General features: G+C 69.8%; 58 protein-coding genes (2 of these 58 running past the window's edge). 39 read left to right on the top strand and 19 right to left on the bottom strand.

Annotation, left to right across the window (positions count from 1 at the left end; genetic code table 11):
- Nucleotides 1-179, top strand: the 3' end of a protein-coding gene (locus tag AB0I43_RS25085; protein WP_356974328.1) for a DUF742 domain-containing protein. 196 nt of this gene lie to the left of the window's left edge; 179 of the gene's 375 nt are visible here — the last part of the coding sequence; its start codon lies off the left edge, out of view; the stop codon is at nucleotides 177-179.
- Nucleotides 160-777, top strand: coding sequence for an ATP/GTP-binding protein (locus tag AB0I43_RS25080; protein WP_356974329.1), 618 nt, complete (start codon nucleotides 160-162; stop codon nucleotides 775-777). The genes AB0I43_RS25085 and AB0I43_RS25080 overlap by 20 nt, the downstream gene beginning before the upstream one ends.
- A gap of 70 nt (nucleotides 778-847) precedes the next feature.
- Here the strand turns inward: AB0I43_RS25080 and AB0I43_RS25075 are convergent, their stop codons facing one another.
- The 4 genes from AB0I43_RS25075 to AB0I43_RS25060 all read right to left on the bottom strand — a co-directional run bounded on the left by AB0I43_RS25075 (nucleotide 848) and on the right by AB0I43_RS25060 (nucleotide 4,907).
- Complete coding sequence (locus AB0I43_RS25075; protein ID WP_357432681.1) at nucleotides 848-1,240, bottom strand: NUDIX domain-containing protein; 393 nt, start codon at nucleotides 1,238-1,240, stop codon at nucleotides 848-850.
- A gap of 70 nt (nucleotides 1,241-1,310) precedes the next feature.
- The gene (locus AB0I43_RS25070; RefSeq protein WP_357432680.1) at nucleotides 1,311-3,053 is read right to left on the bottom strand and encodes a right-handed parallel beta-helix repeat-containing protein; all 1,743 of its coding nucleotides are present in this window, start codon (nucleotides 3,051-3,053) and stop codon (nucleotides 1,311-1,313) included.
- Between the two features lie 67 nt (nucleotides 3,054-3,120).
- Nucleotides 3,121-3,942 (bottom strand): ABC transporter permease, encoded by an 822-nt coding sequence (locus AB0I43_RS25065; RefSeq protein ID WP_356974332.1) that lies wholly within the window; start codon nucleotides 3,940-3,942, stop codon nucleotides 3,121-3,123.
- Entirely contained in the window at nucleotides 3,939-4,907 is a 969-nt protein-coding gene (locus AB0I43_RS25060; RefSeq protein WP_356974333.1) for an ATP-binding cassette domain-containing protein, read from the bottom strand. Before AB0I43_RS25060 ends, AB0I43_RS25065 begins: the two co-directional genes overlap by 4 nt.
- A gap of 86 nt (nucleotides 4,908-4,993) precedes the next feature.
- Here AB0I43_RS25060 and AB0I43_RS25055 point away from each other — a divergent pair, with 86 nt between their 5' ends.
- Nucleotides 4,994-5,743, top strand: coding sequence for a TetR/AcrR family transcriptional regulator (locus AB0I43_RS25055; protein WP_356974334.1), 750 nt, complete (start codon nucleotides 4,994-4,996; stop codon nucleotides 5,741-5,743).
- Here the strand turns inward: AB0I43_RS25055 and AB0I43_RS25050 are convergent.
- Genes AB0I43_RS25050 through AB0I43_RS25035 form a run of 4 tightly spaced genes read right to left on the bottom strand, consistent with a single transcriptional unit; the run spans nucleotide 5,740 to nucleotide 9,091 of the window.
- Nucleotides 5,740-6,669 carry an NAD(P)/FAD-dependent oxidoreductase gene (locus tag AB0I43_RS25050; RefSeq protein ID WP_357432679.1) on the bottom strand — a complete coding sequence of 310 codons (930 nt, stop codon included), beginning with the start codon at nucleotides 6,667-6,669 and terminating at the stop codon, nucleotides 5,740-5,742. The two genes, AB0I43_RS25055 and AB0I43_RS25050, sit on opposite strands and share 4 nt — an antisense overlap.
- 58 nt (nucleotides 6,670-6,727) lie before the next feature.
- A complete protein-coding gene (locus tag AB0I43_RS25045) occupies nucleotides 6,728-7,549 on the bottom strand; it encodes an NmrA family NAD(P)-binding protein (protein ID WP_356974336.1) in 822 nt (273 codons plus the stop codon).
- A 52-nt stretch (nucleotides 7,550-7,601) separates the two neighbouring features.
- Nucleotides 7,602-8,720, bottom strand: coding sequence for a winged helix DNA-binding domain-containing protein (locus AB0I43_RS25040; protein ID WP_356974337.1), 1,119 nt, complete (start codon nucleotides 8,718-8,720; stop codon nucleotides 7,602-7,604).
- On the bottom strand, nucleotides 8,717-9,091 hold the full coding sequence (locus AB0I43_RS25035) for a BlaI/MecI/CopY family transcriptional regulator (RefSeq protein WP_356974338.1): 375 nt from the start codon (nucleotides 9,089-9,091) through the stop codon (nucleotides 8,717-8,719). The genes AB0I43_RS25040 and AB0I43_RS25035 overlap by 4 nt, the downstream gene beginning before the upstream one ends.
- Nucleotides 9,092-9,256: 165 nt before the next feature.
- Here AB0I43_RS25035 and dinB point away from each other — a divergent pair, with 165 nt between their 5' ends.
- A complete protein-coding gene (gene dinB / locus AB0I43_RS25030; RefSeq protein ID WP_356974339.1) occupies nucleotides 9,257-10,483 on the top strand; it encodes a DNA polymerase IV in 1,227 nt (408 codons plus the stop codon).
- Nucleotides 10,484-10,492: 9 nt separating this feature from the next.
- Here dinB and AB0I43_RS25025 read toward each other — a convergent pair whose 3' ends face one another.
- The 5 genes from AB0I43_RS25025 to AB0I43_RS25005 all read right to left on the bottom strand — a co-directional run bounded on the left by AB0I43_RS25025 (nucleotide 10,493) and on the right by AB0I43_RS25005 (nucleotide 14,864).
- The gene (locus tag AB0I43_RS25025) at nucleotides 10,493-11,659 is read right to left on the bottom strand and encodes a thiolase family protein (RefSeq protein WP_356974340.1); all 1,167 of its coding nucleotides are present in this window, start codon (nucleotides 11,657-11,659) and stop codon (nucleotides 10,493-10,495) included.
- A gap of 48 nt (nucleotides 11,660-11,707) precedes the next feature.
- A complete protein-coding gene (locus AB0I43_RS25020) occupies nucleotides 11,708-12,109 on the bottom strand; it encodes a nuclear transport factor 2 family protein (protein ID WP_356974341.1) in 402 nt (133 codons plus the stop codon).
- 71 nt (nucleotides 12,110-12,180) lie between these two features.
- Nucleotides 12,181-13,122: an AEC family transporter gene (locus AB0I43_RS25015; protein WP_356974342.1), complete on the bottom strand. Its 942-nt coding sequence runs from the start codon at nucleotides 13,120-13,122 to the stop codon at nucleotides 12,181-12,183.
- 148 nt (nucleotides 13,123-13,270) lie between these two features.
- Nucleotides 13,271-13,576 carry a hypothetical protein gene (locus AB0I43_RS25010; RefSeq protein WP_356974343.1) on the bottom strand — a complete coding sequence of 102 codons (306 nt, stop codon included), beginning with the start codon at nucleotides 13,574-13,576 and terminating at the stop codon, nucleotides 13,271-13,273.
- A 46-nt stretch (nucleotides 13,577-13,622) separates the two neighbouring features.
- Complete coding sequence (locus tag AB0I43_RS25005) at nucleotides 13,623-14,864, bottom strand: oxygenase MpaB family protein (protein ID WP_356974344.1); 1,242 nt, start codon at nucleotides 14,862-14,864, stop codon at nucleotides 13,623-13,625.
- A 248-nt stretch (nucleotides 14,865-15,112) separates the two neighbouring features.
- Here AB0I43_RS25005 and AB0I43_RS25000 point away from each other — a divergent pair, with 248 nt between their 5' ends.
- Both AB0I43_RS25000 and AB0I43_RS24995 read left to right on the top strand, forming a co-directional pair.
- Entirely contained in the window at nucleotides 15,113-15,517 is a 405-nt protein-coding gene (locus AB0I43_RS25000) for a group 1 truncated hemoglobin (RefSeq protein ID WP_357432678.1), read from the top strand.
- 65 nt (nucleotides 15,518-15,582) lie between these two features.
- Nucleotides 15,583-16,449 (top strand): oxygenase MpaB family protein, encoded by an 867-nt coding sequence (locus AB0I43_RS24995; RefSeq protein ID WP_356974346.1) that lies wholly within the window; start codon nucleotides 15,583-15,585, stop codon nucleotides 16,447-16,449.
- 16 nt (nucleotides 16,450-16,465) lie between these two features.
- On the opposite strand, the gene AB0I43_RS24990 is transcribed toward AB0I43_RS24995, so the two are convergent.
- Both AB0I43_RS24990 and AB0I43_RS24985 read right to left on the bottom strand, forming a co-directional pair.
- The gene (locus tag AB0I43_RS24990) at nucleotides 16,466-17,548 is read right to left on the bottom strand and encodes a lytic murein transglycosylase (protein WP_356974347.1); all 1,083 of its coding nucleotides are present in this window, start codon (nucleotides 17,546-17,548) and stop codon (nucleotides 16,466-16,468) included.
- 119 nt (nucleotides 17,549-17,667) lie between these two features.
- Nucleotides 17,668-18,495 (bottom strand): enoyl-CoA hydratase-related protein, encoded by an 828-nt coding sequence (locus AB0I43_RS24985; protein ID WP_356974348.1) that lies wholly within the window; start codon nucleotides 18,493-18,495, stop codon nucleotides 17,668-17,670.
- A gap of 279 nt (nucleotides 18,496-18,774) precedes the next feature.
- Between AB0I43_RS24985 and AB0I43_RS24980 the strand changes: the two genes are divergently transcribed.
- From AB0I43_RS24980 to AB0I43_RS24930, 11 genes are all read left to right on the top strand, one after another.
- Nucleotides 18,775-18,999 (top strand): hypothetical protein, encoded by a 225-nt coding sequence (locus AB0I43_RS24980; protein WP_356974349.1) that lies wholly within the window; start codon nucleotides 18,775-18,777, stop codon nucleotides 18,997-18,999.
- Nucleotides 18,999-19,187 carry a hypothetical protein gene (locus AB0I43_RS24975; RefSeq protein ID WP_356974350.1) on the top strand — a complete coding sequence of 63 codons (189 nt, stop codon included), beginning with the start codon at nucleotides 18,999-19,001 and terminating at the stop codon, nucleotides 19,185-19,187. Before AB0I43_RS24980 ends, AB0I43_RS24975 begins: the two co-directional genes overlap by 1 nt.
- 76 nt (nucleotides 19,188-19,263) lie before the next feature.
- Nucleotides 19,264-20,082, top strand: a complete 819-nt coding sequence (locus AB0I43_RS24970) for an ABC transporter permease (RefSeq protein WP_356974568.1) — start codon at nucleotides 19,264-19,266, stop codon at nucleotides 20,080-20,082.
- 1 nt (nucleotide 20,083) lies between these two features.
- A complete protein-coding gene (locus tag AB0I43_RS24965) occupies nucleotides 20,084-20,947 on the top strand; it encodes an ABC transporter permease (RefSeq protein ID WP_356974351.1) in 864 nt (287 codons plus the stop codon).
- An 8-nt stretch (nucleotides 20,948-20,955) separates the two neighbouring features.
- Nucleotides 20,956-22,395 (top strand): MCE family protein, encoded by a 1,440-nt coding sequence (locus AB0I43_RS24960; protein WP_357432677.1) that lies wholly within the window; start codon nucleotides 20,956-20,958, stop codon nucleotides 22,393-22,395.
- Between the two features lie 3 nt (nucleotides 22,396-22,398).
- On the top strand, nucleotides 22,399-23,421 hold the full coding sequence (locus AB0I43_RS24955; RefSeq protein ID WP_356974353.1) for an MlaD family protein: 1,023 nt from the start codon (nucleotides 22,399-22,401) through the stop codon (nucleotides 23,419-23,421).
- Nucleotides 23,418-24,437 carry an MlaD family protein gene (locus AB0I43_RS24950; RefSeq protein WP_356974354.1) on the top strand — a complete coding sequence of 340 codons (1,020 nt, stop codon included), beginning with the start codon at nucleotides 23,418-23,420 and terminating at the stop codon, nucleotides 24,435-24,437. The genes AB0I43_RS24955 and AB0I43_RS24950 overlap by 4 nt, the downstream gene beginning before the upstream one ends.
- Nucleotides 24,437-25,543: an MCE family protein gene (locus AB0I43_RS24945; RefSeq protein WP_357432676.1), complete on the top strand. Its 1,107-nt coding sequence runs from the start codon at nucleotides 24,437-24,439 to the stop codon at nucleotides 25,541-25,543. The genes AB0I43_RS24950 and AB0I43_RS24945 overlap by 1 nt, the downstream gene beginning before the upstream one ends.
- A complete protein-coding gene (locus AB0I43_RS24940; RefSeq protein WP_357432675.1) occupies nucleotides 25,540-26,685 on the top strand; it encodes an MCE family protein in 1,146 nt (381 codons plus the stop codon). The genes AB0I43_RS24945 and AB0I43_RS24940 overlap by 4 nt, the downstream gene beginning before the upstream one ends.
- Nucleotides 26,682-27,860 (top strand): MCE family protein, encoded by a 1,179-nt coding sequence (locus tag AB0I43_RS24935; protein ID WP_357432674.1) that lies wholly within the window; start codon nucleotides 26,682-26,684, stop codon nucleotides 27,858-27,860. The genes AB0I43_RS24940 and AB0I43_RS24935 overlap by 4 nt, the downstream gene beginning before the upstream one ends.
- Nucleotides 27,861-27,868: 8 nt before the next feature.
- On the top strand, nucleotides 27,869-28,489 hold the full coding sequence (locus AB0I43_RS24930; RefSeq protein WP_356974358.1) for a hypothetical protein: 621 nt from the start codon (nucleotides 27,869-27,871) through the stop codon (nucleotides 28,487-28,489).
- Nucleotides 28,490-28,498: 9 nt separating this feature from the next.
- Here the strand turns inward: AB0I43_RS24930 and AB0I43_RS24925 are convergent, their stop codons facing one another.
- A complete protein-coding gene (locus AB0I43_RS24925; protein WP_356974359.1) occupies nucleotides 28,499-29,086 on the bottom strand; it encodes a hypothetical protein in 588 nt (195 codons plus the stop codon).
- Between the two features lie 32 nt (nucleotides 29,087-29,118).
- Complete coding sequence (locus tag AB0I43_RS24920) at nucleotides 29,119-29,988, bottom strand: LysR family transcriptional regulator (protein ID WP_356974360.1); 870 nt, start codon at nucleotides 29,986-29,988, stop codon at nucleotides 29,119-29,121.
- A 114-nt stretch (nucleotides 29,989-30,102) separates the two neighbouring features.
- On the opposite strand from AB0I43_RS24920, the gene AB0I43_RS24915 reads away from it, so the two are divergent.
- Genes AB0I43_RS24915 through AB0I43_RS24895 form a run of 5 tightly spaced genes read left to right on the top strand, consistent with a single transcriptional unit; the run spans nucleotide 30,103 to nucleotide 34,933 of the window.
- Nucleotides 30,103-31,545: a form I ribulose bisphosphate carboxylase large subunit gene (locus AB0I43_RS24915; protein ID WP_356974361.1), complete on the top strand. Its 1,443-nt coding sequence runs from the start codon at nucleotides 30,103-30,105 to the stop codon at nucleotides 31,543-31,545.
- A gap of 11 nt (nucleotides 31,546-31,556) precedes the next feature.
- Complete coding sequence (locus AB0I43_RS24910) at nucleotides 31,557-31,979, top strand: ribulose bisphosphate carboxylase small subunit (protein ID WP_356974362.1); 423 nt, start codon at nucleotides 31,557-31,559, stop codon at nucleotides 31,977-31,979.
- Nucleotides 31,969-32,943 (top strand): AAA family ATPase, encoded by a 975-nt coding sequence (locus AB0I43_RS24905; RefSeq protein ID WP_356974363.1) that lies wholly within the window; start codon nucleotides 31,969-31,971, stop codon nucleotides 32,941-32,943. The genes AB0I43_RS24910 and AB0I43_RS24905 overlap by 11 nt, the downstream gene beginning before the upstream one ends.
- A 10-nt stretch (nucleotides 32,944-32,953) precedes the next feature.
- Nucleotides 32,954-34,042: a class 1 fructose-bisphosphatase gene (locus AB0I43_RS24900; RefSeq protein ID WP_356974364.1), complete on the top strand. Its 1,089-nt coding sequence runs from the start codon at nucleotides 32,954-32,956 to the stop codon at nucleotides 34,040-34,042.
- Between the two features lie 12 nt (nucleotides 34,043-34,054).
- A complete protein-coding gene (locus AB0I43_RS24895; protein ID WP_356974365.1) occupies nucleotides 34,055-34,933 on the top strand; it encodes a phosphoribulokinase in 879 nt (292 codons plus the stop codon).
- Nucleotides 34,934-34,936: 3 nt separating this feature from the next.
- On the opposite strand, the gene AB0I43_RS24890 is transcribed toward AB0I43_RS24895, so the two are convergent.
- Nucleotides 34,937-36,133 carry an FHA domain-containing protein gene (locus tag AB0I43_RS24890; protein ID WP_356974366.1) on the bottom strand — a complete coding sequence of 399 codons (1,197 nt, stop codon included), beginning with the start codon at nucleotides 36,131-36,133 and terminating at the stop codon, nucleotides 34,937-34,939.
- A 15-nt stretch (nucleotides 36,134-36,148) separates the two neighbouring features.
- Nucleotides 36,149-36,271, bottom strand: a complete 123-nt coding sequence (locus tag AB0I43_RS24885; RefSeq protein WP_356974367.1) for a hypothetical protein — start codon at nucleotides 36,269-36,271, stop codon at nucleotides 36,149-36,151.
- 122 nt (nucleotides 36,272-36,393) lie between these two features.
- Between AB0I43_RS24885 and AB0I43_RS24880 the strand changes: the two genes are divergently transcribed.
- The 17 genes from AB0I43_RS24880 to AB0I43_RS24800 all read left to right on the top strand — a co-directional run.
- Nucleotides 36,394-36,804, top strand: a complete 411-nt coding sequence (locus tag AB0I43_RS24880) for a hypothetical protein (RefSeq protein ID WP_356974368.1) — start codon at nucleotides 36,394-36,396, stop codon at nucleotides 36,802-36,804.
- A 412-nt stretch (nucleotides 36,805-37,216) separates the two neighbouring features.
- On the top strand, nucleotides 37,217-37,597 hold the full coding sequence (locus AB0I43_RS24875; RefSeq protein ID WP_356974369.1) for an NADH-quinone oxidoreductase subunit A: 381 nt from the start codon (nucleotides 37,217-37,219) through the stop codon (nucleotides 37,595-37,597).
- A 7-nt stretch (nucleotides 37,598-37,604) separates the two neighbouring features.
- Nucleotides 37,605-38,159 carry an NADH-quinone oxidoreductase subunit B family protein gene (locus AB0I43_RS24870; RefSeq protein WP_356974370.1) on the top strand — a complete coding sequence of 185 codons (555 nt, stop codon included), beginning with the start codon at nucleotides 37,605-37,607 and terminating at the stop codon, nucleotides 38,157-38,159.
- A complete protein-coding gene (locus AB0I43_RS24865) occupies nucleotides 38,156-38,923 on the top strand; it encodes an NADH-quinone oxidoreductase subunit C (protein WP_356974371.1) in 768 nt (255 codons plus the stop codon). Before AB0I43_RS24870 ends, AB0I43_RS24865 begins: the two co-directional genes overlap by 4 nt.
- Nucleotides 38,923-40,224 (top strand): NADH-quinone oxidoreductase subunit D, encoded by a 1,302-nt coding sequence (locus AB0I43_RS24860; protein WP_356974372.1) that lies wholly within the window; start codon nucleotides 38,923-38,925, stop codon nucleotides 40,222-40,224. Before AB0I43_RS24865 ends, AB0I43_RS24860 begins: the two co-directional genes overlap by 1 nt.
- Nucleotides 40,221-40,898: an NADH-quinone oxidoreductase subunit NuoE gene (nuoE, locus tag AB0I43_RS24855; protein ID WP_356974373.1), complete on the top strand. Its 678-nt coding sequence runs from the start codon at nucleotides 40,221-40,223 to the stop codon at nucleotides 40,896-40,898. Before AB0I43_RS24860 ends, nuoE begins: the two co-directional genes overlap by 4 nt.
- Nucleotides 40,895-42,217 (top strand): NADH-quinone oxidoreductase subunit NuoF, encoded by a 1,323-nt coding sequence (gene nuoF / locus AB0I43_RS24850; protein ID WP_356974374.1) that lies wholly within the window; start codon nucleotides 40,895-40,897, stop codon nucleotides 42,215-42,217. The genes nuoE and nuoF overlap by 4 nt, the downstream gene beginning before the upstream one ends.
- Nucleotides 42,214-44,676, top strand: coding sequence for an NADH-quinone oxidoreductase subunit G (locus AB0I43_RS24845; protein ID WP_356974375.1), 2,463 nt, complete (start codon nucleotides 42,214-42,216; stop codon nucleotides 44,674-44,676). Before nuoF ends, AB0I43_RS24845 begins: the two co-directional genes overlap by 4 nt.
- Entirely contained in the window at nucleotides 44,669-46,501 is a 1,833-nt protein-coding gene (nuoH, locus tag AB0I43_RS24840; protein ID WP_356974376.1) for an NADH-quinone oxidoreductase subunit NuoH, read from the top strand. Before AB0I43_RS24845 ends, nuoH begins: the two co-directional genes overlap by 8 nt.
- Nucleotides 46,498-47,322, top strand: a complete 825-nt coding sequence (locus tag AB0I43_RS24835; RefSeq protein WP_356974377.1) for an NADH-quinone oxidoreductase subunit J — start codon at nucleotides 46,498-46,500, stop codon at nucleotides 47,320-47,322. The genes nuoH and AB0I43_RS24835 overlap by 4 nt, the downstream gene beginning before the upstream one ends.
- Entirely contained in the window at nucleotides 47,319-47,618 is a 300-nt protein-coding gene (gene nuoK, locus AB0I43_RS24830) for an NADH-quinone oxidoreductase subunit NuoK (protein WP_029892786.1), read from the top strand. The genes AB0I43_RS24835 and nuoK overlap by 4 nt, the downstream gene beginning before the upstream one ends.
- A 1-nt stretch (nucleotide 47,619) precedes the next feature.
- On the top strand, nucleotides 47,620-49,506 hold the full coding sequence (gene nuoL / locus AB0I43_RS24825; RefSeq protein ID WP_356974378.1) for an NADH-quinone oxidoreductase subunit L: 1,887 nt from the start codon (nucleotides 47,620-47,622) through the stop codon (nucleotides 49,504-49,506).
- Between the two features lie 76 nt (nucleotides 49,507-49,582).
- Nucleotides 49,583-51,208 (top strand): NADH-quinone oxidoreductase subunit M, encoded by a 1,626-nt coding sequence (locus tag AB0I43_RS24820; protein WP_356974379.1) that lies wholly within the window; start codon nucleotides 49,583-49,585, stop codon nucleotides 51,206-51,208.
- Nucleotides 51,205-52,815, top strand: coding sequence for an NADH-quinone oxidoreductase subunit NuoN (gene nuoN, locus AB0I43_RS24815; protein WP_356974380.1), 1,611 nt, complete (start codon nucleotides 51,205-51,207; stop codon nucleotides 52,813-52,815). The genes AB0I43_RS24820 and nuoN overlap by 4 nt, the downstream gene beginning before the upstream one ends.
- A gap of 173 nt (nucleotides 52,816-52,988) precedes the next feature.
- Nucleotides 52,989-53,681 carry a S1 family peptidase gene (locus AB0I43_RS24810; RefSeq protein ID WP_356974381.1) on the top strand — a complete coding sequence of 231 codons (693 nt, stop codon included), beginning with the start codon at nucleotides 52,989-52,991 and terminating at the stop codon, nucleotides 53,679-53,681.
- Between the two features lie 285 nt (nucleotides 53,682-53,966).
- Entirely contained in the window at nucleotides 53,967-54,494 is a 528-nt protein-coding gene (locus AB0I43_RS24805; RefSeq protein ID WP_356974382.1) for a hypothetical protein, read from the top strand.
- 412 nt (nucleotides 54,495-54,906) lie between these two features.
- Nucleotides 54,907-55,230: the 5' portion of a copper chaperone PCu(A)C gene (locus AB0I43_RS24800; RefSeq protein ID WP_356974383.1), read on the top strand. 213 nt of this gene lie beyond the right edge of the window; 324 of the gene's 537 nt are visible here — the first part of the coding sequence; the start codon lies at nucleotides 54,907-54,909; its stop codon lies off the right edge, out of view.

The following is a 55,230-nucleotide window of genomic DNA, read 5'->3' as shown; positions in this document are numbered from 1 at the left end:
CCCAGGCGGTGGCGGAAGTGTCCGCCAACTTGAAACTTCCCTTGGCAGTGACCAAGATCCTTGTCGGAGATTTGATCGGCGAGGGACATCTGATCTTCCGGTCACCGGTGCAACCGGAGACCGGTCCCGGCGATCTCAACGTATTGCGAGCGGTTCTGGATGGCATCCGAAAACTTTGACCAGGCCAACGGCCTGCACAACCCGAACACCCCGCGGCTGGCGGCGTCGGTGAAGATCCTCATCGCCGGCGGCTTCGGTGTCGGTAAGACCACGATGGTGTCGGCGATCAGCGAGATCACCCCGCTGCGCACCGAAGAGTTGATCACCGAGGTGTCCAGCGGGGTCGACGATCTGTCCGGCGTCGAGCAGAAGCACACCACCACGGTGGCGCTGGACTTCGGCCGCATCACCATCGATCAGGAGCTGGTGCTCTACCTGTTCGGCACGCCCGGCCAGGACCGGTTCTGGTTCCTGTGGGACGAGCTCTCGCGCGGCGCGCTCGGCGCGGTGGTGCTGGCCGACACCCGGCGGCTGAGCAATTCCTTTGCCGCCGTGGACTACTTCGAACGGCGCGGCGTGCCGTTCATGGTCGGCGTGAACTGCTTCGACGACGCGCCCCGCTACACCGTGGAGGAGGTGCGCGACGCCCTCGACCTGGATCCGCACACCCCCGTGCTGCTGTGCGACGCCCGCAGCCGCGATTCCTGCAAGAACGCGCTGCTGGTGCTGATGGAGCACCTCATCGAATTGGCCGGTCGCGCACCGGTTCCCAGCTAGTTCGCCAGGCGCCTCGCGCCAGGCCGATACGGCCCCGCTTCGACCGGTTCGAGGCGGGGCCGAGTCGGTTTCAGGTGAGCCGGCCCGCCGCGACCAGATCGTCGAAGAGCAACTGGTCGACCGGGGGCACCGCGTCGCGGTCGGCGTAGCCGAACCAGGCCAGGGCGTCGATCTCGCTGCTCGCGGTGAGGGTGCCGTGGTATTCGGCGGTGTAGCAGGCCATCCGGACCAGCAGCCCGTTGTCGGCGGCCTCGTAGGTGCCGACATGCGCGACCGTGTCGGGCAGCAGCGCGACGGTGAGCTCCTCCTCGATCTCGCGCAGCAGGGTCTGCAGATCGGTCTCGGTCCCTTCGCGTTTGCCGCCGGGAATGTAGAAGACGTCCTTACCCCTGGGCCGCGCGCACAGGATGCGCCCGTCCTCGATCCGCACCCACGCCACCGTGTCGATCAGCCGCTGTTCCACCGCGGCAGCCTAGCGTCCCGGCACCCGGGCATGTTTCGCCCGGCGGGCCGGTCCGGGTTTCGGTCGGCCGCTACTCGGCGGGCGGGCCGGGGCGGGGCCGCAGGAGCCCGGCGCGTTCCCGAATCGCGGTCGTGGCCGCGTGGAGCCGGTCTTCGTCGGTGAGGGTGGTGTTGTCCGTGTACGTCACTCCCTCCGGGATCGCGGAGCTGCCGACCGGATCCGAGTCCCAGAAGTTCCCGCGATAGACGACGTGGTCGAGCGGCGGGGTGACCTGCAGGACCGCGGAGTTGTCGGCGTGCGCGACCACGTTGCCGTCCACCAGAACCCAGGCGGCTCCGTAGTCGGTGTAGAGGCCGAAGTTGTAGGGGGTCCGGGTGTTCTCGATGAGGTTGCCCCGGATCACCGCGCCGTTCGACGGTGAATCTCCCTGCGGGCCCGCGAGATAGATGCCGCCGCCGTCGGCCAGGACACCCATGGTGCGGTCGGTGTGGTTGTGCGAGATGCGGGTTCCGCTGCCGGGCCCGGCCACGATGCCGCAGTGCGGGACATCGGACACCCGGTTGTGCGCGACGACGCAATCGGTGGTGCCGAGCAAACCGATACCCGGCGAACCCGAGTAGTCGAGGCCGATGTCCTGGATCAGGTTGTCCTCGATCAGCGCGGCGCTGTCGCCGGTGAGCGTGACAGCCGAGGCGGCGAGCGTATCGAAGTCGCAGCCGCGCACCACGAGGTTCGTGCCCGCGGTCGAGCCCAGCGCCGTGGCGCCGAGCCGCGTGAACCGGCAGCCCTCGAAACTGATTCCGCGCGTCTGCTGGAGTGTCACACAGGCCGGGATCGTCGCCGTCTCGGTCGGCACCGTCAGCCATTGCCGTCCCTCGATCAGCACCTCGGTGTAGATGTCGCCGCCGTCGTAGTACCCGCTGCCGTGATAGTGCAGGAAGCCCCGATCCCCGCTCGGCCGCAGCCAGGTGGCGTCGGCGAAGACCAGACCCCGGAAGCCGACATCGCGGGTCCCGGTGAGGCGCAGCAGGCTCTCGCGCGCCGCGGCCACGACCCGGGTACGGGCCGGATGCTCGCCGGGCCGGGGCAGGTAGTGCAGCACATGATGATTCGGGTGCGTGCGGTCCAGGGCGAAGGTGCCGGGCGAGGTGAGGAAGGCCGGGTCGTTCTCCACCCGGGTCGGCAGACCGGGGCCGGTCAGCCGCTGGTACTCGAAATCGTAGTTGTAGAGCCGCACCGCCCAGCCGAACGCGGGGCGGGCCATGACGATCTCCGTCCCCGCGCCGCCGCCGCGGACCTCCGAAACCCCACAGCGGGCCTCGGTCCAGGGGTAGATGCCGCGATAGACGAACTCGACCGAGGACGGGGCCTGCCAATCCAGCCGGCCCGCCACGCGGTATCCCGTGTCGGTACGCCGCGCACCGGGGGGAAGTCCGTCGATGCCCGCGCGTTCGGCTCGCCGACCGTCCACCGCGACCTGGCGCGTATCCAGCCCGCCGACGTCGGCCTGCCATCGGCCATCCCGCTCCCGCCAGCCGGCTATCTCCGCACCACCGCTGATCACGACCCGCTCCTGCGCGCCGGTGCCGTAACCGAAGGCCTGGTAGATCACCGGCCGCCCGTCGCGGCCGGAGTCATCGGCGGTGAACTCCAGCGGCTCGTCGAGGGTGTACGTTCCGGCCCGCAGGTGCACGACGGCGGGACCGGCGCCGTGCCGGACTGCCGACCGCGCCCGGTCCAGGCTCGCGAAGGGACGTTGCTCCGTGCCGGGCGCGGAGTCGTCGCCGGTCACGGCGACGTAGAACTCGGTCATGAGTCGACCTGCTTTCGCTTACGCGGTTTGTGCACCCGGCCTCGGAAAGGCCGGGTGCACAGGGATTTCAGCGGCTGAGGCGCTGGAAGCGCCGCACCGCGAGCGGCAGGAACAGCGCGGTGAGGGCCAGCGGCCAGAGCACCGCCATCAGCAGCGCGTGCTGCTCGATCCAGGAGTCACCGCTGCCGACCGGGGTGCCGAACAACTCGCGCGCGGCCACGACCGTGGAGGAGATCGGGTTCCAGGACGCGATCGCGCCCAGCCAGCCGGGCATCAGCTGCGGGGCCACGAAGATGCTCGAGATCATCGTCAGCGGGAAGGCGACCGCGAACAGGCCGCCCGCCGCCTCCGGGTTCGGCACCATCAGCCCGAGCCAGACACCGAGCCAGATCAGCGCGAAGCGCAACCACAGCAGCAGCGCGAAAGCGGCCAGGGCGCCGAGGATTCCGCCGTCCGGACGCCATCCGATGGCCAGCGCCGTCAGCATCAGAATGCTCAACTCGGCGCAGGCCAGCAGCAGATCGGTGACCCCGCGCCCGGAGACCACCGCCGACGGCGACATCGGCATGGAGCGGAACCGGTCGATCACGCCGTTGGTGGCGTCGTAGACCACCAGCGTCGCGGTGTTGACGAACCCGAAGGCCATGGTCATGGCGAACATGCCCGGCATCAGGAAATCCCGGTAGTCGCCGCCGCCCGGCACCGTCATCGCGCTGCCGAAGACGTAGCCGTAGAGCAGCACCGACAGGATCGGGAAGCCGAGTTGCCAGGCGATGTTCACCGGCTGGCGCTGATAGTGGGTCAGCCCGCGCCGCACCACGTTCCAGCAGTCGGCGACGACCCAGTAGGCCCGGGGTCGGTGTGGCAGGGGTTGCACGGCGCTGGTCACGCGGCCTCCTCGGTGGTCTCGGTGCGATGGCCGGTCAATTGCAGGAATACGTCGTCGAGGCTGGGCCGGCGCAGGCCGATGTCCTCGACGGTGATGCCCTCGTCCTGCAGGGTGCGCGCGACCTCGGTGAGCGCGGCGACCCGATCGGTGACGGGTGCGTGCACCCGGCGCTCGACCTCCTCGATCTCGGGTTCGCCCGCGCAGACGCGCGCGACGACCTTCACGACCGCGGGCAGATCGACGACCTCGGCGGCGACCACCTCGATCCGATCGCCGCCGATGGTGTTCTTCAGGCCGTCGGGGGTGTCGTCGGCGATGGCACGCCCCTGGTCGATCACCGTGATGTGCGCGGCGAGCCGGTCGGCTTCCTCCAGGTACTGCGTGGTCAGCAGGACCGTGGTGCCGTCGGCGACCAAGGCGCGCACCGATTCCCACACCTCGCCGCGGCTGCGCGGATCCAGCCCGGTGGTGGGCTCGTCGAGGAAGAGCACCTCCGGCGCCAGGATCATGGACGCGGCCAGGTCCAGCCGGCGGCGCATGCCGCCGCTGTATTTGCCGACGCCCTTGTCGGCGGCGTCGGTGAGCTCGAACCGGTCGAGCAACTCGACTGCGCGCTGCTTGGCCCGGCGACCCCCGAGATGGAAGAGCCTGCCGAACATCTCGAGGTTCTGCCGGCCGGTGAGCACCTCGTCGACGGCCGCGTACTGACCGGTGAGCCCGATCGCGGCGCGCACCTCGCGCGGCTGCCGCGCCACGTCGAGCCCGGCCACGGTGGCGGAGCCGCCGTCGAGCCGGACCAAGGTCGACAGTATCCGTACCGCTGTGGTTTTGCCCGCCCCGTTCGGGCCGAGCAGACCGTGCACGGTGCCGCGGCGGACCGCCAGATCGAACCCGTCCAGCGCGTTCTTGTCCCCGTATTTCTTGCGCAGCCCTTCGGCCCGTACCGCGAATTCGTTCACCCTCATCCTCCCGAATCGAACCAACTGGGTACAGCGTACCCTATTATGGGTACAACGTACCCAGTTAATTTCGAGACGATTAGGCTGAGGCCATGACCAGCACGGAAACCAGCGGCAGTGGAGATATCGCACGCACCTTAGACCTGCTGTGGGACAACGGCCCCCGGCCCAGTCGCGGCCCCAAACCCGGGCTCACGCTGGATCGGATCGTGGAGGCCGCGATCGAGGTCGCCGACAGCGAGGGGCTGCCCGCGGTCACCATGCGCCGGGTCGCCACCGAGCTCGGCATCGGCACCATGACGCTCTACCGATACCTGCCGGGCAAGGGCGAACTGCTCGATCTCATGCTGGACCGGGTGCAGCGGCCCGGCCCGATCGACGCGATCGAGCCCGGCTGGCGCGCCGCTCTCGAGCACTGGGCCTACGCCACCCTCGAGCTCTACCGGCGGCACCCTTGGCTGGTGCAGGTCAACCAGAGCCGGCCGGTGATGGGACCCGCCGCGCTCCAGGGCATGGAGTTGATCATCGGGTGGATCAAACCGATGGGCCTGACCGATCCCGAACTGGTCGCCGTCATCGTCGCGGTGGACGGCTACGTCACCGGCACCGCCCGCACCCAGCTGTACGCGCGGGAGGCCGAGCGCACGACCGGGCTCACCGACGCCGAATTCTGGGCGGCGCAGCTGCCGGCCCTGGAGCGCGCCCTGGCCACCGGCGACTATCCGCTGATGGCCGCGCTCTCCGAGGACTCCTTCGACCAGGACTTCGATCACTTCGGATTCGGGCTGCAACGCCTGCTCGACGGATTCGAAGTCCTGGTCGAACAGCGGGCGAAAGGCTAGCGGCCCGCGGCCGAGACCGCCGCGGCCACTTCCTCGTTCACCAGATCGGCGTTGATCATGGCGCCGGCGGTCAGGCCCGCGCCCGCCGAGACGATCGCCTGCGCGCGCGGATCGGTGACATTGCCCGCCGCCCAGACGCCGGGGACGGCGGTGGCGCCGTTGGCGTCGGCCTTGACGAAGGTCGCGAACAGATAGCCGTCGATTTCCATGCGCTCGGTCTCCAGCCCGAGGTCGCCGAGGAATCCGGCCGCCACGATCATCCGCGGGCCGACCACGACGGCATCGAAGCTCAGCTCGGTGCCGTCGGCCAGGCGAACGTCGGCGCGCCCGCTCACCTCGGCGACCCGGCCGCCGACGGTCTCGATGCCACGTGCGGCCAGACCGCGCAGATCGGCCTCGGACGGTTCGGGGCCCTCGTGCAGCAGCACCGTCACGTGCGGACTGAGCTGGCGGAACAGCTGCGCCTGATGCGTGGCCATCGGACCGGTGACCAGCACCGCGATCCGCTGGTCGCGAACCTCGTAGCCGTGGCAGTAGGGGCAGTGCAGGACGGTCTCGCCCCAGCGCTCGGCCAGGCCGGGCACCTCGGGCAATTCGTCGGTCAGGCCGGAGGTGACCAGCAGGCGGCGGGCAGTGTGGGTCCCGCCCGCCTCGACCTGGAATCCGCCCGCCGCCAACGGCTTCGCCGAGGTGACGGCGGCGTCCAGGAACTGGACGCCGTACCCCGCCGCCTCGGCGCGGCCGTCGGCGCGCAGCGCGGCGGGCGAGTCGCCCTCGCGGCCGAGATAGTTGTGCATATGGGCGGCGGTCGCGTTGCGCGGCTCGCCCGCGTCGATCACCAGCACCGAGCGGCGGGCCCGGCCCAGGGCGACAGCTCCGGCGAGGCCCGCGGGCCCCGCTCCGATCACAATGACGTCGTAGTTCATGCGATCCACTCTGCGTCGCCCGCACGCCGTTCGGCAACCATTGTTGCCGTTATGGCAATTAGTCCGCGGTCTGCCGGAACTCGTGGCCGTTCTCGTCGACCCACTGCTCGAAGGTCCGGGCGGGCCGTCCGGTGACGCGCTCGACGGTGTCGACGACGGCCGCGGCCTCGGCGGGCGGGTCGGCGTACCAGCCGATCACGAACTCCGCGTCGGCCCGCGAGACGCCGGTGGCGCACAGCCGCTCGATCGCCTGCTCCCGGCTGATCTGCTCGAACTCGATCTCGCGACCGGTGGCCCGCGACAGCAGGGCGATCCGCTCGCGCGGCGTCAGCGCCCGGGGACCGGTGAGGTTGTAGACGCGGCCGTCGTGTCCGTCCTCGAGCAGGGCGACCGCGGCCACCGCGCCGATGTCACCCTCGTGCACCAGCGCGCTCGGATGATCGAAGGGCTCGCGGACCACGCCGTCGGATCGGATCGAGTCGCGCCAGGTCAGCGTGTTGGACATGAACTCCTGCGGCTCCAGCCGGGTCCACGCCACCCCGGACTCGGCCACGGCCTGCTCGGCCGGACCCAGCGCCCCGCCCCACACCACGGTCAGGCGGCGCACACCCGCGGCGACGGCGCGGCGCACCAATTCCGGCCCCGATTCGGCCGACCCCGCGGTGACGGTGAGATGCAGCCGGTCGACGCCGTCGAATACGCCGTCCAGCGACTCGGGGGCGTTGTGCGTGCCCGCGACCAGCCGGGCCGCCGCGGGCAGCAGGCGGGCGGCCGCGGCCGGGTCGCGGGTGAGCGCGCGCACCTCCTCGCCGCGCGCGATCAACTCGCGCACCACCTGCCTGCCGGTGTTGCCGGTCGCGCCGGTTACCAGGGTTGTCATCGTCGAACTCCTTTCGTCGTCGCCGACGTTAGGACCTCAACAATGCTCGAGGTCAACTGCGCTGGGCCGCGCGCACTTTCAGCGTGTCCATGCCGAGCGCGGCGGCCACCCGGGCGGCCGCCGCGTCCAGGCCGGGCGGCGGTTTCGCGCCGTCGAACATCGACACCAGCAGATCGCCGCCCTCGCGCTCCCAGGTGCCCGCGATGCGGCCGTCGACCAGCACGAGCGGCGCGATCCAGCCCGCCGTCCGGCTCACCTCGGAACGGTGTGCGGCGGGCAGCAATTCGGTGTCCTTGGTGCCGGGACCGAGGATGTACTGATCGAAGGGGCCGAGCAGATGCACCGAGCGCCGCGGCCGGGTGGCGGCCAGATCGTCGGCGTCCTCGGCACGGATGTAGGCCTTGACGCCGGCCACGTCGACTTCGGTGAGCGCGTCGCCCAGCTCGGCGAACCAGCCGCGCACCACGGGTTTCCGGTTGTTGTTGCGGCTGATCCAGGCGTCGAAGGTGTCGGGGGTGGCCGGACCGTAGGCGGCGAGGTAGGCGGTGATCGCCGCGGGCGCGGCATCGGCCGGGTCGGGCAGCGGCGTCCAGCCCGGGATCAGCCGGGCCGGGGTGGAGAAGGTGACCCGATTGCCCTGCGCCGCGGCGTGACACAGCGCGCCCTGCCAGGCCAGCGGCTTGAGCAGCGCGCCCCAGCCCGATTTCAGCTCCTCCCCCAGTTTGTGAAAGCCCTTGTCGGCCAGCAGGGCCTGAACCAGTTCCTCACGGGTCAGCGCCGGGCCGTCCAGGATCTGCGCGACCGCCTCGGTCAGCGCGGCGACCTCGGCGGGCGTGGCGCCGAAGGTCTTCTGCCAGGACGCCTTCTCCCAGATCCGGGTGGCCGCCATCAGCGGCAGGAACGCGGCGGCGGCCCCCGGGGTCAGCGCGTGCAGCGTGCCGCGCATGGCCCAGGTCTTGATCAGTTCGCCCCGGCCGAGCGACTCGGTCAGCGCCGACGGAGCCGGATTCGCGCGCCGCAGCGCCACCGCGGTTTCCGCCGCCGAGGTGACCTGGGCCTGCACGCCGCAGAGGCGTTCGACGATCGCGGGCACGGCGGCGCCGGTCGGTTCCGAGACATACTGGCGGGCCAGGCGCCAGGCGCGGACCCGATCCCAGTCGAGGGTGATCACCGCGGCACCTGCCGGGTGGCCAGGCGGCGCAGCGCCGCGCGTAAGCCGGCCGATTCCTCGGCGCTGATCTGGTCGACGAAATGGCTCAGCACCAGATCGGGGCGGCCGCCGGAGCCGAGGGCCTCCAGCATCACCTGGGCACTGTATTCCTCGCGGGTCAGGGTCGGCCAGTAGCGGTAGGCCTTGCCCGCGCGCTCGCGCGCCAGCCAGCCTTTGCGATGCAGATTGTCCATGGTGGACATGACGGTGGTGTAGGCGATTTCGCGCTCGCCACTGAGTTCTTCGAAGAGGTCGCGCACCGTGCTGTTCTCGCTGTCCCGATTCCAGATCCGATCCATGATCACAGCTTCCAAGTCTCCGAATCCACGCACCGTGCCGAACTCCCTCAACCGTGATCACCTGCAGGCCGCCAGAGTACCGACCGTACGGGATTGCTACGGACGCGAACCGTAGATTGCACCCGTTCGATTCCCTCCACCGCCAGCATATGCGAACATATGTTCGAACCACGGCCGGACGATCGAGGAGGGTTCCCGATGAGCACCGAATCCCGCGCGCACCCGCGCATCCGGGCGCGCGCCGAGGCCTCGATCCTGCACGCCGATCTCGATTCCTTCTACGCCTCGGTCGAACAGCGCGATAATCCGCGACTGCGCGGCCGCCCGGTGATCGTCGGCGGCGGCGTGGTGCTCGCGGCCAGCTACGAGGCCAAGGCGTTCGGCATCCGCACGCCGATGAACGGCGGGCAGGCGCTGCGGCTGTGCCCGCAGGCGATCGTGGTGCCGCCGCGCATGCACGCCTACGCCGACGCCAGCAAGGCGGTGTTCGAGGTTTTCCGGGACACCACGCCGATCGTCGAGGGCATCTCCATCGACGAGGCGTTCCTCGACGTCGGCGGTCTGCGCCGGATCGCGGGCGAGCCCGAGGCGATCGGGCGGCGGCTGCGCGCGCGGATCCAGGGCGAGGTCGGGCTGCCCATCTCGGTCGGCATCGCGCGCACCAAGTTCCTGGCCAAGGTCGCCAGCGCGGTGGCCAAGCCGGACGGCCTGCGCCTGGTGCCGCCCGAGGGCGAACTGGATTTCCTGCACCCCTTGCCGGTCGAAAGGCTGTGGGGCGTCGGCGAAGTCACCGCGGCGAAGCTGCGCGAGCACGGCATCACCCGGATCGCCCAGCTCGCCGAGCTCGGCGAGAGCCCGCTGCGCGGCATCCTCGGCCCGGCCGCCGCCCGGCACCTGTTCGCGCTGTCCATGGCCCGCGATCCGCGCCGGGTCGAGACCGGGCGGCGCCGGCGCTCGATCGGCGCGCAGCGCGCCCTGGGCCGCCGGCACCGCCCGCCCGCGGAGATCGAGGCGTACCTGCACGGGCTCACCGACCGGCTCGGCCGCCGCCTGCGCGCGGCCGACCGGGTGTGCCGGACCGTGGTGCTGCGCTTGCGTTTCGACGATTTCAGCCGCGCCACCCGCTCGCACACCCTGGCCGAGGCCACCGACTCCACCGCCACCCTCCTGGCCGCCGCCCGCACGCTGCTCGCGACGGCCGCCCCGATGATCGCCGAGCGCGGCCTCACCCTGATCGGGCTGGCCCTGACCAACCTCGAAGACGCCGACAGCCCCCAGCTCACCCTCCCGTTCGAGCCGCGCGCGGACAACACCCTCGACGCCACGCTCGACGACCTGCGCCGCCGCTTCGGCTCCGCCGCGGTGACCAGGGCCGCCCTGCTGCGCAGCGGCGAGGGCATGTCGGTGCCGCTGCTGCCGGACTAGCGGGCGCTCCTAGAGGCGCTCGATGATGGTGGCGTTGGCGAGTCCGCCTGCCTCGCACATGGTTTGCAGGGCGTAGCGGCCGCCGGTCTGCTCCAGGTGATTGACCATGGTGGCGAGGATGCGGGTGCCGGACGCGCCGAGCGGATGCCCCAGGGCGATCGCGCCGCCGCGCGGGTTCAGCTTGGCCGGATCGGCGTTCAGATCGTGCTGCCAGACCAGCGGGACCGGAGCGAAAGCCTCGTTCACTTCGTAGACGTCGATGTCCTCGATGCTCAGGCCGCCCTTGGCCAGGGCCTTGCGGGTGGCCGGGATGACGGCGGTGAGCATGAGCAGCGGATCGTCACCGGTGACGGCGAAGGAGTGGAAGCGGGCGCGCGGGCGCAGGCCGAGCTGGTTCGCCTTCTCCTCGCTCATGATCAGCGCCGCCGAGGCGCCGTCGGTGAGCGGCGAGGAGTTGCCCGGGGTGATCGACCACTCGATCTCGGGGAAGCGCTCCTTCACGGCCTCGTCCGCGAACGCCGGACGCAACCCGGCCAGGCCCTCGGGCGTGGTGTTCGCGCGGATGGTCTCGTCGGCGGTGAGCGTGCCCGCGGCGACCAGCTCGTTGTCGAACCCACCGGCCGCGGCGGTCTCGGCGGCGAGCCGGTGCGAGCGGGCCGCGAACGCGTCCAGCGTTTCCCGGTCCAGTTTCCAGCGGCGGCTGATGAGCTCGGCCGCGATGCCCTGCTGGATCAGGCCCTCCGGGAAGCGATGCGCGAGCGGGCCGCGGTTGGCGTCCTTGCCCTGGGCGTTGGAGAACATCGGCGCCCGGCTCATCGACTCCACACCGCAGGCGATCGCGATGTCGTAGGCGCCGGCGAGCACGCCCTGCGCCGCGAAATGCGCCGCCTGCTGCGAGGATCCGCACTGGCGGTCCACGGTGGTGGCGGGCACGGTGTCGGGGAAGCCGGCCGCCAGCACCGCGGTGCGCGAGATATTGAACGCTTGCTCGCCGCTCTGCGTGACGCATCCGCCGATCACATCGTCGACCAGCGCCGGGTCCAGCCCGGTGCGCTCGAGCAGGGCTTGCAGCACGCCCGCCAGCAGGGTCGCCGGATGCACATCCGACAGTCCACCACCGGCTTTCCCTTTTCCGGAGGGCGTGCGGACGACATCGACGAGGACAGCGGAAGGCATGGCGACTCCTAGCTCAGCGTGCCGCCCGGTATGCGAACGGCCATTAACTTAGCCCACCATACCGCGCGCGGCTTCGGCTTGGATACGGGGGAATTGCGCGCCCATCGCGTCCGCGAGCGCCTGGGCCGCGGACAGCGGGCGCACCATCACGGTGAACTCGTCGATCAGGCCGTGCTCGTCCAGGTGCAGGAAGTCGCAGCCGTTCACCGTCTTTCCGTTCACCGTCGCCTCGAAGACCAGCGCGTGGTCCCGTCCGTCGGCGCCGGCGATCTCGCGGACGTAGCGGAAGTCCTCGAAGACCCGCAGCACGCCGCGCAGGATGGCGGCTGTGAGGGGCTTGCCCGGGTACGGCTTGAACGCGACCGGACTGGTGAACACCACGTTCTCCGCCAGGGTCGCCGCCAGCGCCGCTTCGTCGCGCGCCTCGACCGCCTTCTTGAAGGCCTCCATCGCATCCACCTCGCATATGCAACTCGTTGAATAGGTGGATCCAGCCTAACCGGCGACCGGCGGCCCGGGAATCACCGCGGCAGAATCAGCATCCAGAACGGGAGCAGCGCGGCGGTGAGCACGGTGGATTTCACGACCGCCGCGGCGACCAGATCGATGTCCCCGCCGTAGCGCTGGGCGTAAATGAACGCGTTCTGCGCGGCGGGCATGGCGGCGATCACGACGAACATCGCCAGGGCCGGCCCGTCCAGCCCGAACAGGTAGTGCAGCGACGCCCACATGAGCAGCGGGAAGCCGAGGCATTTCACCGCGATCAGCAGATACTCGTCGCGGGCGGCGGGCCGCCAGCGCATGCCGTGGATCCCGACGTGCAGCCCGAGCGCGAACAGCGCCACCGGCGAGGCGGCGGCGCCGGCGAATTCCATGGCCGCCAGCAGCGGCGCGGGCACACCGAGGCCCGCGAGGTTGGCCAGCACGCCCGCCGTGCAGGCCACCACCACCGGCGTCGCGAGCGCGGACCCCACCGCTCGCGCCACGCCACGCCCCTCCCCACGCTCGGAACCACCGTGTTCGAGCACGGCGAGCACGAGGACGGTGAGCACGCACACCTGGAACAGCACCACCGGAAAGATCGCCGAGGCGTCCCCGAACAGGAAATCCAGCACGGGCAGCGCGAAATACGCCGCGTTGACGTGCACCGCGCACATGCACCGCAGCGCGGTGTCCGACGCGGCCAGTCCGGCCCAGCGCGCGGCGAGCGCGATCAGCGCGAAGGCGGTGAGCGTGGTGGCGGCATAGCCGCCGATCGCGGCGGGCGCGAACAGCGCGGCCAGATCGGCGCGGTACAGCTGCGGGAACAGATAGGCCGGAATGGCGAACAGGAAGGCGAAGTCGCTGAACGTCTTCGCCGCCTCGCCCGCGAGCAGCTTGCGCGCCCCGAAGACCGCGCCCCCGCCGAACACCAGCAATACCGGAGCGAGCTTGGCCAGCGTCCCCGCGACCGCACCAATCATCACATCACCCGCTCAATCCGGCACCGACGCCGCCCATTCTGCACCGGGCCCGGACGGTCCCGGCCGCCGGTCGGTGCGCGGACAGCGGAAAACCCCTTCCGATCGGAGCCGGAAGGGGTTCGGTGTCAGGCGGGCGGGCCGCCCGGAGTCAGCGCAGGCCGGCGGTGCACGGGCTGGGCAGCCCGGACCCGGAGGCGAGATCGCAGAAGCCGCCGGTCAACGCGTTCAACGGCGTGGCCACCAGGAGCACCAGCACGCCGATGATGTTGCCCTGCTGGGCCAGCCACACGGCCGAGCGGGCCGCGTTGTCGACGGAATCGATGACGGCCGAGCCGGTTTCGGCGACCGGCGCGGCCGGGGCGGCGTCGAGAGGTTGGGCCGTGGCCGCGGCGGCCGCGGCGACGAGAGCGGCCGCGGCGGTCGACGCCACGGTGAGCCGGAGGGTGGTTCGCATCAACGCGCTCCTCGAATCAGGGGTAGGGGCAGGGGAATCGGGCGGATCACTTGGGCGGCTTGCTCATGTCCCGGTTCATGGTGGGAATCTCGATGCTGATCGGCATCCGCAGCTCCGCCAGATAGACCAGGGCGGCCTGGCGCAGGAACTCGTCGAAGAGCCAGTAGGCGTCCGGCGCGAGCGGGACGACCGGCAGCAGGCCCTCGCGCACGGCGATGAACGGCCCCCAGCTCACCCGCAGCAGCGGATCCCACACCGGCTCGCGCGCGATGCGCAGCTCGTCGGCGATCTTGTCGCCCAGCAGGAACCGGGTGAACGAGCCGAGCACCGGCTTGGTCAGGATCGCCAGGTCGAGGTTCACGCCCAGGCGCAGCAGCCGGTCGGCCAGGGCCGCGCCCTCGGGGGTCGCCGCCAGGATCGGGTCCAGCACCTGCGCCGCTTGCGAATTGGCCTCCGGCCAGGAGTTCGGGATGTACTCGTCGCGGATGCCGAGCATGTGCGCCGCTACCTGCCAGGAGTGCAGGAACGCCTCCGACTCGGCGGGCGGGATCGGCACGCCCCACGCGGTCAGGTGCCGCATGACGGTGGTGGGCAGACTGTGCCAGGTCACCATCATGTCGTTCTGACTGATCGGGATGCCCTCCTGCGCGACGCTGGCCCAGTGCGGCGAGCGCGGCAGCAGGTTGCGCACGGCGGCATGCACCAGGCGAGTCTTCACACAGGTCACCACCATTTCCCCGTCGGGGCCGTAGGCGTTGTGCGTGCCGATGTCGTACCCGAGCTTGGCGGTTTTGGTGATGCGGTCCTTGAGGTCGTGGCCGCCCTTGGAGTAGTAGACCGCGCGCGCCTCCTTCGGGATGACGGTGCTCATCATCCCGCTGGCGAGCCCGTACAGCACGCCGAGGTAGAGGCCCCGCTTCTTGTTGAACTGGACCGCGGTGCCCAGCTTGCCCTGGTCGGCCCACTGCGGCAGCCGGCGTGCGTACTCCATGAAATCCCGGAGTTCGGTGGGCAATCCGTCCGGTAACGGCTGACCGTTCCTGGTCCACTGGCGCAGCAGCGCGTTGACCGCGGGCACCTCGCCCCGATCGATGAGGCCGCCGACGAGCTCGTCGACTTCCGGATCCCAGATGCCCATGGGGTCCAGTCCGTCGCCGGTCCCGGCCACCGAGCCCTGCGGGGACCAGGTCCAGGGCTCCGCGCGCGCCGGCACCATCACTGCCATCGCGCCGAACGCACCCAGAACACCGCTGGCTTTCAGCGCAGTCCGCCTGCTGAGACTGTCCATGTCGTTTCCACTCCTCTTCGAGCCTGAGAATGAGCAGTAACTTATCAGTGCAACTGACACTTTGTCAGCAGTTTCACAGGAACCCGTTCTCGTTAATGTGCAGCCACCGAAGTTGCTGACCGGCACAGCACCGCAGATGCGAACCCCAAGCGGCATCGAGGCCGCTAGAGCACGTGATATTGCCACCCTGACAAGCCGCCGTCTGCCTGCTATGTTAGTGACGATTCCGCTCGATGAGGACGGTACCGATGGATGGACTCGACGAGCCGCGCGCACCGGCCTCGACCTACGCGGCGATCGGCGGCCACGAGGCGCTGGAAAGGGTCGTAGACGATTTCTACGACCGGGTCCTCGCCGACCCGCGACTGCGCCCGTTCTTCGACGGCACCAACATGTCTCGCATGAAGGGCCGGCAGGTCGAATTCTTCGCCGCAGCTCTCGGCGGTCCCGGCCCCTACCGCGGCGTCACCCTGCGCCAGGCGCACCGGGGCCGCGGCATCACCCGGCAGCACTTCGACCTGGTCGCGGGCCACCTGGCCGCCGCGCTCACGGCGGCCGCCGTACCGGCCGAGCTGATCGCCCGGATCATCGCGGTCGTCGCCCCGCTGGCCGAGGACATCGTCTCCTCCGGTGACATTCGGAACCTTAAGTAACTTACCCGGCCTGGCGGCGGCACCGTGCCGCCGCGCGATGCGGGCCGCGAGAGAGGGAGGGTCTCGTGCCGAGCACGGCCGAACAACCACATCAGCCCGGCCCGCCGCCCCCGGCGGCGGAACCGAAACCGATAGACCGATTCCTGGCCGGGCCCGCCGCTCTGCTCGGCGGTCCGGCCAACGTCGTCATGCAGCTGAGCCTGCCGCCGGTGGGGCGGGCCCTGGTCGAGAGCACCGTGGAGAGCGGCCGGTACTCGCTGCATCCGCGCAAACGCGGGCGGACCACGCTCACCTATCTCGCCGTGGCCATGCTCGGCACCGACGAGGAGCGCGTCGCCTACCGCGAGGCCACCGACACCTCGCACCGGCACGTCCGGTCCGCGCCCGGCAGCGCCGTGCGCTACAACGCCTTCGATCCGCGCCTGCAACTCTGGGTCGCCGCGTGCATCTATCGCGGCACCGCGGACTCGCTGCGGCTGCTCTACGGCCCCATGGACGAGGCGAGCGCCGACGAGTTGTACTACGAGTCCAGCCGATTCGGCACGACGCTGCAGATGCCGGCGCAGCTGTGGCCGCCCGACCGGGCGGCCTTCGCCGAGTACTGGGACGCGAAACTGCTCGAGATCTCGGTCGACCCCGAGGTCAAGGCGTACCTGCTCGATCAGGTCGTGGGCCTGGCGCCCTACCGGCGCGGGGAGCGGCTGCTGTTCCGGCCGTTCAATCGCTTTTTCACGACCGGCTATCTGCCACAACGGTTTCGAGACGAACTCGGATTATCCTGGGGTCCGCGCCGGCAGCGCGCCTTCGAGGTGATCATGCGCGGCATCGGCCTGGTCGTGGGCCGGCTTCCGGCGCGCTGGCGGCTGTATCCGTTCGACAAGCACCTGCGCAATATGCGGCGTCGCCGCGCGCTCGGCAAGCCGCTGGTCTGACCGTCCCGCCGGTCCCCTACGCGGGGACCGGCAGCACGATGCCGAAGGGCAGCACGAGGCCCGGCGGCGGTGCGGGCGGCGGCGTCGAATCCGGTTGCGGCGCACCCTGATCCGGTAATTGCGGGGTGCAGAAGATGCCGCAGGGAATCGGCGGCAGGCCCGGAATCGTGATCGTCACCGGCGCGGACGGTTCCGTCCGCACCTCCGCCACGGGCGGTTCGGCCGGGCTGGGCGGCAGCGGCTCGGGCGCCACGGGCGGGCTCGTGACCAGCACGGGCGGAGTCGATTCCGCGAACCGCACCGGGCTCGGCGTCCCGCCGTCGCGGTAGGCCGCCGACCAGCCGAGCACCTCCGCGGCGTAGGACATCGAGTGGTTGTAGCGCAGCACCGCCCGCGACTCCTGGGCCGGATCGCGCAGGTCGAGTCCGCCGGAACACAGGTACCGGCCCGCCGCCAGCGCGGCGTCGTAGACGTTGTGCGGATCGCGCACCCCGTCGCCGTTGCCGTCCGCCGCGTAGTGCGACCAGGTGCCCGGCAGGAACTGCATCGGCCCGAGCGCCCGCACGCCGCTGCCGTCCTCGGTCAGGATCACCTCGTTGCCCGGCAGCGTGCCGTCCAGCGCGGGCCCCAGGATCGGCGTGACCGTGGTGCCCGCGTCGTCCGTGCGCCCGCCGCTCGCGTGCCCGGATTCGATGCGGCCGATTCCCGCCAGCAGATTCCAGCTGAGCCCGCACCCGGGCTGCGTCGAGGCCAAGGTCAGTTCGGCATTCCGGTAGGCCGCGAGCGCGATCTCCGGAATGCCGAGCGCGCCGCCGCCGGGCGGCAGCGCGAAACTGCGCCCCGGGAGGACCGGCGGCGGAACCGGATCGGCCGGGGTGCCGGCGATCATCTCGCGCCAGTCCCGCGCCGACTCCGGCACGACCGGCAGCAGCCCGACGCTCCGCGCGGCCACCGCCGCGGGATCACCGTCGGGCACCGGGGGGCGGTTGTCGGCGGTATCGACGCCGTCGGCGGAACCCGTTGGCGCAGTGCCGGATCCGGTACACACCAGGCCCGCCACCAGCAGGGCCGAGGCGGTCAGCGGGGCATACATTCGCATCCGGACACCTGACCCTGAGTGAGATTCATCAATAACTTACAACTGCATAGTGACCGCTCTCACTCTAGATTTCAAGACTGATGCCTCAGTGAACATTCGGAATCATCGATAACATCGGACTATGGCCCCGGCAGCCAGCCGTCCAGATCCGGCAGGTCGACGGCGGCCACGCCGGTGAAGTGCGGGGGCCGCTTCTCCAAGAAGGAGGAGATGCCCTCGGCGAGGTCGGGACTGGTGGCGGCGAACGGGATCGTCTTGCGGTCCAGCGCGAAGGCGGCCTCCGGACTGCCGTGCGCGGTCATCGCGACCAGCGCCCGGCGGATCACGGCGGCGGAGCCGGGTGCGAGGTTCGTCGCGAGGTCGCGGGCCAGCGCGTACGCGGCGGGCAGCAGCTCCGCGGGCGGGTGCACGCTGGTGACCAGTCCGGCGGCGGCGGCTTCCTGCGCGGAGAAAACCCGGCCGGTGAGCATCCACTCCTTGGCCTTGGCCAGCCCGACCAGCTGCGGCAGGAACCAGGTCGAGCCGCCCTCGGGGAACAGGCCGCGGCGGCCGAACACGAAGCCGAAACGCGCCCGGTCGCTGGCCAGGCGGAAGTCGGCGGCCAGCGTCATGGAGACGCCGACCCCGACCGCCGGTCCGGGGAAGGCGACGATGATCGGTTTGTTCGACTTCGTCATCGGGCGAACCACCCGGGTGGCGGGTTCGTCCCAGTCCGGGTCGGTGTGGTCCCCGAGCGCGGGCTCGGCGAAATCCATTCCCACACAGAAGTATTCGCCCGCAGCGGTGAGCACGATGACGCGGACCAGGTCGTCGCGGTCGGCCCGGGTGAGCGCGGCGGCCAGTTCGTCGGCCATGGCGAGGGTGAATCCGTTGCGCGCGTGCGGGCGATTCAGCGTGATCGTCGCGATCGCGTCGTCGACGGCGTAGGTGATCGTTGTGGTATCCATCGACCGTCAACCTACTCGGCGGCCATCAGCGGAACAACTGACAACATGGCAGAGTCCGAGCATTGTTCACGCGGGCTATATCACCTCTTTCGCTGGTTGTTTGACGCAGATCCACCTCCCCCAAGCTCTTCCATATTGATGAATAGTGAGTAACATACCGGGGAGTCGACCCGCGCTCCACGCAGCGAGCCGGCGGCGACGGGGGCAACGACGCGACCAACCATCGGGCGAACGCGCGCGTGCCGGTTGCCAGGCAGGTAGCGAAAGGACTGAAGCGAGATGCTCAAACGGTTGGATCGGATACTCAGCTACGAGATGAAGGTGTCGGAGTTCCTCGGCACCCTGATCATTCTGGGCATCCCCTACGGCCTGATCGGTGTCGTCTGGAGCGTGACCCACACCTCGCATCTCAAGGAGCTCAACGGCATCGACGTGATCGTGTCGTTCCTCGGATCCATCGTGTGCTGGCCGGTCCTCACCTTCGCGAATGTGTCCATGACCTGATGATGGCGCTGGTCTGGCTCATCGACATCCTGGTGATCGGCGTCAAGATCCTCGGTGGGCGAACGAAGGTCAATCCGGTACTGCGCTACGGACTCTGGTCCGCGGTGCTGTGCGCGGCCGTCGCGGGTGTCGCCGCCGTCGGCGTCCTGCTGGTGCTGTTGCAGGGCTACCTGGAAGACATGGCATGAACGAGAGGAACGGCTTCCAGTGACGGCCACTGTGCACAAGCCGGCATCGGCGGGACCGGAACCGGAACCCGACGAGCTGGCGCGAATCACCGAGAGCATCACCGGCCTGTGGCGGCGGCATCCGCAGCGCTCGCTGGAAACCCTGGGCCGCCAGGTCGGCCTGGGCCGGGAGGCGTTGCGCCAGCTGGTCGTGGCGCTGGTGCGCCGGCGCTTCCCCTACCAGGAATTCATCAAGCAGTGCGCCTTCATGGCCAGCGTGTCTGCGGCGCCGACCGTGCTGGTGGCGATCCCGATCGCCGTGGTCGTCTCGATCCAGATCGGCGCGCTGGTCAACCAGGTCGGCGCGACGACGTTCATCGGTGCGGTGGCCGGCCTCGGCATCATCCGCCAGGGCGCGCCGCTGGTCACCTCGCTCATGATCGCGGGCGCGGTCGGCTCGGCCATCTGCGCCGATCTCGGCTCGCGCACGATCCGCGAGGAGATCGACGCCATGATGGTCATGGGCGTGGATCCGGTGCGCCGGCTGGTCGCGCCGCGCCTGGCCGCGGCCGTGCTGGTCAGCATGCTGCTGTGCGGCTTCATCGTGTTCGTCGGATTCGCGACGGCCTACATGTTCAACGTGTACGCGCAGTCGGGCACGCCCGGCTCGTTCATCTCCTCGTTCGCGTCCTTCGCGGTCGCGAACGATCTGATCGTCGCGCTGGTCAAGGCGGCCATCTTCGGCGCGCTGACGACGATCATCGCCTGCGATATCGGCCTGCACGCCAAGGGCGGGCCGGGCGGCGTCGCGAACGCGGTGAACGCCGCGGTGGTGAGCTCGCTGCTGATGCTCTTCGCCACCAACATCATCATCACCCAGCTGTACAACACGCTGTTTCCGACGAAGGTGATCTGACGTGGGCAGTACCTACACTCCCCCGCCGCTCAAGCCCGTGCGCATGGTCGGCAACGCCGTCGCGGTGCCGATGCGGGCCAATCAGCGGCTCGGGCATCAGGCCATCACCTTCTTCCAGGCGGTGGGCGCGATGCCCTACGTGCTCAAGCACTATCGCAAGGAATTCCTGCGGCTGACCGCCGATGTCGGCTGGGGCAACGGCTCGCTGGTGGTCGGCGGCGGCACCGTCGGGGTGGTCATCATCCTGTGCGCCTTCGCGGGGATCACGGTCGGCATGGAGTCCTACTCGGCGCTGAACCTGCTCACCATGAGCCCGCTCACCGGCGCGATCGCCGGCTTCGCGATCACCCGCGAGCTGGCGCCGATCATCGCCACCCTGGCCTTCGCCATCCAGGCGGGCTGCCGGTTCACCGCGCAGCTGGGCGCCATGCGCATCTCCGAGGAGATCGATGCCCTGGAATCCATTGCGATCCGGCCGCTTCCGTACTTGATCAGCACCCGGATGATCGCCTCCACGCTGACCCTGATCCCGCTCTACAGCGTGGGGCTGGCCGCGGCCTACCTGTCCACCAAGCTGTCGGTGCTGTTCCTCGGCGGCACCACCGCGGGCACCTACGATCACTACTTCTTCCAGTTCCTCGTCGGGCCGGACGTGTACTGGTCGCTGCTCAAAGTGGTGGTGTTCGTGCTGCTTTCGACGTTCATCCAGTGCTACCACGGCTACACCGCGAGCGGCGGCCCGGAGGGCGTCGGCGTCGCCGCCGGACAGGCCCTCAAGTCGGTCATCGTCGTCGTGGTGTTCGCCGATCTGTTCATGACTCTCGCGATCTGGGGCATCGATCCCGGATTCCGGATCTCCGGTTAGGGGCGACGATGCTTCTCGATCCCAGTGGCCGCGGGCCCACCGCCCGCCAGCTCACACTGTCCGGCCTGGCGATGCTCACCGCCATCGGCGCGGGTCTGTCGCTGCTCGTGCTGCGCTACGACGGCCGCTTCGAGGACAAGGTGCCGGTCACCGCGGTGCTGACCAGCACCGGTGACGGCCTGCCGGAGAACGCGGACGTGAAGTTCCGCGGCATGGTGGTGGGCCGGGTCGACGCCGTCGACATCGTCGCCAAGGGCAACCGGCAGGAGGCGGCGATCTGGCTGAAACCCGGTATCGCCGGGACGATTCCGGCCACGGTCGCCGCACGCGTCATTCCGAACAACCTGTTCGGCGTGACCGCGATCGAACTGGTCGACACCGAGCCGACCACGCAGACGCTGCGGGCCGGCGCCACCATCGAAGAGGACACCAGCGCGAGCACCGTGCAGTTGCAGACGACCCTGAACGTGCTGCGCGACGTGCTGGACAACATCCAGCCCGAGAAGCTCGGGCGCGTGCTGGCCACCCTCGCCGCGGCCCTCGATCCGGCGGCCCGGGCCCCCGGCTCCACGATCGAACGGCTGGACACCTGGATGACCGAGGTGCGGGCGCTGCCCGGCATGCCCCGCCTGCTCGGCGATCTCGGCAACGCCGCGACCGCGCTGAGCCAGTCCGCGCCCGAACTGGTCGGGGTGCTCTCGGAGTCGGTCACCACCGCCCGCACCCTCACCGAGCAGCGCAACGCCCTGGTCGCCATGCTGACCAACGGCGGCGCGGCGATCGACACGGTGAATTCGCTGTTCGCGGCGAATCCGGATTCGGGCAAATTCCTGGTGTCGGGCGTGAACGAGCTGTTCGGCAGCCTGGCCAAGGATCCCGCGGCGATCCCGTTCGCGATCTCGAACCTCAACACCGCGCTGCAACGCCTCTCGGGGGTGTTCTCCTTCGGGCCGAGCCGGCAGATGGTGTGGAAGATGGACGTCAGCCTGACTCCGTTCCAGCAGTACACGGCCAAGGATTGCCCGCGCTACGGCGACGTGGCCGGCCCGCGATGCGGCGGCCCGACCGTGCCGGAAGTCGCTCCGGAACAGGAATATCCGCGGCAGATGCTGCCCCAGCGCCTGGAATCGGCCGGCCCGGCTCCGGCCACGGCCCCGGCGGCCGCGCCGGGAGTGCTCGGCATTCCGGGCGCTCCGACGATCCCCGGCCTGCCGACGCTGCCGATGATCCCCGGGCTGCCGGTCATTCCGGGCATCACCGCACCCGCGGCGCAGACCGAGCCCACGCCCGCGCCGGCGGGCGCGGCCGGTCCGATCGCCCTGCGCGGCAACGCCGCGGTCGCGGCGGTCGTGGGCGGCGAGCCCACCGTGGCACAGCTGCTGCTGCTGGCGCCGGTGCTCCAGGGCGGATACCTCGAAGTCGCGGCGACGCCGAAAGGCGGTAAGTGAGCAATGAAATCAGGAAAAGCCCTGATCGGGTTCAGCGCGTTCGCCGTGGTAGCGGTCGCGCTGACCTACACCATGTGGTCGACGCTGCAACGTTCGGTCGCCGGTCCCACCAACAGCTATTCCGCGGTGTTCACCGACGTGCTCGGCCTGCGGGTCGGTGACGACGTGCGGATGGCCGGGGTGCGCGTCGGGCGCGTCGACAAGATCGATTTCACCGACGGCTACCGGGCGCGGGTCGACTTCCAGCTCCAGGACGAACAGCACCCGACCGACACCACCAAAGCGCTGGTGCGCTACCAGAATCTGATCGGCCAGCGCTATGTGGCGCTGCTGCCCGGCGACGAGCGCGGCTCCCGGATGCCGGCCGGATATCAGATCCCGGTCGAGCGCACCGAACCGTCCTTCGACGTCTCGGCGCTGCTGTCCGGGTTCGAGCCGCTGTTCAGCGTGCTGCAGCCGGACCAGGTGAATTCGCTGTCGGAGACGCTGGTCCAGGCCCTGCAGGGCAACGGCGTCTCGCTCAGCTCGCTGATCGTGCAGGCGGCGGAACTGGCCGGCACCTTCGGCCAGCGCGACCAGATCCTCGGCGACGTCCTGACCAACCTGAGCAGTGTGATCGAGGGCCTGGCCCATCGCAGCGGTGAGCTGGAAACCCTGATCACCCAGGCGCGCGCGCTGATGGAGGGCCTCTACTCCCAGGGTGCGGCGCTCAAGGGCTCGGTGGATCAGATCGCCTCGGCCACCGACTCGCTGATGGGGATCATCACCTCGGTGAAACCCGGTCTGGTGCGGGCGCAGAACGACGCCACCGCCGGCGTCGCGCTGCTGCTGCTCAACGGCGCCGCGCTGGACCGCACGGCGTTCGAGCTGCCGGCCTTCCTCAATGCCGTCGCCCGCTTCTCCAGCTACGGCGCCTACGGCAACGCCTTCATCTGCCGCCTGGACATCTCGCTGTGGGGTGTGGTGCTGCCCCCGGGCATCGTCACCGAGATCGGCGGCCCGGCTCAATCGGAGGTGTGCCGATGATCGCGGCATTGCGCCGGATACCGGCAACGGTCTGGGCCAACCGCTACCTGCGGCTGGGCCTGCTGGCCGCGGCCGCGGTCCTGCTGCTGGTGGTCGGCTCCACCGTGCTCGCCGAGGCGCGCCTGGGCGACAAGACGATCCAGGCCGAACTGGCACAGGCGGCCGGGCTGCGCCCGGGCGCGACGGTCGACGTCTCGGGGATCGAGGTCGGCCAGGTCAGCGCGGTGCGCCTGGACGGGGACAAGGTGCTGGTGGACCTGAAGGTCCGCGACGATCTGCGCCTGGGCCCGGATGCCCGGCTGACGGTGGAGATGTCGACCATCCTGGGCCGGCTGCACATCGACCTGGTGCCCGGCAACGGAAAGGGATTGCCCGGCAACCGGATCCGGATCGACAACACCAAGGTGCCCTACAACCTCAGCAAGGTGATCCAGGATCCGCAGTATCAGAACTCCTTCCAGCGGATCGAGCGGATCGATCCGGCCAAGCTGCGCGAGGCGCTGGACGTGGTGAGCAAGCAGATGGGCGATTCCCCGGAGTTGGCGGTGCAGGCGCTGGACAGCATCGGCGCGCTCGCCAAGGTGGTCAACGAGCGCCGCGATTCCGTCGACACCCTGCTCAAGGGCATGGACACGGTCTCCCAGCTGGTCGCCGACAACCAGAACAGCGTGCTGTTGCTGCTGACCCAGGGCGAGCGCATCGGCGCGGCCGTGCAGCAGCGCCAGGACGTGCTGCGTCAACTGCTCGACAACGTGGCCGCGCTCTCGGCGCTGCTGCAGGAGATGGGTGTGGAGAACAACAACCAGATCAGCCCGCTGATCGCCGACCTGAACACCATGTCGGAGGGGCTGACCAAGAACCGCGACAACCTGGCCCGGCTCTACGAGATCATGCCGGTCACGCTGCGCCAGTTCAACAATGTGCTCGGCGACGGACCGTACGGAAACGTGTACGCGCCGTGGCTGTTCCCGGACAACTGGCTGTGCTTCGCGCAGGTCACCCAGGGGTGCAAGTGATGAGAACCTCCGCTGTCCGCAAACTGGCCGCGCTGTGTGCCGCCGCGTTGTTCGCCGCCGGGTGCGGCTTGATCCCCGCCAGCCTGAGCACCCTGCCGGGTCAGGTGCTGGGCGGGCAGATGCGGATCAGCGCCGATTTCGAGAACGTCGCCGGGCTCTACGCCGGCAACGAGGTCGCGGTGCTCGGGGTGCCGGTCGGCAGCGTCGAGACGGTGACTGCGCGCGGCAGCTATGTCGAGGTGGTCATGACCATCGACGCCTCGGTCGCGATCCCCGCCGACGCCATCGCCGCGCTGGTCAATCCGCAGCTGATCACCAACCGGCACGTCGAACTCGCCCCCGCCTACACCGGGGACGGCCCGAGGCTCACCGACGGCATGCATATCCCGTTGCCGCGCACCCGGACTCCGGTCGAACTCGACCGGATCCTGGAGAACTTCGATCAGCTCGGCGCGGCGCTGAAGGGCGACAGCGAGAGCGGCCCGATGGCGAGCCGGGTGCTGTTCCCGCTGCTCAACGGCAACGGCGACCGGCTACGCGAGACGCTGGACGCGCTGTCCTCGGCGTTCGAGGTGACCATGGCCAACAAGGACCAGATCGCCAACACCGTCGTGAAACTGAACGAGATCACCCAGATCATCGCCCAGAACGATCAGACCGTGCGCGACTTCAGCGGACGGCTCACCGAGCTGGTCGCGCTGATGGGACAGCAGGCGCCCGGCCTGCAGGCGGTCATCACCCAGCTCAACGACTTCCTGAACAACACGGCCGCGCTGGTCGGCGAGAACAAGGACCAGCTGGCGGGCGCGCTGTCGCGGTTCATGGACATCACCGCCCAGATGCGCGGCAACGCCAGGCAATTGACCGAGATCGTCGACGTCGCGCCCCTGCTGTTCCAGAACCTGTCGAACGCGACCAGCCACGAGCACCAGGCGCTGCGCCTGCACGGCCTGCTGGACAAGAGCGTGCTCGACGGCGAGGCGCTGTCGCTGTTCTGCGAGCGGGTGGGGATGCGCCACGACGGCTGCCGCACCGGCAAGATCGCGGACTTCGGCCCCGACTTCGGGCTCACCGCCGCACTGCTGGGAATGACGGAGCTGAAATGACCCGACGACTCACCACCGCCGCGGCCGCCCTGGTGACGGCCGCGACCCTGGCCGGGGCGACCGGCTGCGCGGTCACCGTCCAGAACATCCCGATGCCGAAACCCGGCATCGGCGCGCCGGGCTACACCCTCCGCGCGGCTTTCCGGGACGCGCTCAATCTGCCCGACCGCGCGCACGTCAAGATCGGCGGCAGCGACATCGGCGTCGTCACCGGCATCACCTCCAAGGATTTCGTGGCCGAGGTGGAAATGCTGATCCGCGAGGACATCCAGCTGCCCGCCGGCACCACCGTGGAACTGCGGCAGGCCACGCCGCTGGGCGACATGTTCGTGGCGATGACGCTGCCGAGCGCGGCCGAGGCCGGGCCGCCGCTGCGGGCCGGCGATGTCATCGGCCTGGAGCGAACGGTCACCGCCGCGTCGGTCGAGCAGCTGATGATGTCGGTGTCGATGCTGGTCAACGGCGGCGGCATCAATCAGGCCGCGCGGATCACCTCGGAGCTGAACTCGATGTTCGTCGGGCGCGGGCCGCAGCTGGCGCACCTGATCACCGAGATGACCGCGGTGATCTCGGCGCTGAACCAGCGCACCGGCGACATCGACAACGTGCTCGGCGGATTGAACGTGCTCAGCGGCGAATTGGCCCGGCGCAAGGCCGAACTCGGCCAGGCCGCCGACACCTTCCCCGGCCTGATCGGCCTGTTCACCGAGAACAATCAGCGCATCGTGGATCTGCTGACCAAGACCTCGACCACCATGGCCGCGCTGCAGGACTTCAGCGAGACCACCGGCGGCGACTTCGTCAGCCTCTTCGACAGCATCCAGCAGCTGATGTCGGCCTTCGCCCAGTCCACCGACATGACCGCCGCACTCGAGGGGCTGCACTGGCTCACGCCGCGGGTGCTGGCCTCGATGGAGGGACCCACCCTGGCGGTGGCGGCGACGGTGTCCTACCTGAGCGTCGGCGCGCTCACCGACCCGAGCGGCAGCCGCCTGCCCGAGGTCGCGGATGTCCCGGCCTTCATCGGCAGCTTCGCCCAGGTGCTGGAAAAGGTGCTGGGCCGCCTCAACAGTCCGCCCCGCCCGGCGCCGCAACCGGACGCCGCGCCGCAACCGCAGGAGACCGAGGAGGGTCCGCGATGAATCCACCGCTGTGGCAGTGGGTGGTGCGACACCGGATCGGCGTCGCGAATCTCGGGCTGGTCGCCGTGCTGATCCTGGGCTGCGCCTATATCGGCGCGAATGTGCTGCGCTTCAACCCGATTCCGCACACCTACACCGTGACCGTGCAGCTGGCCACCTCCGGCGGTCTGATGGCGGGCAACGACGTCACCTTCCGGGGCACCCGGGTCGGGCTGATCAAGGAGGTGCGGGTCTCCGGTGACGGGGTCGCCTCCCTCGCCGAGATCGAGGACAGCGCACGCATTCCCGTCGGCGGCACCGTGGCCGTCGGGCGGCTGTCCGCCGCCGGTGAGCAGTACCTGGACTTCCGCCCCGACACCGAGTCCGCTCCCTTCCTCGCCGACGGCGCGGTGGTGGAGCGGTCCGGCACCACCACGCCGGTGCCGGTGCACTCGGTGCTGACCAATCTCACCGGGTTCATCGGCGGCCTGAATCCCGAGCGGCTCGACGTCATCGTCAACGAGCTGGACAAGGCCCTGGCCGACGGGCCGGACCGGCTGCGCAACATGATCTCCGGGATCAGCCGCGCGATGGCGGGCCTGACCGATCTGCTGCCCCAGACCAAGCAGCTGCTGGAGAACCTGTCGGTGATCGCGGAGACCACCTCGCACGCGCAACCGGACCTGGGCACCATCACCGGCGCGGGCACCACCCTGTTCGAGCAGCTCACCGCTTCCGACGCGGAGGTGCGCGCGCTGCTCTCGCTCGGCCCGGGTCAGCTGGCGACCATCGGCGGCTTCGTCAGCGAGACCCAGGACCCCATCACCAATCTCGTGACGAACTTCGTCGCCATCACCAAGGCGGCCAAGTTGCGCGCGCCGGCCATCGCCGCGCTGTTCCCCTCGCTGCGGTTGTTCTCCGAGGCGATCGGCATTCCGGCGCACGACGGCGCCTACCACACCCTGATCGACCCGTGGCCGCGCCCGAGCTGCGACTACGACACCATCCCGGTGGTGCCGACCCAGGCGCAGACCGATACCCGGGTGCGGCTCTACAACTACTGCGTCACCAGCAATCCGGCGATCCAGGTGCGCGGCTCGGCCAACGCGCCCCGGCCCGACGTCCCCGACAACGGCGCCGCGCCGCCGCCGGGCGTCACCGGAAACGAACTGTCCCAGCCCGTCCCCGGCCGATAGGAGATCCCATGACCACCGAAGACACCGAAAAGCAGCCGGCCGCAGCGGTTCCGGCGGACGCCGCCAACGCGGAACCGGCAGCCGAATCCGCGCGCACCTGGACCATCCGGGTGCCCTCGGTCTCCGGCGCCGGCGGTGTGGTGCTGCGTGCCGCGGCGGCGCTGGTACTGGTCGCCGCGATCGCGGCCAGCATCTTCCTGTACCAGCGCAACGAGCACCACAAGAACCTGCTCGCCGCCGAAGCCGAGGCCAAGGCCGCGGCCTGCGCCTACGCCCCCGTCCTGGTGAACTACGACGCGAAGAAGCTCGACGACTATTTCGCCGCGGTCCTGGCCGGGGCCACCGGCGAGTGGCGCCAGCAGTTCGACGGCACCAGCAAGGATCTGCGCGAAGTCCTGGTCCAGGGCGAGGTGGTCGCCAAGTCCAGCGACGTGAAGTGCGCGATCCGCACCGCCGACGAGAACTCCGCGGAGGCCATCGTGGTCGTCGCCCAGACCATCACCAGCCTCGGCACCCAGGGCAAGCCCGCCCCCGGGCAGCTCTCGATGGTGATGCGCCTGGAACGCTCCGGCGACCGCTGGCTGGTGAACAAGCTCAATTCGCCGATGTCGCAGCTGCCGCAGTCCTGACCGGGGCCGTCAGAGTTTGACCACCTGGCGCACGATCCGATGGCCCAGCCGCGCGGCGAGTTCCTGCTGGAACTCCTCGGTCAGCGGCGGCCAGCCCCAGAATTCGAAGGCGAGCGCGCCCAGCGTGAACCCGGAGGACCAGTGCCAGTCGGCGACGGGGCTGGTCACCGCGCAGGCGGGGCAGGCCACGGCGCCGGCCCCGGTCTGCTGCCAGGCGGTGATCGCCGCCTCGAACGGGGCCCAGCGCTCGCGGTCGGGTTCGAACTGCCCGGCGGGATAGTCGATGATCACGGTGTCGGCCGCGCAGGCCGGGCAGCGCGCGGCATCGGGGGTGTCGCCGCCCTGGCCTTCGACGAACGCGTGCCGGCCCAGCGCGACGGCCACGGGCCCGGAGCCCCAGTCCTCCACGGTGATCCGCCGCCAGTGCGGCCCGGGCGTATAGCCCTGCTCCGCGTAGTCGCTGTACATGTCCTCCCGCGACAGCTCGCGGGTCAGAATGCCTTCGCCCACAAGCCAATCGAGGACGCGGGCCGCGAAGCGCGCCCCGTCCGACTCGGTGGCCTCGAGATCGACGATTCGTTCGCAGTACACACCCACCCCTGCATCTTGCCGGGTGCCGCGCGGGCCCGTCACGGCGGGTAGAACGCGTCCCCGCCGACCTGCCCGGGGTCCAGGATGTGGGCGAGGAACAGCCGGGTGGTGGGCGTCGGGGTGCCCGTGGTGATGGCGTGCCAGGGCCGGTCCAGCGGCGTGCCCTCGACCGGCAGGATGGCCAGCGTTCCGGCGGCGAGATCCTGTTCCACCGCGTCGCTGTGGATCAGCGTGACGCCCAGGCCCTCCCGGGCCGCGGCGAGCACCGCGCCGTGCGAACCGAGGGTCAGGGTGGGCGGATCCAGTTCGAGCTGGGTGAGCAGTTCATGGGTGGCGTCGCGGGTGCCCGAGCCGCGCCCGCGCAGCAGCCAGGTGCTGCGCAGCGGGTGCCGGTCCGGCGCGCCGACGACCACCAGCCGGCTGGGCCGCCGGGCCCGGGTGACCAGCGCGGCGTCCCGGGGCGGGCGGCCCGCGATCACCAGATCGCTTTCGTGGTGCTGCAATTCGACGAACAGCACGTCGCGCGGCTGCACGGACAGGCTGAGCTCCACCTCGGGGAAGCGCCGCCGGAACGAGGCCAGCGGCCGCAGCAGCACGTACTCCCCCGCCGTGGCGACGACGCCGATCCGCAGCCGCCCGGTCTCGGCCTGCTGCACCGCGGCGTGCGCCTCCTTCATCAGGCCCAGGATGCTGCGGCAGTAGCCCGCGTACACCCGGCCCGCCTCGGTCAGCGCGATGCCGCGCCCGGTCTTGGCGACGAGCTTGGCGCCCAGCTGCTTCTCGATGTGCGCGACGGCGGCGGAGACGGCCGCCTCGGTGACGTGCAGCTGGCCCGCGGCTTTGCGGATGCTGCCCTGGCGCGCGACGACCAGGAAGGTCTCCATCCGTGTCGCGCTGACCGCACCCATGGCTCCGACGGTAGCAAAACTTAAAGAAACGCTTGAGTATTCGCAGGAACAATCAAATTGTTTGTGATCTCTAGACGCCTCATCCTGGAAATCCCCACCAGCTCAGGAGGATTCATGGCCGAGGAAACCGAACGGGATCGCTGGGATCCGGGCGTACAGTCCTACGCGTCGATGGGATATTACGCACCCGACTATCAACCCTCGGACACCGATGTGCTGGCCTGCTTCCGGGTGACGCCGCAGCCGGGCGTGGACCCGATCGAGGCGGCGGCCGCGGTGGCGGGCGAATCCTCCACGGCCACCTGGACGGTGGTGTGGACCGACCGGCTCACCGCGCACTCGAAGTACCAGGCCAAGTGCTATCGGATCGACGAGGTGCCGGGCCGGCCCGGGGAGTACTTCGCCTATGTCGCCTACGATCTCGACCTGTTCGAGGAAGGCTCGATCACCAATCTCACCTCCTCGGTGATCGGCAACGTCTTCGGTTTCAAGCCGCTGCTGGCCCTGCGCCTCGAGGACATGCGCATTCCGGTCGCCTACGTCAAGACCTTCCAGGGCCCGCCGCACGGCACCGTGATGGAGCGCGAATACCTGAACAAGTACGGCCGCCCGCTGCTCGGCGCGACCGTGAAGCCCAAACTCGGCCTCTCGGCGCGCAATTACGGGCGCGTGGTCTACGAGGCCTGCATGGGCGGCCTGGATTTCACCAAGGACGACGAGAACATCAATTCCCAGCCGTTCATGCGCTGGCGCGACCGGTACCTGTACGCGATGGAGGGCGTGAACCGGGCGATGGCCGACACCGGCGAGATCAAGGGCCACTACCTCAACGTGACCGCGGCCTCCATGGAGCAGATGTACGAGCGGGCCGAATTCGCCAAGGAACTCGGCAGCGTCGTCATCATGATGGATCTGACCGTGGGCTACACCGCCATGCAGTCGATGTCGCACTGGGCGCGGCGCAACGGCGTGCTGCTGCACCTGCACCGGGCCGGGCACTCCACCTTCACCCGGCAGAAGACGCACGGCGTGAGCTTCCGGGTGCTGGCGAAGTGGTGCCGGTTGATCGGGGTGGATCACGTGCACGCGGGCACGGTCGTCGGCAAGCTGGAGGGCGATCCGGCGACCACCAAGGGGTTCTACGACACGTTGCGGGAGAACCACATTCCCGCGAATCCGGCCAACGGCATCTTCTTCGACCAGGATTGGGCCAGCCTGCCCGGGGTGATGCCGGTGGCCTCCGGCGGCATCCACGCCGGGCAGATGCATCAGCTGCTGGACCTGTTCCACGACGACGTGATCCTGCAGTTCGGCGGCGGCACCATCGGTCATCCGCTCGGCATCGCCGCGGGCGCGGAAGCCAACCGCGTCGCGCTCGAAGCCGTCGTCAAGGCCCGCAACGAGGGCCGCGATCTGCTGAAGGAAGGCCCCGAGGTGCTGCGCAAGGCGGCCGAGTGGAACCGCCCGCTCGAGGTCGCGCTGTCCACCTGGGGCGATGTCACCTTCGATTACACCTCCACCGACGCACCCGACGCGGTGCCCACGGCCTCGGTCTGAAAGGCGTGCTCATGTATCTGCGTCACGGAACCTTCTCGTATCTCCCGGAATTCAGCGACGCCGAGATCGCCGCGCAGGTGCGCTACGCCCTGCTCAACGGCTGGCCGGTGTCGGTGGAGTACACCGACGATCCGCACCCGCGCAACGCCTACTGGCAGATGTGGGGCCTGCCGCTGTTCGATCTCGACGAACCCGACGGCGTGCTCGCCGAGATCAACGCCTGCCGGGCCACCTTCCCCCGGCACTACGTGCGGGTGCTGGCCTACGACGCGCGCTACGGCCGCCAGACCACGGCGTTGAGCTTTCTCGTGCAGCGTCCCGCCACCGAGCCGGGTTTCGAGCTGACCCGCACCGAGGGCCCGGACCGCCGCCAGACCTACGGTCTGCGCTCCTACGCCACCGAGAAGCCGCAGGGCGCGCGGTATGGCGCCTGAGGCCAACGGCTTCCGGCTGCACCGGCCGGGCGCCGACGGGCCCCGGCCGGTACCGGCGCAGCCGGCGGAACCCCCGCCACCGCTGGATGAGGACGCGGTGCTGGATCTGTCGACCGACATCGCCGGTGACGACGTCGAGCTCACGCTGCGCCGCCTGGACGCGGAACTGGTCGGGCTGGCCAATGTGAAGCGCCGGGTGCGCGAGATCGCCGCGCTGCTGCTGATCGACCGGGCCCGGCAGCGTTTCGGCCTGGAGTCGGCGCGCCCGACCATGCACATGAGTTTCACCGGCGGCCCGGGCACCGGCAAGACCACGGTGGCGCTGCGCATGGCCGAGCTGCTGCACACCCTGGGCTACATCCGTAAACCCAAGGTGCACACCGTGACCCGCGACGATCTGGTCGGCCAGTTCATCGGGCACACCGCGCCCAAGACGAAGGAGGCGATCGCCAAGGCGGCCGGCGGCGTGCTGTTCATCGACGAGGCCTACTACCTGTTCCGCCCGGAGAACGAGCGCGACTACGGCCAGGAGGTCATCGAGATCCTGTTGCAGGAGATGGAGAACGAACGAGCCAGCCTGGTGGTCATCTTCGCGGGCTACCCGGATCGGATGGAGAAGTTCTTCTCCGCCAACCCCGGCCTGTCCTCCCGCGTCGCGCACCACCTGGAGTTCGCCGACTACACCCACGAGGAGCTGCTGGCCATCGCCGGACTCATGGTGACGGAACAGAACTTCCGCTTCGATCCCGCCGCGCGCGACGCGTTCTCGGAGTACCTGTCGCGCCGGATGGAGCGCCCGCGCTTCTCCAACGCCCGCAGCGTCCGCAACGCCCTGGACCGCTGCCGGCTGCGGCAGGCCAAACGGCTCGTCGAACTCCACCGCCCGCTCACCAAGTCCGACCTGATGACGCTGACCGATCGGGATGTCTACGGCAGCAGCGTTTTCGGAGGCCAGAGCCCATAGAAGCCGAGCCATGCCAGAAGGATTGAAGACCCTCACTCGCTACACGATCGAGGAGGAGCACCGGCATCCCGGATCGTCCGGTGAATTCTCCGCGCTGGTCAATGTCGTGGCCACGGCGACGAAGATGATCGCCAACCAGGTGACGCGGGGAGCGATCGTCGGCTCCCTGGGCCCGAGCGAGCCGGACAATCTGCCGCCGGCCGTGCACCGCAAGCTCGACGCCATCGCCAACGACATCATGGTGTCGGAAACACTGTGGACCGGCCATCTCTCGGGCCTGCTCTCCGAGCAGATGAGCGCGGTCCGGCCGGTGCCCGCCCAGCGGCGCGGCAAGTACCTGCTGGCGTTCGACCCGCTGGACGGTTCGTCGAACATCGACGTGAACCTGCCCGTCGGCACCATCTTCAGCGTGCTGCGCGCGCCGCCCGGGACCGGCGCGGACTCCTGCGACGCCGATTTCCTGCAGCCCGGCACCCAGCAGGTGTGCGCGGGCTTCACGCTGTACGGGCCGGCGACCATGCTGGTGCTCACCACCGGGCGCGGCGTCGACGGATTCACCCTGGACCGGGAGATCGGCGCGTTCGTGCTGACCCATCCGCGCATGCGCATTCCCGAGGAGACAACGGGTTTCGCGATCAACGCCGCCAACGAGCGGTTCTGGGAGCGGCCGGTGCGCCGCTACGTGCACGAGTGCCTCGACGGCGTGGACGGGCCGCGGGCCCGCGATTTCAACATGCGCTGGGTGGCCTCGCTGGTCGCGGACACCTTCCACATCCTCACCCGCGGCGGGGTCTACCTCTACCCCTACGACACCCGGCCGCCGCAGCGGCCCGGCCAGGTGGCGCTGCTCTACGGCGCGAACCCGATCGCGTTCATCGTCGAGCAGGCCGGCGGCTGGGCCACCACCGGCGGCGAACGGGTGCGCGAGGTGACGCCCACCCAGGTGCACCAGCGGGTTCCGTTCATCTTCGGCTCCCGCAACGAAGTGCAGCGCATCGAGCACTACCACAGCGAACCCGAGGAAGGCCCGCGCTTCGACAGCTCGCTGTTCGGTACCCGCTCCCTGTTCCGCCCCGCGGGCCGCGCCACACCGAGTTAGCCAGGAGCTGCCATGTCGGTCAAACACCCCGTCGTCGCGATCACCGGATCCTCGGGGGCGGGCACCACCAGTGTCACCCGCACCTTCCAGGAGATCTTCCGGCGCGAAGGCATCTACGCGGCGATCGTGGAGGGGGATTCGTTCCACCGCTACGACCGCAACGAGATGAAACTGGCCATGGCCGAGGCCGAGCAGAACCGCAACTTCACCTTCTCGCATTTCGGCGAGGAGGCGAATCTGCTGCCGGAGCTGGAGACGCTGTTCCGCGAATACGGGGAGACCGGGGTCGGCTCGGTGCGCAGATACCTGCACGACGATCAGGAGGCCAAGCCGTTCGGCCAGCCCGCGGGCACCTTCACGCCGTGGGAGGACCTGCCCCCCGGCAGCGATCTGCTCTTCTACGAGGGGCTGCACGGTGCGGCGATCACCGACAGCGTGAACGTCGCCCGCTACGCCGACCTGCTGGTGGGGGTGGTGCCGATCGTCAACCTCGAATGGATCCAGAAGGTCTTCCGGGACAAGACCGAACGCGGCTATTCCAGCGAGGCCGTGATCGACACCATCCTGCGCCGCATGCCCGACTACGTGAAATACATCTGCCCGCAGTTCTCCCACACCTACGTCAACTTCCAGCGCGTCCCCACCGTCGACACCTCGAACCCGTTCATCGCCCGCAGCATCCCCACCGCCGACGAGAGCTTCGTCGTCATCCGCTTCGCCGACCCCAAGGTGATCGACTTCCCGTATCTGCTCTCGATGCTGCACGACTCGTTCATGTCCCGCCCGAACTGCATCGTGGTCCCCGGCGGCAAGATGGATCTGGCCATGCAGCTGATCTTCACGCCGCTGATCCTGCGACTGATGGACAAGCGCCCCAAACGCTCGCGCTGAGCCTCAGAGCTGACCGTGCTGGGAATCGAAAGTGGCGGTGCGCGCGCCGAGCAGGATCTGCGCGCCCGGCCGCAGCGGGTGCCGATGACCGGGCGTCACCCGGATCCAGTCGGGGTGACCGGGATTGCGCAGATGGGTGCCGTTGGCCGACCCGCAGTCCAGCACCGTGACGTCCCAGTCGACGAGCCGGATCTCGGCGTGCGTGCGCGACATGCCGCCCGAGGCGTCCTCCAGCCGGACGGGGCGGGCGCCGCGCCGCGCGGCGGCGGAGTGCTCGGGTTCGCGGCCCAGCACGCAGTCGGCGTCCAGGATGATGATGGTGCCGTCGTCGAACAGCAGCAGGCCCAGGGGCGGGCGGACGCCGTCGGTGAGCACACCGGTGACCTGGTCCATCCGGATGCCGCAGACGGCGCAGAAGGTGACCCGCGGATCGTTGTGGTGCTGGCGGGCGCATTTGCAGCCCTTGACGATCGCCGGTCCGCTCACCGGTCCGGAGGGCACGCTGTCGCGCGCCCGGCCACCCGGCGGCGGTAGGGCGGGCATGGCGTCGGGTGTGGGTATCGCGTCCGGGAGCGGGTCGGGCACCGGCTTGGACAGCGACCGCGCCCGCACCACCGCGCGATCGGCGGCGGGGCGGGCCGGATCACGCGTGGTGAGCCGCTCGTCCGGCGGCCGGTGCACGGGCTCGCCGTACCAGAGCACACCGCCGGAGCCGGGCACCGCGCCCGCCGTCAAGGTGCCGACGCCACGCACTCCCGGCAGGTCGAACTGCTGATCGCCCTCGTCGACGAACACGCCCGCGCCGATCTCCGGTGCGGGAATCACCAGGCGGTCCACCGTGAATCCGGCTTCGCCGCCGCGCAGCACCTCGGCGCGTTCGGCGCCGGCGAGCACCGCCGTCACCCCGCCGTAGAGGAACACCGCGAGCCCGGCCTCGGTCGGCGAGAGCACACCGAACTCGACCACCTCCCCGTCGCCGAGGCCCATCAACCAGTTGGTCGCCAAGCGCGCGAAGGCTTTTCCGCTGCGCCGCGGCTCCGCCTTCGCGGCCGCGCGCACCAGCCCCTGCACGTCGAGCAAGGTCGAGCCGGCCGCCGAGCTCTTGGTGGGCGGCGCGTCCTCGCGGTTGGCGACCACGATCAGCACGCCGTCGACACAGGCGACCAGATGTGTGCCGGCGAGCACCTCGATGTCCGCCATCGGCTTCCCCTCCACCTACCAGAACCCGCCCCCGTTGCCGCGCCGGCGGGGACGACGGACCGGAATGCCCGCCGCCCGCACCGGTCGATCGTCCCAGACCTCCGTCCCGATCAGCGCCCGGGTCGGATCTGCGCGCATGGGCCGGATGCTACCGGCAGAAACCTAAGGGACGCTTGGGATCTAGCGGCCGGCCTCGCGACGCGCGGACGGATCTCGCCAACCTGCCACGCCGTGACCATCGCCGGACGTACCATCCTCGCGTGGCCGACGCGAACCGTTCCACCCCCTTGCGGGTGCTGGTCTACAGCAATGATGCCGATACCCGGCGCCAGGTGACGATGGCGCTGGGCAAGCAGCCGCATCCGGAACTACCGGAATTCGAGTACCTGGAGGTCGCCACCGGACCGGTGGTGATCGCCCAGATGGACGCGGGGGGCGTCGATCTGGCGATCCTGGACGGCGAATCGGTGCCCTCGGGCGGGCTGGGTATCGCCAAGCAGCTCAAGGACGAGATCGAGCACTGCCCACCGGTTCTGGTGCTCACCGGGCGGCCCGACGACGCCTGGCTGGCGAACTGGTCGCGCGCCGAGGCCGCGGTCTCGCACCCGATCGATCCGATCGCCCTCACCGACACCGTGGTGACCCTGCTGCGCAATCGCGCCGCCGCTTGATCTTTCACGATCAATAGCATTTCCACATTTCACGATCGCCGCCGCGCCTGCGGCGTCGCTTCAGCGACCCATGAGCTACCTCGGTCAATGAGGGTGGCGGCACGCGGCGGCGATCGACTGCGTCGTGCGCAACTCATCGGCAGCACCAATACCGCTGAGTAGTAACGGCATATCAGACACCCCGGATCCACCTCGGCGTTCGTCACGTGACATCCGAACTGGATTACCACCGTTTCTGTCATGAATCGCAGTTCCAGATTCGATCAAACCGGGGAACCAATCGGGTAGCCTGCCCCCCGTTCAGTTGTAGTCTGTGCCGTAGCTCACATGAGCCCGGGCACGGTATCAGCCCCGCCCCGACCGACCGGTCGACATTCACCCGTCCCAGCTCACAAGGAGGGGAACCGATCTCGTGAATATGGAGATGCCCACCCTCGTTCTCGGCGCGGTAGCCGCCGCGTTCGCCGTCTTCTCGATCGTCATGGCTTCGCTGATCGGGCCGAAACGCTACAACCGATCCAAGCTCGCGGCCTATGAATGCGGTATCGAACCCACGCCGCACGCCGTCTCCGGCGGCCCCGGAAACGCTGCGGGGCAGCGCTTCCCGGTGAAGTACTACCTCACCGCCATGCTCTTCATCATCTTCGATATCGAGATCGTCTTCCTCTACCCCTGGGCCGTGCACTTCGACTCGCTCGGCTTCTTCGGCTTCGCGGCCATGGCCCTGTTCGTCGTCAATGTCTCCGTCGCCTATGCCTACGAGTGGAGCCGTGGCGGGCTCAGTTGGGACTGAAAAGATCATGGGTCTCGAAGAAAAACTGCCCAGCGGCTTCCTGCTGAGCACCGTGGAGGACTTCGCCGGCTACCTGCGCAAGGGTTCGCTGTGGCCGGCCACCTTCGGCCTGGCCTGCTGCGCCATCGAGATGATGGCCACGGGCGCGGGCCGTTTCGACCTCGCCCGGTTCGGCATGGAAGTCTTCCGCGCCTCGCCCCGCCAGGCCGATCTGATGATCGTCGCCGGGCGGGTCAGCCAGAAGATGGCGCCGGTGCTGCGCCAGGTCTACGACCAGATGCCCGAGCCGAAATGGGTTCTGGCCATGGGTGTTTGCGCCTCCTCCGGCGGCATGTTCAACAACTACGCGATCGTGCAGGGCGTCGATCACGTGGTGCCGGTCGACATCTACCTGCCCGGCTGCCCGCCGCGGCCGGAGATGCTGATGAACGCGATCATCACCCTGCACAACAAGATCCAGGAGACGCCGCTCGGGGTGAACCGGGAGGAAGCGATCCGGGCCGCCGAGCAGGCCGCGCTGGCCTCGACCCCGACCATCCGGATGGAGGGTCTGTTGCGATGACCTTCGACACCCCGCGAGACACCCAGCACCGCACCGAGACCGACGCCGCCGCGACCGCGGGCCCGGAGGGCACGCTCCCGCCGGACCAGCCGCAGGCCGGCGGCGAGGAGGTGATCGGCGTGCGGCACGGCATGTTCGGCAACACCGGCACCGGCGACACCTCCGGCTACGGCCGCCTGGTCCGCCCGGTCGCCCTGCCCGGCGGCAGCCACCCGCCCTACGGCGGGTACTTCGACGAGGTCGTCGCCGCGCTGCGCGCCGCCCTGGCCGCCACCGACCTCGCGCTCGAGACCGCGCTGGAGAAGATCGTCGTCTTCCGCGGCCAGCTCACCCTGCACGTGCGGCGCGAGCACCTGATCGCCGTCGCGCAGGCGCTGCGCGATTACGCCGCACTGCGTTTCGAGCTCTGCCTCGGCGCCAGCGGCGTGCACTACCCGGAGGACGCGGGCCGCGAGCTGCACGCGGTCTACCCGCTGATGTCGATCACGCACAACCGCCGGCTGCGCCTCGAGGTCTCCGCGCCCGACGCGGACCCGCACATCCCGTCGCTGTTCGCGGTGTACCCCACCGTGGACTGGCACGAGCGCGAGACCTACGACTTCTTCGGCATCATCTTCGACGGCCATCCGTCGCTGACCCGCATCACCATGCCGGACGACTGGCGCGGTCACCCCCAGCGCAAGGACTACCCGCTCGGCGGGATCCCGGTCGAATACAAGGGCGCGCGTATCCCGCCGCCCGACGAGCGGAGGGCATACAGCTAGTGAACGACATCGACACTTTCCCCACGGTCACCGTTGCCGGACAGGACTGGGACCAGGTCTCGGGATCGCTGGACGGCACGGCCGAGGAACGCATCGTCGTCAATCTGGGCCCGCAGCACCCGTCCACACACGGCGTGCTGCGGCTCATCCTGGAGATCGAGGGCGAAACCGTCGTCGAGGCCCGCTGCGGCATCGGCTACCTGCACACCGGCATCGAGAAGAACCTCGAGTTCCGCAACTGGACCCAGGGCGTCACCTTCGTCACCCGGATGGACTACCTGTCGCCGTTCTTCAACGAGGCCGCCTACTGCCTCGGCGTGGAATCGCTGCTCGACATCACCGAGCAGATTCCCGAGCGCGCCAGCGTGATTCGCGTCCTGCTGATGGAGTTGAACCGCATCTCCTCGCATCTGGTGGCGCTGGCCACCGGCGGCATGGAGCTGGGCGCGCTCACCCCCATGCTGTTCGGTTTCCGGGAACGCGAGCTGATCCTCGACGTCTTCGAGACCATCACCGGCCTGCGGATGAACCACGCCTACATCCGTCCCGGCGGCCTGGCCCAGGACCTGCCCGACGACGGCGTGCAGAAGGTGCGCGAACTGCTCGCCCTGCTGCCGAAACGACTGCGGGACATGGAGCACCTGCTCACCCAGAACCCCATCTGGAAGGCGCGCACCCAGGACATCGGCTATCTCGACCTGACCGGCTGCATGGCGCTGGGCATCACCGGTCCCTGCCTGCGCGCCACCGGTCTGCCGCACGACCTGCGCAAGTCCCAGCCCTACTGCGGTTACGAGACCTACGAATTCGACATCCCCACCACCACGGGCTGCGACTGCTACGGCCGCTACCTGATCCGGGTGGAGGAGATGAAGGAGTCGCTCAAGATCGTCGAGCAGTGCCTGGACCGGCTGCGGCCGGGCCCGGTCATGGTCGAGGACAAGAAGATCGCCTGGCCGGCCGACCTGCAACTCGGCCCGGACGGACTCGGCAACTCCCCCAAGCACATCGGCAAGATCATGGGCACGTCCATGGAGGGACTCATCCACCACTTCAAACTGGTCACCGAGGGCATCCGGGTCCCCGCGGGTCAGGTGTACACGGCCCTGGAATCCCCGCGCGGCGAACTCGGCGTGCACATGGTCAGCGACGGCGGCACCCGGCCCTACCGCGTGCACTATCGCGACCCCTCGTTCACGAATCTGCAAGCGGTGGCGGCGATGTGCGAGGGCGGCATGATCGCCGACGTGATCGCGGCGGTCGCCAGCATCGATCCGGTGATGGGCGGTGTGGACCGATGACGGAGATCCTGCTCAAGCTCTCGACGCGGCCCGAGCCGTTCCCGCTCGACGTGCGGGAACGGCTCGAAGTCGAGGCCAAGGCGATCATGGCGCGCTACCCGGTGGCGCGCTCGGCGCTGCTGCCGATGCTGCACCTGATGCAGGCCGAGGAGGGGTTCGTCTCGGGCACCGGGATCGATCTCTGCGCCGAGCTGCTGGGACTGACGGGCGCGGAGGTCACCGCGGTCGCGACGTTCTACTCCATGTTCCGGCGCACGCCGACCGGCGAATACCACGTCGGCGTCTGCACCAACACGCTGTGCGCGGTCATGGGCGGCGACGCGATTCTGGCGCTGCTGGAACAGCATCTGGGCATCACGCACGGCCAGACCACCGAGGACGGCGCGATCACCCTCGAGCACATCGAGTGCAACGCGGCCTGCGATTTCGCGCCGGTCGTGATGGTGAACTGGGAGTTCTTCGACAACCAGACCCCGGAGTCGGCGCAGGCCCTGGTCGACGCGCTGCGCACCGGTCAGGCGGTGACCCCGACCCGGGGCGCGACGCTGTGCACGTTCAAGCAGACCGCCCGCATCCTCGCCGGCTTCCCGGACGAGCGCCCCGGCGTGCTCGACGGCCCGGCGGGCGAGGCCACGCTGGCCGGGCTGACAGTCGCGCGGGAGGAGAACGCATGACCACCGCACTGACCCCGGTGCTCTCGCGCTACTGGGACGACCCCGAGTCCTGGACGATCGACACCTACGCCCGCCACGACGGCTACCAGGCGCTGCGCAAAGCGCTGCGGATGGACCCGGACCAGGTCATCCAGACCGTCAAGGACGCGGGCCTGCGCGGCCGCGGCGGCGCGGGCTTCCCCACCGGCCTGAAGTGGGGCTTCATCCCGCAGGGCCCCGGCCCCGACGGCGTCACCAAACCGCACTACCTGGTGGTCAACGCCGACGAGTCCGAACCCGGGACCTGCAAGGACATTCCGCTCATGCTGTCGAGCCCGCACGCGCTGATCGAGGGCGTGATCATCGGCTCCTACGCGATCCGGGCGAACACCGCGTTCATCTACGTCCGCGGCGAGGTGGTGCCGGTGCTGCGCCGGTTGCAGGCCGCGGTCGAACAGGCTTATGCCGCAGGCTATCTCGGCCGCAACATCCTCGGCTCGGGTTACGACCTGGAGCTGGTCGTGCACGCGGGCGCGGGCGCCTATATCTGCGGCGAGGAGACCGCGCTGCTGGATTCGCTGGAGGGCCGGCGCGGCCAGCCCCGGCTGCGCCCGCCGTTCCCGGCCGTCGCGGGCCTCTACGCCTGCCCGACCGTGGTCAACAACGTGGAGTCCATCGCCTCGGTGCCGCCGATCCTGCTCAACGGCATCGAGTGGTTCCGGTCCATGGGCAGCGAGAAGTCACCCGGGTTCACCCTCTACTCGCTGTCCGGGCACGTCGCCCGGCCGGGGCAATACGAAGCGCCCCTGGGCATCACGCTGCGCGAACTGCTCGGCTACGCGGGCGGCGTGCGCGCCGGGCACACCGTGAAGTTCTGGACGCCGGGCGGTTCCTCCACCCCGCTGTTCACCGACGAGCACCTCGACGTCCCGCTCGATTACGAGGGCGTGGCGGCCGCCGGATCCATGCTCGGCACCAAGGCCCTGCAGATCTTCGACGACACCACCTGCGTGGTGCGCGCCGTGCTGCGCTGGACCGAGTTCTACGCCCACGAGTCCTGCGGCAAGTGCACGCCCTGCCGCGAAGGCACCTACTGGCTGGTCCAGTTGCTGAAGCGGATCGAGGCGGGCCGCGGTTCGGAGGCGGATCTGGGCAAGCTGCTCGACATCAGCGACACCATCAACGGCAAGTCGTTCTGCGCGCTCGGCGACGGCGCGGCCAGCCCCATCATCTCCTCGCTGAAGTTCTTCCGCGAGGAGTACATCGAGCACGTGCGCTCGGGTGGCTGTCCGTTCGATCCGGCGCGCAGCACCGCCTGGGCGGAAGGAGTGGCGAAATGACCGCCACAGTGAGCTCCAACGACAGCGGGCTGGTGCCCGCGGATCTGGTGACCGTCACCATCGACGGCACCTCGGTCAGCGTGCCCGCGGGCACGCTGGTGATCCGGGCCGCCGAACTCGTCGGCATCCAGATCCCCCGCTTCTGCGACCACCCGCTGCTGGAGCCGGTCGGCGCCTGCCGCCAGTGCATCGTCGAGGTGGAGGGCCAGCGCAAGCCGGTCGCCTCCTGCACCCAGGTCGTCGCCGACGGCATGGTGGTGCGCACCCAGCTCACCTCCGAGGTCGCCGACAAGGCCCAGGAGGGGGTGATGGAGCTGCTGCTCATCAACCACCCCCTGGACTGCCCGGTCTGCGACAAGGGCGGCGAATGCCCGCTGCAGAACCAGGCGATGTCCTCCGGCCGCCCCGAGACCCGCTTCGACGGCGTGAAACGCACCTACCCCAAGCCGATTCCGCTGTCCTCGGCGGTGCTGCTGGACCGGGAACGCTGCGTGCTCTGCGCCCGCTGCACCCGGTTCTCCCAGCAGGTGGCCGGTGACCCGTTCATCGAACTGATGGATCGCGGTGCGCTGCAACAGGTCGGCACCGCCCAGGCCGAGCCGCTGGACTCCTACTTCTCCGGCAACACCGTGCAGATCTGCCCGGTCGGCGCGCTCACCGGCACCAGCTACCGGTTCCGGGCCCGCCCGTTCGACCTGGTGTCCAGCCCCAGCGTGTGCGAGCACTGCGCCTCCGGCTGCGCCCAGCGCACCGACCACCGGCGCGGAAAAGTGCTGCGCCGCCTGGCCGGTGACGATCCGCAGGTGAACGAGGAGTGGAACTGCGACAAGGGCCGCTGGGCCTTCGCCTATGCCACCGAACGCGACCGCATCACCACCCCGCTGGTGCGCGGCTGGGACGGCACCCTGCAACCCGCCTCCTGGTCGCAGGCGCTGGCGGCCGCGGCGGGCGGCCTGGCCGGGGCCTTCGGCAACGCGGGCGTGCTGGTCGGCGGGCGCGTCACCGAGGAAGACGCCTACGCCTACAGCAAGTTCACCCGGATCGCGCTGGGCAGCAACGACATCGACTTCCGCAGCCGGACGCACTCGGCCGAGGAGGCGGACTTCCTGGCCGCGCGCGTCGCCGGCCAGGGCGTCACCGTCGACTACGACAGCCTCGAGCGCGCCCCGATCGTGCTGCTCGCCGGTCTCGAACCGGAGGAGGAGTCGCCGATCATCTACCTGCGGCTGCGCAAGGCGGCCCGCAAGCGCGGCCTGCCCGTGTACGCGCTGGCCCCCTACGCCACGCGCGGTCTGGAGCGCATGTCCGGCACCCTGCTGCCGACCGTGCCCGGCGCGGAACCCCATGTGCTGGAAGCACTCCGGACCGGAGCCGCCGAGATCGCCGACAACGCCGGGCGGCTGCTGCGGCAGCCCGGCGCGGTCATCCTGGTCGGCGAACGGCTCGCCGGGATCCCCGGCGCGCTCTCGGCCGCGGTGCACCTGGCCGACGAGACCGGCGCGGCCCTGGCCTGGGTGCCGCGCCGGGCCGGCGAACGCGGCGCGGTGGAGGCCGGCGCGCTGCCCGGCCTGCTGCCCGGCGGCCGTCCGGTCGCCGATCCGGCCGCGCGCCACCAGGTCCGGGAAGCCTGGAACGTCACCGAACTGCCCGCGACTCCCGGCCGCGACACCGCCGGCATCCTCGACGCGGCCGCGGGCCTGGGCGCGCTGATCGTCGGCGGCGTCGACATCACCGACCTGCCCGACCCCAGCGCCGCGCTCGCCGCGATCGACGCCGCCCGCTTCGTGGTCAGCCTGGAACTGCGGCACGGCCCGGTCACCGACCGGGCCGACGTCGTGTTCCCGGTCGCCACCGCGATGGAGAAGGCCGGCACCTTCCGCACCTGGGAGGGCCGCCCGCGCCGGTTCGAGGCCGCACTCGGCGAATCCATGGTGACCCGCACGCCCGCACCGCTGTCCGACGGCCGGGTGCTGCACGCCATCGCCGACGAGATGCGGGTGCGGCTCGGCCTGCCCGACGCCGCCGCCGCGCGCGCCGAACTCGCCGAACTCGGCGTGTGGGACGGCCAGCCCGTGCCCGACCCGGCGCATCGCCCGCATCCGATCACCCAGCCCACCGCCGGCACCGCGGTGCTCGCCTCCTGGCACATGCTGCTGGACCAGGGCCGCATGCAGGACGGCGAACCCAACCTGGCCGGCATCGCCCGCCCGGCGGTGCTGCGGCTCTCGGCGGCCACCGCCGCCGAGATCGGCGCCGCCGACACCGATCTCGTCACCGTCGGCACCCCGCGCGGCCTGATCACGCTGCCGCTGACGATCACCGCGATGCCCGACGGCGTGGTGTGGCTGCCGCAGAACTCGCCGGGCTGCTCGATCACCGAACAGCTCGCCACCGCGCCCGGCGGCGTCGTCGAGATCCGCCGGGCCGATGAGAGGATGAAGGAACATCGCCATGAGTGACCTGTCCCTCTTCGGCCACGATCCGATGTGGCTGATCATCGCGAAATCCCTGGGTATCTTCGTCTTCCTGCTACTGACCCTGATGGTCGCGGTGGTCGCGGAACGAAAGATCGTGGCGCGCATGCAGATGCGCATCGGCCCGAACCGGGTCGGTCCCTTCGGATCGCTGCAGGCGGTCGCCGACGGCGTCAAGATGGCCCTCAAAGAGGACATCGTGCCCGCGCTCGTCGACAAGCCCATCTACATCCTGGCGCCGATCATCGCGGTCATCCCGGCGTTCATGGCCTTCGGGGTGATCCCGCTCGGCGGCGAGGTCTCCATCGCCGGCGAGCGCACCGCGCTGCAGCTGACCGACATGCCGGTGGCCGTGCTGTACATCCTCGCGATCACCTCCATCGGCGTGTACGGGATCGTGCTGGCCGGCTGGGCCTCCGGGTCGACCTACCCGTTGCTGGGCGGCCTGCGCTCGACCGCGCAGGTGATCTCCTACGAGATCGCGATGGCCCTGTGCTTCGCGGCGGTGTTCCTGCACGCGGGCACCATGTCCACCTCGGGCATCGTCTCCGCGCAGCATCCGACCTGGTTCGTGTTCCTGCTGCTGCCCTCGTTCCTGATCTACTGCGTCGCCATGGTCGGCGAGACCAACCGCGCGCCCTTCGACCTCCCCGAGGCCGAGGGCGAACTGGTCGGCGGCTTCCACACCGAGTACTCCTCGCTCAAGTTCGCCATGTTCATGCTCGCCGAATACGTGAACATGGTGACCGTCTCCGCGCTCGCCACCACGCTGTTCCTCGGCGGCTGGCACGCGCCGTGGCCGTTCAACATGATCCCGGGGGCCGACTCCGGCTGGCTGGGCCTGGTGTGGTTCGCCGCCAAGGTGTGGACCTTCCTGTTCGTGTTCATCTGGCTGCGCGGCACGCTGCCCCGCATGCGCTACGACCAGTTCATGGGCCTGGGCTGGAAACTGCTGATCCCGATGTCGCTGCTGTGGGTCATGCTGGTGGCCGGCGCACGGGTGGCCGAGGCCGAGGGCCTGCGCATCCAGACCCCGACGCTGGTGATCGGCGGCCTCATCCTGACCGCGTTGATGATCGCGCTGTTCCTGCGGGCCGGGCGCAAACCCGGCCTGCCGCCACTGGCCGAGGAGCCGGTGACGACGGCGGAATCCGGTGTGTTCCTGGGCTTCCCGACACCGCCGCTGCCCGCCGACGTCGTGCACCTCGACAACGCCAAGGGCAATCCGCTGGAACCGCTGTCCGGCTTCGCGGTCACCGCGCTGACCATGTTCAAGAAGGTCAACACCGAGCAGTACCCGGAACAGAAGGTGCCGACGGCGCCGCGTTACCACGGGCGGCACCAGCTCAACCGGCACCCCGACGGCCTGGAGAAGTGCATCGGCTGCGAGCTCTGCGCGTGGGCCTGCCCCGCCGACGCCATCTTCGTCGAAGGCGCGGACAACGCCGAGGGCGAACGCTTCTCGCCGGGTGAGCGCTACGGGCGCGTCTACCAGATCAACTACCTGCGCTGCATCGGCTGTGGCCTGTGCATCGAGGCGTGCCCGACCCGGGCGCTGACGATGACCAACGACTACGAGCTCACCGACGACAACCGGGCGGATCTGATCTACGAGAAGACCGACCTGCTCGCCCCGCTGCAAGCGGGGATGCAGGCGCCGCCGCACGCCATGCACCCCGGCAGCACCGAGGGCGACTACTACCGCGGCACGATTCCCGGCGGCGTCCCGGCGGTCGATCCGATCTCCGACGAACCCGTCGGCCGGGACCTCGAGCCGACGGCGGTCGGGACCGAAGGAGTCGCACGGTGAACGAATTCCTCTTGGCGGCCGAGCCTTTGACGCAGACCGGCACCGGCGAAGCCGTGCAGTTCTGGATCCTCGCCCCGCTGGCCGTGCTCGGCGCGCTCGGCATGGTGTTCTCGGCCAAGGCCGTGCACTCCGCGATCTGCCTGGCGGCCACCATGATCGCGCTCGCGGTCATGTACATCGCCCAGGACGCCCTGTTCCTGGGCGTGGTGCAGATCGTGGTCTACACCGGCGCGGTCATGATGCTGTTCCTGTTCGTGCTCATGCTGGTCGGCGTCGACTCCGCGGAATCGCTGAAGGAGACGATCAAGGGCCAGCGCGCCGCCGCCGGCGCGGTCGGCGTCGGCTTCGGCATCCTGTTCATGAGCGGCATCGCCAACGGGATCCAGAACTCCGGAATCACCTTCCCCGCCACGGGTTTCGCCGGGCGCGACGTGATCGGCGAACTCGCCGAGCTGATCTTCGTGAAGTACGTCTGGGCGTTCGAGCTCACCGGCGCGCTGCTCATCGCCGCCACCATCGGCGCCATGGTGCTCGCGCACCGCGATCAGCTCGAACCGAAACCAGGCCAGCGCGAAATGTCGCGGATGCGCTTCCGCGACGGCAAGAGCCGGGCCACCCCGCTGCCCACCCCGGGCGTGTACGCGCGGCACAACGCCGTCGACATTCCGGCGCGGCTGCCCGACGGCTCCTTCGAAGAACACTCGGTCAGCACCATCCTGCGGCACCGCCGGCACCGGGCGCTGACCGAGGCGGCGGTCATCTCGGTCGGCTCCGAGCCGGTCGAGGACAACTCTGAGGCAGACGAGGAAGGCAAGCGGTGAACCCTGAGAACTACCTGTTCCTGTCCGCCCTGCTGTTCACCATCGGCGCGGCGGGAGTGCTGTTGCGGCGCAACGCCATCGTGGTGTTCATGTGCATCGAGCTGATGCTGAACGCGGTCAACCTGGCGTTCGTCACCTTCGCCCGGCTGCACGCCAACCTCGACGGCCAGGTCTTCGCGTTCTTCACGATGGTGGTCGCCGCGGCCGAAGTCGTGGTCGGACTCGCGATCATCATGACCATCTTCCGCGCCCGCCGCTCGACCTCGGTCGACGACGCCAACCTGCTGAAGTTCTGACATGGAGACCGCAACGCTGTGGCTCATGCCCGCCCTGCCCCTGGCAGGCGCCGTAATCCTGCTGCTCTCCGGTCGTTTCAGCGACAAGTGGGGCCACCTGCTCGGCACCTTCGCCGCGGTGGTCTCCTTCGGCTTCGCCGCCATCGCCTTCTTCGGGATGCTCGGCCGCGCGGACGCGGCCCGCGCCGTGCACACCGACCTGTTCGAATGGGTGCCGGTGGCCGGGCTGGAAGTCCCGATGGGGCTCCAGCTCGACCAGCTGTCCATGTGTTTCGCGCTGCTGATCACGGGTGTGGGTTCGCTGATCCACATCTACTCGATCGGCTACATGGCGCACGACCCGAACCGGCGGCGCTTCTTCGCCTACCTCAACCTGTTCCTGGCGGCCATGCTGGTGCTGGTCCTGGCGAACAACTACCTGGTGCTGTTCCTCGGCTGGGAGGGCGTCGGCCTGGCCTCCTACCTGCTGATCGGGTTCTGGCACGAAAAGCCCAGTGCGGCAACGGCGGCCAAGAAGGCGTTCGTGGTCAACCGGGTCGGCGACATGGGTCTGGCGATCGCGCTGTTCATGATGTTCGCCACCTTCGGCAGCATCGGGTTCGGCGAGGTCTTCGCGGCCGCGCCGCAGGCCACCGAGGGCACGCTCACCGCCATCGGCCTGTTGCTGCTGCTGGGCGCGTGCGGTAAATCCGCGCAGGTGCCGCTGCAATCCTGGCTCGGGGACGCGATGGAGGGCCCGACCCCGGTGTCGGCGCTCATCCACGCGGCCACCATGGTCACCGCCGGCGTCTACCTGATCGCGCGCTCCGGGCCCATTTTCGATCTCGCGCCCGGCGCGCAGCTCGGCGTGGTCATCGTCGGCGCGGTCACCCTGCTCTTCGGTGCGATCATCGGCTGCGCCAAGGACGACATCAAGAAGGCGCTGGCCGCGTCCACGATGAGCCAGATCGGGTACATGTTCCTGGCCGCCGGTCTCGGCCCGGCCGGATACGCGTTCGCGATCATGCACCTGCTCACGCACGGCTTCTTCAAGGCCGGGCTGTTCCTCGGCGCCGGCTCGGTGATGCACGCGATGAACGACGAGACCGACATGCGCCGCTACGGCGGCCTGCGCACACTGCTGCCGGTCACCTTCGCCACCTTCGGGCTCGGCTACCTCGCGATCATCGGGGTGCCGCCGTTCGCCGGGTTCTTCTCCAAGGACAAGATCATCGAGACGGCCTTCAACGCGGGCGGCGCCAAGGGCTGGACCCTGGGCACCGTCGCGCTGCTCGGCGCCGGGCTCACCGCCTTCTACATGACGCGGGTGATGCTGATGACCTTCTTCGGCAAACGGCGCTGGAAAGAGGACACCCATCCGCACGAGGCGCCGATCAGCATGGCCGGGCCGATGATGCTGCTGGCGGTCGGCTCGGTGTTCTCCGGTGTGCTGCTGGTCATGGGGTCCTCGCTGCAGAACTGGCTGGCCCCGGTGGTCGGCGAGCACCACGGCGAACACGTGCTGCCCGCCTGGGTGGTCACCGTGCTGGCCCTCGGCGTGGTGGTCATCGGCGTGGGCGTCGCCCTGCGCGAGTACTACGAGAAGGAAATCCCGCAGACCGCACCGGAACCCGCGAGCGTGCTCACCGTCGCGGCCCGCCGCGACCTCTACGGCGACGCCTTCAACGAGGGCGTGCTCATGCGCCCCGGCCGCCACTTCACCCGCGCCCTGGTTTTCCTCGACAACCGCGGCGTCGACGGAATCGTGAACAGCACAGCCGCTGTCATCGGCGGTCTGTCCGCCCGCGCCCGCCGCGTGCAGACCGGCTTCGTCCGCTCCTACGCACTGTCCATGTTCACCGGCGCGGCCCTGGTGGCCGCGGCCCTGCTGGCGGTGCGGATCTGGTGAGCGACCGAACTGCCGAAATCCGTTGTCCCGGTGCGCTGATCGCCGGGACCGCCCCCCGAAGTGAAGGAAGGCTGCGGTGAACAACTTCCCCTGGTTGACCACCCTGTGGTTGCTGCCGGTCGTGGGCGCCGCGGCGGTGCTGGTGCTTCCGGCCGCGCAGCGCACACTCGCCCGGTCGGTCGCGTTCACGGTGGCGCTCGCGACGCTGGTACTGGCCGTGCTCGTGGCGGTGCGGTTCGAACCCGGCGGCGAGCAGTACCAGTTCGTCGAATCCCACCAGTGGATACCGGCTTTCGGGGCCGGATACACGCTCGGGGTCGACGGGATCGCCCTGGTGCTGGTGCTGCTGACGGCCGCGCTGGTGCCGATCCTGGTGCTGGCGGGCTGGCACGACGACCGCGAGGTCGGCGGCGGCAAGCGGGTGACGCACACCTACATGGCGCTCACGCTGCTGGTCGAGGCGATGGTGCTGATGTCGTTCCTGTCGCTGGACATCCTGCTGTTCTACGTCTTCTTCGAAGCCATGCTGATCCCGATGTACTTCCTCATCGGCGGCTTCGGCCCGCGCGGCGCGGATCCGGCGCTGCGGCAGCAGCGCTCCCGGGCCGCGGTGAAGTTCCTGCTGTACAACCTGTTCGGCGGACTCGTCATGCTCGCCGCGGTGATCGGCCTCTACGTCCTCACCGCCCGCGAATCGCTCGGCCCCGACGGCGCCGGCAGCTTCGACCTGCGGATCGTGGTCGCCGCCGCCAACTCCGGCCAGCTCGGCGCCGCCCCGGCCGTGCTCAACGCGCTGTTCCTCGGCTTCATGTTCGCCTTCGCGGTGAAGGCGCCGCTGTGGCCGCTGCACACCTGGCTGCCCGACGCCGCCGTCGCCGCGACCCCGTCTAGCGCGGTGCTGATGATGGCGATCGTCGACAAGGTCGGCACCTTCGGCATGCTGCGCTACTGCCTGACCCTGTTCCCCGACGCCGCCGCAACGTATGCGCCACTGGTGATCACGCTCGCGGTGATCGGCATCGTCTACGGCGCCGTGCTGGCCATCGGCCAAACCGACGTCATGCGCCTGATCGCCTACACCTCGATCTCGCACTTCGGGTTCATCATCCTCGGCATCTTCGCCATGACCAGCCAGGGCCAGACCGGCGCGACGCTGTACATGGTGAACCACGGCATCTCCACCGCCGCGCTGTTCCTGGTCGCCGGATTCCTGGTGTCGCGGCGCGGCACCCGCCTCATCGCCGACTACGGCGGCGTGCAGAAGGTGGCCCCGGTGCTGGCGGGCACCTTCTTCATCGCCGGCCTGGCCACGCTGTCCCTGCCCGGACTGGCGCCCTTCGTCAGCGAATTCCTGGTCCTGGTCGGCACATTCAGCCGCTACCAGGTGGCCGCGGTGATCGCCTCGGTCGCCCTGGTGCTGGCCGCGCTCTACGTGCTCTGGATGTACCAGCGGATGATGACCGGGCCGGTGACCGAGGGCAACGAGCGCATCCACGATCTGGTCCCCCGCGAACTCGCCGTGGTGGTGCCGCTGATCGCCGCGCTGATCTTCCTCGGGGTGTACCCGAAACCGGTGCTGGACTTCATCGATCCGGCGGTGAACCAGACCCTCACCACCATCGGACGACAGGACCCGGAGCCGACCGTCCCCGCCGTCACCGAGGCCGGAGCGGCCGTCAGCCACGGAGGTACGCACAAGTGACCACCGCAGTTCTCGCGGCCACCGTGCCCGCACCGAGCATCGAGTACAGCCTGATCCTGCCGATGCTGATCGTCTTCGGGGCGGCGGTGCTCGGCGTGCTGGTCGAGGCGTTCATCCCCCGACCCGCCCGCTACCTCACCCACGTGCTGCTCGCCGTGCTCGCCCTGGGCGCGGCGCTCGTGGTGGTGATCGGCCTGGCAGGCACCTCGGCCACGGCCGTCGTCGGCGCGGTCGCGATCGACGGGGTCAGCCTGTTCCTGCAGGGCACCATCCTGGTGGTGTCGCTGCTCGGCGTGGTGTTCATGGCCGAGCGCCACGCCCAGCCCACGATCGAGCGGCGCTCCGGGCCCGGCACCTGGGCGTTGCAGTCCGCCCGCCCGAGCGTCGCGGACGCGTTCACCCCGCAGGCCTCGGCCGTGCCCGGCAGCGCCGCGGAACGAACCGCCGCGAACGCCGGCATCGCCACCACCGAGGTCTTCCCGCTCACCCTGCTCGCCATCGGCGGCCTGCTGCTGTTCCCGGCCGCCAACGACCTGCTCACCATGTTCGTCGCGCTGGAAGTGCTGTCGCTGCCGCTGTATCTGCTGTGCGGGCTGGCGCGGCGGCAGCGGCTGCTCTCCCAGGAGGCGGCGCTGAAGTACTTCCTGCTGGGCGCGTTCTCCTCGGCGTTCTTCCTCTACGGTGTGGCCCTGCTCTACGGCCAGGCCGGGACGGTGCGGCTGGCCGGAATCTCCGACGCGCTCGTCGCGCATCCCTCCAACGCGCTGCTGGCGCTGCTCGGTTTGGCGATGCTCGCGGTGGGCCTGCTGTTCAAGATCGGCGCGGTGCCGTTCCAGTCCTGGGTGCCCGACGTCTATCAGGGCGCGCCGACCCCGGTGACCGCGTTCATGGCCGCCGCCACCAAGATCGCCGCGGTGGGCGCGCTGGTGCGGGTCATCCAGCTCGGCGTGCCGAGCCTGCGCGACGACTGGCGGCCGGTGCTCGCCGCCGTCGCCATCGCCACCATGGTGGCCGGCGCGGTGCTGGCCATCACCCAGACCGACGTCAAGCGCATGCTCGCGTACTCCTCGGTCGCGCACGCCGGATTCCTCATGGTCGGCCTGGTCGCGGCCACCGACGCGGGCACGGCCGCGATCCTGTTCTACCTGGCCGCCTACGGCCTGGGCACGCTCGGCGCCTTCGCCGTCGTCAGCCTGGTCCGCAGCGCGGACGGCACCGAGGCCACGGCGCTGTCGCAGTGGGCCGGGCTGGGCCGCCGGTCCCCCTGGCTGGCCTCGCTGTTCGCGCTGTTCCTGCTCTCCTTCGCCGGGATCCCGCTCACCTCCGGCTTCGTCGCCAAGTTCGCGGTCTTCCAGGCGGCCGCCGCCGACCACGCGCCCTACCTGGTCGTCGTCGGCGTGCTCTGCAGCGCCGTCGCGGCCTTCTTCTACGTCCGCGTGATCGTCCTGATGTTCTTCACCGACCCGCCCGCCGACGCCCCCGTGATCGTCCACCCGGCCCTCACCTGGACCGTCGTCGGCACCACCGCCGCCGCGACCCTGCTCCTGGGCGTCTTCCCCCAGCCCCTGCTCGACCTCGCGGAACAGGCCGCGATCTTCGTCCGCTGACCGAACGGAACTGAGACGGCCGCGGGGATTTCGATCCCCGCGGCCGTTTCGCGTTCGGTGCGCGCGGCTGCCGCGGTCCGGACCCGGCACTGCCCGGGACACCAGCCGAACCGTGTCCTACCTGCAACGGAAGGGAAGCCCAGGGGTTTGGCGGGGCAGGCACAGTTGACTGTATGTTCGCCGTCGCGCGAGTCCGATTACCCCTGATGCTGGCCGTGCTCGTGGTGCTGCCCGCCGCCGTGCTGTGCGCCGGGCGGGGGGTGGCGGTGCAGCCGGTGGTGCTCGGGGGCGGGTCGGGGATCGTGCTGGGTGAGCAGGTCGCGTGCACGCTGACCACGATCGGGTACGACCGGGCGCGGCGGCTGGTCGGGTTGACCGCCGGGCACTGCACCGAGGTGGGGATGGTGGTGCGGGGCGAGCGGGCGGCGCACGACGGGGCGGTCGGGACGGTCGCGCTGGTGGACTACGAAGACGACTACGCCGTCATCGAGTTCGACCCGGATATGGTGCGGCCGGTGCGGCAGGTCGCGGACACCCGGATCGACGGCATCGGCGCGCCCGCGCGGGCCGGAGATCGGGTGTGCAAGAACGGGCGCACCACCGGATTCGATTGCGGCGTGGTGCGGGACGCGCACCCGTGGTGGTTCCGCAACGAAGCGGGCTCGCAGTCCGGGGATTCCGGGGCGCCGGTCACGCTGGGCGATCAGCTCGTCGGCATGAACGTCGGGCACCTGCGCGTGGAAACGCTGACCGCGGCCGTCGGCGGCCCGCCGGGCCCCGACCCCGCGGTGGCCACCCAGATCGGGATGATCCTGGCCGACATCGAGGAGATCGGCGGGATCGGCGCGGGGTTCCGGCCGGTCTGAGGAAAGACTCCCGAGTCTCGACCGACTGCGGTGGAAGCGGCGCGGCCGGTGCAGCGGCGTAAACGGATACGCGCGGTCGGCCGTGGCACTTCAGAGCCGACGCTGCCGGTGCGGTCCTCGGACAACGGCCCGAGATCTCCGCTCAGGGGGCCGGCGACTGTGGACCCGGCTGGCATTCGGTCGCGACAGCGGAACCGGCAGGGATTCGGCCGGGACGGCGGAACCGGCCGACATCCGTCGCGATCCCGCGTCGACCACGCCTACGACCGGCAGTAGTATGTGCGGGTGCGACAACCGGCGGAGGTAGCGGCGCGACTGCGCGGTGCACTCGTCGGATCCGCCTCGGGTGCGGTGAGTATCGCGGCGCACGCCCTCGGCGGCGGCATGGTGTCACCCGGTGATTCGTCGATCGTGCTCCTGCTGGGCGCGTGTGCGGTGGTCGGCGTGGTTGTCGGCGCATTGCGCGAGCGCACCGGTTTCGCCGAGTTGGTGCTGTTGCTCGCGGCGGGCCAGGCGATCGGGCACACCGCCCTGACCCTCGCGCCGTGCCATCAGCCCGGCTCCCATGCCGACGGGCCGATGCTGCTCGCGCACGTGCTCGCGATCCCCTTGGGCGCGTTGCTGATTCGCGCCGCCGAAGCCGGTCTCGCGCGCGCCGCGTCGAGCGTCCGTTGCGTCGTGCACGCCCTGCGCACCCGCCCTACTGCCCACCGGGCCGCGACGTCGATCGCCGTCGACCCCGCGATCCGCGTCGCGCGTCGATTCCTCCTCAGCTCGGGCCCGGGAACCAGGGGGCCACCCGCCTTCGCCTGACGGTTTCCGCAAGGCCGGAACCACCGTCGCCCGCGAGCCCGCGTTCCACTACATCCGCGCACACGCAGATGTCGCTCTGTGGGGCCACCGCGTGCCTCGGCACTGCGCGTTGTCCTGTGGGCGACAGGCATGCCTCCACACCGCACGTCGCCCAGTGAACGAGACACACGCCTCCACACCGCACGTCGCCCAGTGAACGAGACCGCATGCCTCCCACACTGCGCGTTGTCCAGTGAACGAGACCAATGCGCTCGGACCGAGCCCACGCGCTCACCCGAGCGGCGTTCCGCGAACCCGAACCGCGCTCGCTCGACAAGACCCCCTGCTCCACCCAATCCGCTCGGCCGGCGGCGCTGTCCGCGTTGCCTTTTAGCACCGCCGCGACCCGGCCTCTCACACCAGGAGTACCTCCATGCCCTTTTCCCGCCTCGCCCGCGGCACGGCCGCACTGACCGCGATCCCGCTCCTGCTGGTCGCCTGTTCCTCGAACGACGACACCGCCGCCGCGTCCAGCGCCGATCGGGTCACCATCGCCGACCAGTGGGTCAAGGCCGCGCCGGGCGGCATGTCGGCCGCGTTCGGCACCCTCACCAACGACAGCGATCAGCCGATCACCGTGGTGGCCGGGTCCAGCCCCGTCTCGGCGAGCATCGAACTGCACGAGATGCTGACCAAGCCCGACGGCACCAAGCTGATGCAGGCCAAGCCCGGCGGCTACACCATCGCGCCGCACGCC

This window comes from Nocardia sp. NPDC050435 (genome assembly GCF_040655395.1).
Taxonomy (GTDB): Bacteria; Actinomycetota; Actinomycetes; order Mycobacteriales; family Mycobacteriaceae; genus Nocardia.
The sequence above is the reverse complement of the archived record's forward strand: the minus strand, read 5'-3'. Positions and strand labels throughout refer to the sequence as shown.

Bases quoted from the DNA above. Each gene is read 5' to 3' on its own strand.
- AB0I43_RS24900 (WP_356974364.1), top strand. From the start codon at position 32,954: ATGCCAGAAGGATTGAAGACCCTCACTCGCTACACGATCGAGGAGGAG.
- AB0I43_RS24955 (WP_356974353.1), top strand. From the start codon at position 22,399: ATGAAATCAGGAAAAGCCCTGATCGGGTTCAGCGCGTTCGCCGTGGTA.
- nuoH (WP_356974376.1), top strand. From the start codon at position 44,669: ATGAGTGACCTGTCCCTCTTCGGCCACGATCCGATGTGGCTGATCATC.
- nuoF (WP_356974374.1), top strand. From the start codon at position 40,895: ATGACCACCGCACTGACCCCGGTGCTCTCGCGCTACTGGGACGACCCC.
- AB0I43_RS24940 (WP_357432675.1), top strand. From the start codon at position 25,540: ATGACCCGACGACTCACCACCGCCGCGGCCGCCCTGGTGACGGCCGCG.
- AB0I43_RS24915 (WP_356974361.1), top strand. From the start codon at position 30,103: ATGGCCGAGGAAACCGAACGGGATCGCTGGGATCCGGGCGTACAGTCC.
- AB0I43_RS24945 (WP_357432676.1), top strand. From the start codon at position 24,437: ATGAGAACCTCCGCTGTCCGCAAACTGGCCGCGCTGTGTGCCGCCGCG.
- dinB (WP_356974339.1), top strand. From the start codon at position 9,257: ATGAGCACCGAATCCCGCGCGCACCCGCGCATCCGGGCGCGCGCCGAG.
- AB0I43_RS24865 (WP_356974371.1), top strand. From the start codon at position 38,156: ATGACCTTCGACACCCCGCGAGACACCCAGCACCGCACCGAGACCGAC.
- AB0I43_RS25010 (WP_356974343.1), bottom strand. From the start codon at position 13,576: ATGCGAACCACCCTCCGGCTCACCGTGGCGTCGACCGCCGCGGCCGCT.
- AB0I43_RS24845 (WP_356974375.1), top strand. From the start codon at position 42,214: ATGACCGCCACAGTGAGCTCCAACGACAGCGGGCTGGTGCCCGCGGAT.
- AB0I43_RS24870 (WP_356974370.1), top strand. From the start codon at position 37,605: ATGGGTCTCGAAGAAAAACTGCCCAGCGGCTTCCTGCTGAGCACCGTG.
- AB0I43_RS24950 (WP_356974354.1), top strand. From the start codon at position 23,418: ATGATCGCGGCATTGCGCCGGATACCGGCAACGGTCTGGGCCAACCGC.
- AB0I43_RS25050 (WP_357432679.1), bottom strand. From the start codon at position 6,669: ATGAACTACGACGTCATTGTGATCGGAGCGGGGCCCGCGGGCCTCGCC.
- nuoE (WP_356974373.1), top strand. From the start codon at position 40,221: ATGACGGAGATCCTGCTCAAGCTCTCGACGCGGCCCGAGCCGTTCCCG.
- AB0I43_RS24980 (WP_356974349.1), top strand. From the start codon at position 18,775: ATGCTCAAACGGTTGGATCGGATACTCAGCTACGAGATGAAGGTGTCG.
- AB0I43_RS24990 (WP_356974347.1), bottom strand. From the start codon at position 17,548: ATGCGAATGTATGCCCCGCTGACCGCCTCGGCCCTGCTGGTGGCGGGC.
- AB0I43_RS25055 (WP_356974334.1), top strand. From the start codon at position 4,994: ATGACCAGCACGGAAACCAGCGGCAGTGGAGATATCGCACGCACCTTA.
- AB0I43_RS25045 (WP_356974336.1), bottom strand. From the start codon at position 7,549: ATGACAACCCTGGTAACCGGCGCGACCGGCAACACCGGCAGGCAGGTG.
- AB0I43_RS24905 (WP_356974363.1), top strand. From the start codon at position 31,969: ATGGCGCCTGAGGCCAACGGCTTCCGGCTGCACCGGCCGGGCGCCGAC.
- AB0I43_RS24910 (WP_356974362.1), top strand. From the start codon at position 31,557: ATGTATCTGCGTCACGGAACCTTCTCGTATCTCCCGGAATTCAGCGAC.
- AB0I43_RS25020 (WP_356974341.1), bottom strand. From the start codon at position 12,109: ATGGAGGCCTTCAAGAAGGCGGTCGAGGCGCGCGACGAAGCGGCGCTG.
- AB0I43_RS25060 (WP_356974333.1), bottom strand. From the start codon at position 4,907: ATGAGGGTGAACGAATTCGCGGTACGGGCCGAAGGGCTGCGCAAGAAA.
- AB0I43_RS24890 (WP_356974366.1), bottom strand. From the start codon at position 36,133: ATGGCGGACATCGAGGTGCTCGCCGGCACACATCTGGTCGCCTGTGTC.
- AB0I43_RS24885 (WP_356974367.1), bottom strand. From the start codon at position 36,271: ATGCGCGCAGATCCGACCCGGGCGCTGATCGGGACGGAGGTCTGGGAC.
- AB0I43_RS25080 (WP_356974329.1), top strand. From the start codon at position 160: ATGGCATCCGAAAACTTTGACCAGGCCAACGGCCTGCACAACCCGAAC.
- AB0I43_RS25000 (WP_357432678.1), top strand. From the start codon at position 15,113: ATGGATGGACTCGACGAGCCGCGCGCACCGGCCTCGACCTACGCGGCG.
- AB0I43_RS24935 (WP_357432674.1), top strand. From the start codon at position 26,682: ATGAATCCACCGCTGTGGCAGTGGGTGGTGCGACACCGGATCGGCGTC.
- AB0I43_RS24960 (WP_357432677.1), top strand. From the start codon at position 20,956: ATGCTTCTCGATCCCAGTGGCCGCGGGCCCACCGCCCGCCAGCTCACA.
- AB0I43_RS25005 (WP_356974344.1), bottom strand. From the start codon at position 14,864: ATGGACAGTCTCAGCAGGCGGACTGCGCTGAAAGCCAGCGGTGTTCTG.
- AB0I43_RS24895 (WP_356974365.1), top strand. From the start codon at position 34,055: ATGTCGGTCAAACACCCCGTCGTCGCGATCACCGGATCCTCGGGGGCG.
- AB0I43_RS24975 (WP_356974350.1), top strand. From the start codon at position 18,999: ATGATGGCGCTGGTCTGGCTCATCGACATCCTGGTGATCGGCGTCAAG.
- AB0I43_RS24920 (WP_356974360.1), bottom strand. From the start codon at position 29,988: ATGGGTGCGGTCAGCGCGACACGGATGGAGACCTTCCTGGTCGTCGCG.
- AB0I43_RS24930 (WP_356974358.1), top strand. From the start codon at position 27,869: ATGACCACCGAAGACACCGAAAAGCAGCCGGCCGCAGCGGTTCCGGCG.
- AB0I43_RS25025 (WP_356974340.1), bottom strand. From the start codon at position 11,659: ATGCCTTCCGCTGTCCTCGTCGATGTCGTCCGCACGCCCTCCGGAAAA.
- AB0I43_RS24810 (WP_356974381.1), top strand. From the start codon at position 52,989: ATGTTCGCCGTCGCGCGAGTCCGATTACCCCTGATGCTGGCCGTGCTC.
- AB0I43_RS25070 (WP_357432680.1), bottom strand. From the start codon at position 3,053: ATGACCGAGTTCTACGTCGCCGTGACCGGCGACGACTCCGCGCCCGGC.
- AB0I43_RS24985 (WP_356974348.1), bottom strand. From the start codon at position 18,495: ATGGATACCACAACGATCACCTACGCCGTCGACGACGCGATCGCGACG.
- AB0I43_RS25015 (WP_356974342.1), bottom strand. From the start codon at position 13,122: ATGATTGGTGCGGTCGCGGGGACGCTGGCCAAGCTCGCTCCGGTATTG.
- nuoL (WP_356974378.1), top strand. From the start codon at position 47,620: ATGGAGACCGCAACGCTGTGGCTCATGCCCGCCCTGCCCCTGGCAGGC.